General features: G+C 75.2%; 24 protein-coding genes (2 of these 24 cut by a window edge). 14 read left to right on the top strand and 10 right to left on the bottom strand.

Annotation, left to right across the window (positions count from 1 at the left end; translation table 11 throughout):
• The 4 genes in view from ACFWA9_RS00245 to ACFWA9_RS00260 are tightly spaced (at most 36 nt apart) and all read left to right on the top strand, a layout consistent with a single transcriptional unit that may run on beyond the window.
• Positions 1-49: the 3' end of a metalloregulator ArsR/SmtB family transcription factor gene (locus ACFWA9_RS00245; RefSeq protein ID WP_352291316.1), read on the top strand. The gene continues 344 nt to the left of window position 1, outside the view; 49 of the gene's 393 nt are visible here — the last part of the coding sequence; its start codon lies off the left edge, out of view; the stop codon is at positions 47-49.
• The gene (locus ACFWA9_RS00250; RefSeq protein WP_380381974.1) at positions 46-795 is read left to right on the top strand and encodes an aquaporin; all 750 of its coding nucleotides are present in this window, start codon (positions 46-48) and stop codon (positions 793-795) included. The genes ACFWA9_RS00245 and ACFWA9_RS00250 overlap by 4 nt, the downstream gene beginning before the upstream one ends.
• Before the next feature lie 36 nt (positions 796-831).
• A complete protein-coding gene (locus ACFWA9_RS00255; protein ID WP_352291318.1) occupies positions 832-1,251 on the top strand; it encodes an arsenate reductase ArsC in 420 nt (139 codons plus the stop codon).
• The gene (locus tag ACFWA9_RS00260) at positions 1,248-1,748 is read left to right on the top strand and encodes a GNAT family N-acetyltransferase (RefSeq protein WP_380381976.1); all 501 of its coding nucleotides are present in this window, start codon (positions 1,248-1,250) and stop codon (positions 1,746-1,748) included. The genes ACFWA9_RS00255 and ACFWA9_RS00260 overlap by 4 nt, the downstream gene beginning before the upstream one ends.
• 124 nt (positions 1,749-1,872) lie before the next feature.
• Here the strand turns inward: ACFWA9_RS00260 and ACFWA9_RS00265 are convergent, their stop codons facing one another.
• The 6 genes from ACFWA9_RS00265 to ACFWA9_RS00290 form a co-directional block, all read right to left on the bottom strand.
• Positions 1,873-2,385 carry a GNAT family N-acetyltransferase gene (locus ACFWA9_RS00265; protein ID WP_359836805.1) on the bottom strand — a complete coding sequence of 171 codons (513 nt, stop codon included), beginning with the start codon at positions 2,383-2,385 and terminating at the stop codon, positions 1,873-1,875.
• A 112-nt stretch (positions 2,386-2,497) separates the two neighbouring features.
• Positions 2,498-2,701, bottom strand: coding sequence for an MbtH family protein (locus ACFWA9_RS00270; RefSeq protein ID WP_352291321.1), 204 nt, complete (start codon positions 2,699-2,701; stop codon positions 2,498-2,500).
• A 92-nt stretch (positions 2,702-2,793) separates the two neighbouring features.
• Positions 2,794-22,839: a non-ribosomal peptide synthase/polyketide synthase gene (locus tag ACFWA9_RS00275; RefSeq protein ID WP_380381979.1), complete on the bottom strand. Its 20,046-nt coding sequence runs from the start codon at positions 22,837-22,839 to the stop codon at positions 2,794-2,796.
• Positions 22,840-22,852: 13 nt separating this feature from the next.
• Positions 22,853-40,129: a non-ribosomal peptide synthase/polyketide synthase gene (locus ACFWA9_RS00280; RefSeq protein ID WP_380381981.1), complete on the bottom strand. Its 17,277-nt coding sequence runs from the start codon at positions 40,127-40,129 to the stop codon at positions 22,853-22,855.
• A gap of 155 nt (positions 40,130-40,284) precedes the next feature.
• Positions 40,285-41,631, bottom strand: a complete 1,347-nt coding sequence (locus ACFWA9_RS00285) for a serine hydrolase domain-containing protein (protein ID WP_380381983.1) — start codon at positions 41,629-41,631, stop codon at positions 40,285-40,287.
• 104 nt (positions 41,632-41,735) lie between these two features.
• Positions 41,736-42,944, bottom strand: coding sequence for a cytochrome P450 (locus tag ACFWA9_RS00290; protein WP_380381985.1), 1,209 nt, complete (start codon positions 42,942-42,944; stop codon positions 41,736-41,738).
• 1,153 nt (positions 42,945-44,097) lie between these two features.
• Between ACFWA9_RS00290 and ACFWA9_RS00295 the strand changes: the two genes are divergently transcribed.
• The gene (locus tag ACFWA9_RS00295; RefSeq protein WP_380381987.1) at positions 44,098-45,075 is read left to right on the top strand and encodes a hypothetical protein; all 978 of its coding nucleotides are present in this window, start codon (positions 44,098-44,100) and stop codon (positions 45,073-45,075) included.
• A 111-nt stretch (positions 45,076-45,186) separates the two neighbouring features.
• On the opposite strand, the gene ACFWA9_RS00300 is transcribed toward ACFWA9_RS00295, so the two are convergent.
• A complete protein-coding gene (locus ACFWA9_RS00300; protein WP_380381989.1) occupies positions 45,187-46,116 on the bottom strand; it encodes a helix-turn-helix transcriptional regulator in 930 nt (309 codons plus the stop codon).
• Positions 46,117-46,172: 56 nt separating this feature from the next.
• On the opposite strand from ACFWA9_RS00300, the gene ACFWA9_RS00305 reads away from it, so the two are divergent.
• Together ACFWA9_RS00305 and ACFWA9_RS00310 are read left to right on the top strand one after the other, a co-directional pair.
• On the top strand, positions 46,173-46,649 hold the full coding sequence (locus tag ACFWA9_RS00305; protein WP_380381991.1) for a hypothetical protein: 477 nt from the start codon (positions 46,173-46,175) through the stop codon (positions 46,647-46,649).
• Positions 46,646-47,194: an NIPSNAP family protein gene (locus ACFWA9_RS00310; protein WP_380381993.1), complete on the top strand. Its 549-nt coding sequence runs from the start codon at positions 46,646-46,648 to the stop codon at positions 47,192-47,194. The genes ACFWA9_RS00305 and ACFWA9_RS00310 overlap by 4 nt, the downstream gene beginning before the upstream one ends.
• Positions 47,195-47,424: 230 nt before the next feature.
• Here the strand turns inward: ACFWA9_RS00310 and ACFWA9_RS00315 are convergent, their stop codons facing one another.
• Positions 47,425-47,685 (bottom strand): GlsB/YeaQ/YmgE family stress response membrane protein, encoded by a 261-nt coding sequence (locus ACFWA9_RS00315; protein ID WP_329491812.1) that lies wholly within the window; start codon positions 47,683-47,685, stop codon positions 47,425-47,427.
• A gap of 418 nt (positions 47,686-48,103) precedes the next feature.
• Between ACFWA9_RS00315 and ACFWA9_RS00320 the strand changes: the two genes are divergently transcribed.
• On the top strand, positions 48,104-50,089 hold the full coding sequence (locus ACFWA9_RS00320; RefSeq protein ID WP_380381994.1) for an amino acid transporter: 1,986 nt from the start codon (positions 48,104-48,106) through the stop codon (positions 50,087-50,089).
• 491 nt (positions 50,090-50,580) lie between these two features.
• On the opposite strand, the gene ACFWA9_RS00325 is transcribed toward ACFWA9_RS00320, so the two are convergent.
• Positions 50,581-50,970: a hypothetical protein gene (locus ACFWA9_RS00325; protein WP_380381996.1), complete on the bottom strand. Its 390-nt coding sequence runs from the start codon at positions 50,968-50,970 to the stop codon at positions 50,581-50,583.
• A 395-nt stretch (positions 50,971-51,365) separates the two neighbouring features.
• On the opposite strand from ACFWA9_RS00325, the gene ACFWA9_RS00330 reads away from it, so the two are divergent.
• Positions 51,366-52,079, top strand: coding sequence for a hypothetical protein (locus tag ACFWA9_RS00330; RefSeq protein WP_380381998.1), 714 nt, complete (start codon positions 51,366-51,368; stop codon positions 52,077-52,079).
• A 991-nt stretch (positions 52,080-53,070) separates the two neighbouring features.
• Here the strand turns inward: ACFWA9_RS00330 and ACFWA9_RS00335 are convergent.
• Positions 53,071-53,955 (bottom strand): UbiA family prenyltransferase, encoded by an 885-nt coding sequence (locus ACFWA9_RS00335; RefSeq protein WP_380381999.1) that lies wholly within the window; start codon positions 53,953-53,955, stop codon positions 53,071-53,073.
• A gap of 79 nt (positions 53,956-54,034) precedes the next feature.
• On the opposite strand from ACFWA9_RS00335, the gene ACFWA9_RS00340 reads away from it, so the two are divergent.
• The 5 genes from ACFWA9_RS00340 to ACFWA9_RS00360 all read left to right on the top strand — a co-directional run.
• Positions 54,035-55,102, top strand: coding sequence for a type III polyketide synthase (locus ACFWA9_RS00340; protein WP_380382001.1), 1,068 nt, complete (start codon positions 54,035-54,037; stop codon positions 55,100-55,102).
• Between the two features lie 6 nt (positions 55,103-55,108).
• Positions 55,109-55,630, top strand: a complete 522-nt coding sequence (locus ACFWA9_RS00345; RefSeq protein ID WP_380382003.1) for an isoprenylcysteine carboxyl methyltransferase family protein — start codon at positions 55,109-55,111, stop codon at positions 55,628-55,630.
• On the top strand, positions 55,627-56,640 hold the full coding sequence (locus ACFWA9_RS00350; RefSeq protein ID WP_380382005.1) for an NAD(P)/FAD-dependent oxidoreductase: 1,014 nt from the start codon (positions 55,627-55,629) through the stop codon (positions 56,638-56,640). The genes ACFWA9_RS00345 and ACFWA9_RS00350 overlap by 4 nt, the downstream gene beginning before the upstream one ends.
• A gap of 720 nt (positions 56,641-57,360) precedes the next feature.
• Positions 57,361-57,585, top strand: coding sequence for a hypothetical protein (locus ACFWA9_RS00355; protein ID WP_380382007.1), 225 nt, complete (start codon positions 57,361-57,363; stop codon positions 57,583-57,585).
• Positions 57,586-57,632: 47 nt separating this feature from the next.
• A protein-coding gene (locus tag ACFWA9_RS00360; protein WP_352291339.1) for a hypothetical protein crosses the window boundary here: on the top strand, positions 57,633-57,671 show its start. Its footprint extends 165 nt past the window's final position; 39 of the gene's 204 nt are visible here — the first part of the coding sequence; it begins with the start codon at positions 57,633-57,635; the stop codon falls past the right edge of the window.

Genomic DNA, 57,671 nt, shown 5'->3' on the forward strand with positions numbered 1-57,671 from the left:
CCAGACTCCGGCAGGCACGGCCGCCCAGACGGCAGGAGGCGCGAGATGACCGAGGTAGCTCCGCTCGGGCGCCGGGCCGCGGTCGAGTTCGTCGGCACCGGCGCCCTGGTCGCGGTCGTGGTCGGCTCCGGCATCCAGGCCACCCAGCTGTCCCAGGACGTGGGCGTGCGGCTGCTGGCCAACTCGCTGGCCACCGTGTTCGGTCTCGGCGTGCTGATCGCCCTGCTCGGCCCCGTCTCCGGGGCCCACTTCAACCCTGCTGTCACCCTGGCCGCCTGGTGGACCGGACGCCGCGGCGGGGAGGGCCCGGGCCTGCGCGAGGTCGCCGCCTACCTGCCCGCACAGATCGCCGGGGCGATCGGCGGGGCGGTGCTGGCGGACGCGATGTTCGCGCAGCCGCTGGTGCGCTGGTCCACCCACGACCGCTGGGCCCCGCATCTGTGGCTGGGCGAGGTCGTGGCGACCGCCGGCCTCATCCTGCTGATCTTCGGTCTGGCCCGGGCCGGCCGGGCGCACTTCGCCCCGGTCGCGGTCGCCTCCTACATCGGCGCCGCGTACTGGTTCACCTCCAGCACGTCGTTCGCCAACCCGGCCGTCACGGTCGGCCGGGCGTTCACCGAGACCTTCGCCGGGATCGCCCCGGCCTCGGTGCTGCCGTTCGTCGCCGCCCAGCTCGTCGGCCTGGTGGTCGGCGTCGCCCTGGTCGCCGTGCTGTTCGGCCGCCCCGTCGCGGCTGCCGCCGACGACGTCGTGGTCCCGTACGACGTGCACCACCCGGCCGCCGCCGGCCGCTGAACCCCGCCCCGCCGTTCCTGCCCGAAGGATGAACCCGTGAGCTCTCCTGCCGTCCCGTCCGTGCTGTTCGTCTGCGTCCACAACGCCGGCCGCTCGCAGATGGCCGCCGCGTTCCTCACCCGCCTCGGCGGCGACCGCGTCGAGGTCCGCTCCGCCGGATCCGCCCCTGCCGACACGGTGAACCCGGCCGTGGTCGAGGCGCTGGCGGAGGTCGGCATCGACATCTCCGCCGAGGTGCCGAAGGTGCTGACCGCCGAGGCGGTGCAGGCCTCCGACGTGGTGATCACCATGGGCTGCGGCGACGCCTGCCCGTACTTCCCCGGCACGCGGTACCTGGACTGGAAGCTGGATGACCCGGCAGGCCAGGGCGTCGACGCCGTGCGCCCGATCCGCGATCAGATCGAGCGGCGCATCCGCGGCCTGCTCGCCGAGCTCGGCATCGAGGCCGCCGCATGAACGCCGCCGTGACCATCACGGCGATGCTGCCCGAGCACGCCGGTCAGGTGCTGACGATCTACCAGCACGGGATCGACGGCGGCGACGCCACCTTCGAGACCACCGCCCCCGGCTGGGAGGCGTTCGACGCCTCCCAGCTCACCGAACATCGCCTGGTCGCCCTCGATGCCACCGGCCAGGTGCTCGGCTGGGCAGCCGCCGTGCCGGTCTCCGACCGATGCGCCTACGCCGGCGTGGTCGAGCACTCCGTCTACGTCCACTCTGCCGCCCGCGGCCAAGGCCTCGGCCTCGCCCTGCTCCGGGCCCTGCTCGCGTCCACCGACGCCGCCGGCATCTGGACCGTCCAGTGCGGCATCTTCCCGGAGAACACCGCCAGCCTCGCCCTGCACACCAAGGCCGGCTTCCGCGTGATCGGCACCCGCGAACGGCTGGGCCGACACCACGGACGCTGGCGCGACGTCATCCTGCTTGAGCGCCGCAGCCCGGCCGTCTCCTGATCCACCTGCGCCCGGCTCCGCCGGGCCGCCCCGTGTCCGCAGCGGCTCGGCGGCGCGGTGGCGCCGCGGGCTCGGCGGCCGGGCGGGCTCCGGTGCGTGGACGGCGTCCCGGGTGACGGTGGCGTCACGTCGGTTCCTCCGTGGAGACGGCCAGGAGCTTCGTCACCGAGCCGTCCTCGCCGACGACGTCGCGCAGGTGCCGGAAGCCCAGACGGCGGCACATCTCCAGACTCGCGGTGTTCTCCGCGCCCACCATCCCGTAGGCCTCCTTGAGCCCGAGGTGGTCCGCGGCGTGGCGCAGCAGGCCGCGGACGGCCTCGCTGCCCAGTCCCCGGCCCCAGAACTCGGGGGCGAGGGCGGTGATCAGTTCGTGGCCGTCGACGTTGCCGGTCTTCTTCAACTCCGCGTGGCCCGCGTATCTCCCGTCGTGCCACAGGCCCCACACGTCGAACAGGTCCTTGGGGTACACGTCCGTCTGGATCGCGCGGAACAGCACGCGCAGCTCCGACTCGGGGGCGCGTTCCTGGCCCATCCAGTGGCACACCTCCTCGATGCGCAGCAGTGCGACGAAGGCGTCCTCGTCCTCGGGCCGGTAGGGGATGAAGTCGAGGCGCTCGGTGCGCAGGGCGGGGGTCATGGCGGGCTCCGATCGGGGTGGGCGCCGTGGCGGTGGCAGGGAGGGGAACGTAGGAGGGGGCGGGGGCGCCGGGCCGGCGTTGTGCGGCCGGCGCCCCCGGTCGGGTGGCCGGTCAGGACTCGCTGTCGGCCATGCGCTCGCGCAGGCTGCGCGGGCGCATGTCGGTCCAGACCTCGTCGACGTAGGCCATGCACTCGGCCTCGGTGCCCTCCTTGCCGACGCTCTGCCAGCCCGCGGGTACCTCGATGTCGGCCGGCCAGAGCGAGTACTGCTCCTCGTCGTTGCGCAGCACCTGGTAGCGGGTGTTCTCGTCCATGTCACGTTCCTCGGTGGTAGCTGGGGTGCGGTCGGCGGTGATGGTCGGGCGGGCGCGCGGGGGGCCGCGGCCCGCCGGCGGGTACGGCGCGGTCATCGGCTTCCTCGGGCGTGCCGGGCGATGTGGCGCAGGGCCTCGCCGAACTCCTCGGCCACGCCGCGCACACTGGCCGTGTCGTGGACCGCGGGGCGGTGGTGCCAGGTGAAGGCGAGGCGGCCGTCCTGGACCGCGCCCACCACCTCCAGCGGGTGGGAGCCGCCGTCGCGGGGGTGGTGGTCCTGCCCGAACGAGCCGCGCTCGACACGCACCAGGCCGCGGCCGGCGCTCTCGGGGCGGGAGTCCCACTGGCCGAGGTAGTTGAAGACCACCTCGCCCCGGGCGCCGGCGGCGAGCCGCTCGCGGACCTCGGGCGGGCCGAAGGTGCGCAGCGCGCCGAAGCCGAGCCCGTTGCCCGGCACCGCGCGCAGTTGACGGCGCACCGACTTCACCAGGGACCGCCAGTCGCGATCGGGTCCGAACTCGCCGGGTGCGGGCACCTGGAAGGCGACCGGGTAGACGGTGGTGAACCAGCCGACCGTCCGGGAGAGGTCGACGCCGTCGAGCACGTCCTCGCGGCCGTGTCCCTCCAGGTCCAGCCGGACCTGTTCGCTTCCGGTCCAGCGGGCCAGCGCCAGGGCGAGCGCGGCCAGCAGGACGTCGTTGACACGGGTGCGGTAGGCGGTCGGCGCGGCCCGCAGCAAGGCCGTGGTGTCCGCCTCGTCCAGTTCCACGCTCACCGTCGCCCGCTCACCCGCCCCGGCGTCGGCCCCGGCGTCGGCGTCAGCGTCCGGGTCGGCGGGGCGGGCCGCCCGGGCGGGCCCGGCGGACACCGCCTGCTCCCAGTGGGGCAGTTCGTCGTCCAGGGCGCCCGCGGCGACGTGGGCGGCGAGTCCGAGCGCCCAGTCCCGGAAGGACGTGCCGCGTTCGCCGAGGGTGACCGGTTCGCCCTGCTCGGCCTGTCGGTAGGCGCTCTCCAGGTCGTCGCGCAGGATGCGCCAGGAGACGGCGTCGACGACCAGGTGGTGGGCGACCAGGAGCAGCAGGACCGGTTGGCCGGGGTCGCCGGTGAACAGCGCCGCCCGCAGGAGCGGGCCGCGGGCCAGGTCGAATCCGGCGTGCACGGCGTCGGCGGCCCGTGCGACGGCGGCGGCGGCCTGTTCGGAGGTCTGCCCGGTCAGGTCGTGGTGCTCCAGAACGTCGTCGGCGGGCGCCGGCGGCGGGTTGAACTGGTGCCAGCCCGCCTCGTCCCGGGTGAAGCGCATGCGCAGCGCGTCGTGGTGCTCCAGCAGGGCGTGCAGGGCCGTGCGCAGCGCCCGCGGGTCGGGGGCGGCGCCGAGTTCGAGGAGCGTCGACTGGTTGAAGTGGTGGTGGGCGGCGCGCGGGGTGCCGAGGAACCATTCCTGGATGGGCGTGAGCGGCACCTCGCCGGTCACCGGTGCGTCGTCGGCGCGCTGCGGGGCGTCGCGCACGACGGTGGCCAGCTGTGCGACGGTCTGGTGGCTGAACAGGTCCCGGGTCGCCAGGTGCAGGCCGTCCCGGCGCAGCCGCGAGACCACCTGCATGCTCAGGATGGAGTCGCCGCCGAGGACGAAGAAGTTGTCGTCGGCGCCGATCTCCTCGATGCCCAGTACGTCGGACCAGATCCGGGCGATCCGGCGTTCGGTGTCGGTGCGCGGAGCGACCCGTGGCCCGGCGGCGGCCTGGGCGGGTCCGGGGTCGGGCAGCGCCCGGCGGTCGGTCTTGCCGCTCGGGGTGAGCGGCAGCCGCTCCAGTGGCACGAAGAGAGAGGGGACCATGTGCGGGGGCAGCAGCTCGGCCAGGTGCGCGCGCAGCTCGGCGACGGGCACCTGGCCGGCCAGGGGACCGGCGGGACCGGCAGGACCGGCGTAGGTCTCGGCGAGGACGAGGTAGGCCACCAGCCTGGCGGGCCCGGCGCCCGGGCCGTCCCCGGCTATGCCGGTGCGCACGGTGACGACCGCGTCCCGCACCAGGGCGCTGCGGCGCAGCGCACTCTCCACCTCGCCGGGCTCGATCCGGAAGCCGCGCAGCTTGACCTGGTCGTCCATCCGGCCCACGAAACGCAGTTCTCCGTCGCCGTGGCGGCGCGCGAGGTCGCCGGTGCGGTACATCCGCTCCCCCGGCGCGCCGAACGGGTCGGCCACGAAGCGGGCGGCGGTCAGGCCCGGGCGGTTCAGGTAGCCGCGGGCCAGGGCGGGCCCGGCGACGTACAGCTCCCCGGTCACGCCGGGCGGGACCGGCCGCAGGGCGGCGTCCAGCAGGTAGACGCTGGTGGGTCCGGCGGGCCGGCCGATCGGTGGGGTGCCCGCGCCCGCCACCAGCGGGCCGGTCCAGCTGGCGACCACGGTGGCCTCGGTGGGGCCGTAGGAGTTGACCATCCGCCGTCCGGGGGCCCAGGTGTCGACCAGGTCGGCCGGGCAGGCCTCGGCGCCGACGATGAGGGTGCGCAGCGCGGGCAGCGCGGCGGCCGCGGCCGGGTCCACGGTGGCCAGGGCCGCCGGCGGGATCAGCGTGTGGCTGATCCGCCGGTCGGTGAGCACCTCGGCCAGCCGCTCGCCGACCAGCGGGCCCTGTTCGCCGGTGACCAGGGTGGCCCCGCTGAGCAGCGAGACGCACAGTTCCAGGACCGAGGCGTCGAAGCTGGGCGAGGCGAACTGGAGTACCCGGTCGCCGGGGCCGGCCGCGTACTGCTCGGCGGCGGCCGCGGCGAAGCCGGCCAGTCCGCGGTGGGTGACCAGCACGCCCTTGGGTGTCCCGGTCGATCCCGAGGTGTAGATGACGTAGGCGGGGTGGCCGGTGCTGAGCGCGGTGGCGCGGTCGGCGTCGGTGGGCGGTGTCGGCGCTCCGTCGGCGGTCCACACCTCGGCCGGGTCGTCGAGCACCAGGAAGGCGCCCGCGTCGCGCGCCATGAACTCCCGTCGCCGGGCCGGATAGCCAGGGTCGACCGGGAGGAAGGCGCCGCCGGCCTTGCTCACGGCGAGCTGCGCCACCACCGTCTCGGCCGCGCGCGGCAGCGCCAGGGCCACCACCCGCTCCGGCCCCACACCCTGGCGGATCAGCCGGTGGGCCAGCCGGTTGGCCGCCCGGTCCAGCTGCGCGTAGGTCAGTTCGCGTTCGCCGTCCAGCAGCGCCACCGCGTGGGGAGTGCGGGCCGCCTGCTGTTCGAACAGCTCGGGCAGGGTCGCCTCGGGCACCGGCCGGAACGTCCCCCGGGCCTGGTCGAGCAGGGCCTTCAGCTCGTCGTCGGAGGCCAGCGGGAGGGCGCCGATGGGGCGTTCGGGGTCCTCGGCGACGGCGGCGAGCAGGGTGGCGAGCTGGTCGGCGATGCGCTCGGCGGTGACCGCGTCGAACAGGTCGGTATTGTAGCTGATCAGGGCGCGCAGCGCTCCGGAGTCCGTCTCGGCGAACTCCAGGGTGAGGTCGAACGGCGCCTGTTCCAGCTCGGTCTCGACGTCGGTGACGGCGAGGCCGGGAAGTTCCAGGTCGGCGGCCGGGGTGTTCTGCAGGACGACCATGACCTGGAAGAGCGGGCTGCGGCTGGTGTCGCGGACCGGCTGCACCTCGTCGACCACCCGTTCGAACGGCACCTCCTGGTGCGCGAAGGCGTCCAGCACCGTGTGCCGCACGCCGCCGAGGAACTCGGTGAAGGGCTGCCCCGCCTCGACCCGGGAGCGCAGGACCAGGGTGTTGACGAAGAACCCGACGAGGTTCCGCGTCTCGGCCCGGTCGCGGCCGGAGGTGACGGTGCCGACCGCGATGTCCGCGTCCCCGCTGAGCCGGGCGAGGTAGGCCTGGGTGGCGGCGACCAGCGTGGTGAACAGGGTGGCGCCCTGCTCCCGGCCGACCCGGGCCAGCCGGCGGGCGGTCGGGGCGGGCACCTCCAGGCGGGCGGTGGCTCCGTTGCTGGTGCGCACCGCGGGCCGCGGCCGGTCGGTGGGCAGGTGGAGCGGCTCGGCGTCCGCCAGCTGCTTCCTCCAGTAGTCGAGCTGATCGTCGGCGGCGGCGGCGCCGGCCGTGCGCTGCCAGTGCGCGTAGTCGGCGTACTGCACCGGCAGGGACGGCAACTGGGCCTCGTCGGAGCCCAGTTCGGCGCGGTAGAGGTGGGCCAGGTCGGTGAGCAGGACGGAGGTCGACCAGCCGTCGGTGACGATGTGGTGCAGGGTGAGGGCCAGCACGTGGTCACCGTCGGCCAGCCGGACCAGGGTGACCCGCAGCAGCGGGCCCCGACGCAGGTCGAAGGGTCGGCCCCGCTCGTCGGCGAGCAGCCCGCGCAGCGCCGACTGCCTTTCCTGATCGGGCAGTTCGGAGAGGTCGTGGAGCGCGAGCGGCACCTCCCCCGGCTGATGGACGAGCTGGACGCCGCGCCCGTCGACGCTGTCGAAGGTGGTGCGCAGCGACTCGTGGCGGGCCGCCAGCGCGTTCAGGGCCGCGCCGAGGGCGCCGAGGTCCAGGGCGCCGTGCAGGCGAAGCGCGAGCGCGGTGACGTACTCGGTGCCGCCGGGCGCGAACTCCTCCAGGAACCAGAGGCGTTGCTGGGCGTAGGACATCGGCGGAGCCGCTTCGCGGGCGACCGGGACGACGGCGGGGTCCGCGCCGCAGGGTCGCCGCTCCTGCGTGAGCAGCCGGGCCAGTGCGGCCGGGGTGGGGTGGAGGAAGACCGCGCGGGGCGTCAGGTCGGTGCCGAACGCCTCGGCCAGCCGGGCGGCGAGCCGGATGCTGAGGATGGAGTCCCCGCCCAGCTCGAAGAAGCCGTCTTCCACTCCGGGCGGGGCTGTGCCCAGCACCTCTCCGAAGACCTCGGCCGTGCGGCGTTCGGCCTCGGTGCGCGGCGCGAGGCGCTCGCGGGGCCCGGCGTCGCGGTCGGCGTCCGGCGCCGGAAGTTCCGCGCGGTCGAGCTTGCCGTTGCGGCTCAGCGGAAGGGCGGCGAGCGGGACGAAGGCGGTGGGGACGAGGTAGTCGGGCAGCAGGCGGGCGGCGAAGTCCCGCAGCTGCGCCAGGTCGGCGCCCGCGGGGCCGACGACGTACGCCACCAGCTGTCGGGCGCCGGGGCGGTCCTCGCGGACGACCACGGCGGTGTCGGCGACCCCCGGGTACGCGGCCAGCGCGGCCGCCACCTCGCCGGGCTCGACCCGGAAGCCGCGGATCTTCACCTGGTCGTCGGTGCGGCCCAGGAACTCCACGGCGCCGTCCGGCCGCCGCCTGGCCAGGTCACCGGTGCGGTACATCCGCTCCCCCGGCGCGCCGTACGGGTCGGCCGGGAAGCGTGCCGCGGTCTCGCCGGGCCGGCCCAGGTAGCCGCGCGCCAGGCCCTCACCGGCGACGAACAGCTCGCCCGCGCAGCCGGGCGGCACGGGCCGCAGGCGGCGGTCGAGGACGTACACCCGCTTGTCGTCCAGGGGGTGGCCGACGGGCACGGTGTCGGGCACCGCCGCCGGGTCCGCGAGGGCGAAGGACGTCGCGAAGACGGTGGTCTCGGTGGGTCCGTAGCCGTCCACCACGCACAGGCCGGGGCAGGCGGCGAGGACCCGGCGCACGGCGGCGGCGGGCACCACGTCGCCGCCGGTCCACAGCCGGCGCAGGCCCGTGAAGCAGTCCGGCGCGTCCTGGGCCAGCAGGCGGAAGAGCCCGGCGGTGAGCCACAGCGCCGTCAGCCCGCCAGACGTCAGCCGCCGCAGCAGCGCCGCGTCCACCGGCCCGTCGGGGGCGACGACCACCCGGCCGCCGTTGAGCAGCGGTGCCCAGATCTCGAAGGTGCTCGCGTCGAAGGCCACCGGGGAGTGCAACAGCACCTGTTCGCAACTGCCGTCGGTGAAGCGGCTGTCGGTGGCCAGCGAGGCCACGTCGCGGTGCCGGACCGCCACCGCCTTGGGCTCGCCGGTGGATCCGGAGGTGAACATCACGTAGGCCAGCCGGTCGGGGTCGGCCGGCGGCGCGGACAGCACGGGCTGCCCGGCCGCCTCGGTACGGACGGCGGCGACCTGGTCGGTGGTGAGCTGGACGGTGGCGCCGGCCCGGGCGAGCAGCGCGCGGCGGCGTTCCTCGGACGCCCGGACGTCCACCGGGACGTAGGCACCGCCCGCCTTGAGGACGGCGAGCTGGGCGACGACAAGCTCGACCGAGCGGTCCATCGCCAGCGCCACCCGCCCCTCGACCGCCAGGCCGTCGGCCAGCAGCCGGGCGGCCAGCCGGTCGGACCACCGGTCGAGCCGGCGGTAGGTCAGGTCGTCCTCGCCGTGCCGCACCGCGACCGCCTCGGGTGTGCGGCGGGCCTGCTCGGCGAAGAGCGCCACCGGGCTCTTCGCCGCCGCCGGGCGAGCGGTGCTCTGCCAGGACGCCAGCAGCTCCCGGTCGGCCGCGGTCAGCGGCTCCAGCTCGCCCACCTCACCGTCCAGACCGTCGGCGAGGGCGGTGAGCAGCACCGCCAGGCGCTGGGCCGCGCGCTCCACCGTGGACCGGTCGAACAGCGCGGGGTCGTAGGCCAGGTCGAGGCCGAGCCGCTCGGTCAGGTAGGCACGCAGGCACCACGGGAAGGTCGTGGCGTCGTCGGCCCGTACCTCCGTCACCCGCACACCGGTCCTGGCCGCGACGGACTCGTCGACGGGGTAGTTCTCGAACACCACCATGCTGTCGAAGAGCGCCTCGCCGGCCGGTACCTCGCTCAGCGCCTGGATCCGGGTCAGGGCCAGGTGGTCGAAGGGGCGCCCGTCGCTCTGGCGCGCCTGGAGCCCGCGCAGCCAGGGCAGCACGCCGCCAGTGGCGGGTATCCGGACCCGGGTCGGCACGGTGTTGATGAACATGCCGATCATCGACTCGACGCCGGGCAGCTCCGCCGGCCGGCCCGAGACGGTGGTGCCGAAGACCACGTCGTCGCTGCCGCCGTAGCGCGCCAGCAGCAGGGCCCAGGCCCCCTCGACCACGGTGTTGACGGTCAGTCCGGCGTGCGCGGCCTTCTCCCGCAGCCGCTGGGAGAGGTCCTGGTCCAGCTCGTGGTGGACGGTGGCGGCGGAGCGGGCGCGGTGCGCCTGGCCGGGCACCCGGTCGTACGGCAGCGGGTTGCGCGCGGTGAAGCCGGCCAGGGCGTCGGCCCAGTAGTGCTCGGCCGCCTGCCCGTCCTGCTCGGCCAGCCAGCGCAGGAAGTCCGCGAAAGGGCGCCTCGACGGGCGGGGCCCCCGCGCGGCGCCGCCGGTCAGCGCGGCGTACTGGTCGCAGACCTCGGTCAGCAACTGCCCGCTGCTCCAGCCGTCCAGGATCAGGTGGTGGGTGGACCAGAGCAGCAGTACCTCGTCACCGGGGAGCGCGGCCAGCGTGAGGCGGGTGAGCGGCGCGGCGGTGAGGTCCATGCCCGCCGCGCGATCCGCGGCGAGCAGCCGCTCGGTCTCGGCCTCCTGCCGGTCCGCCGGCAGCTGCCGCCAGTCCAGCAGGGTGACGGGCACCTCGGCTCGCTGGAGCACCAGTTGAACGGGATGCGGCAGGCCCCGCCAGTGCACGCCGGTGCGCAGCGCGGGCGTGCGGTCGGCCAGCAGCTGCCAGGCCTCGGCGAACACGCGCGGGTCGGCCACGCCGGCCAGCCGCACCACGATCCGGTCGAAGTAGGCGCCCTCGGTGTCGACCAGCCCGTGGAAGAGCATCCCGGACTGGAGCGGGGTCAGCGGCAGCACGTCGGCGACCTGGCGCCCGTCGCCGACGAGCCGGTCCAGCTGCTCCTGGGTCAGGCCGGCGAGCGGGAAGTCGGAGGGGGTGCGGCCGCCGGCCCCGGGGCGGGCGCAGTGCGCCGCGATCTCGCGCAGGGCGGTGCGCATCTCCTCGGCCAGTGCGCGGACCTCGGCCTCGTCGTAGACGGCCGCCGGGTAGGTCCAGCCCAGTTCCAGGCGCCCGTGCTGGACCACCCCCGTGACGTCCAGGAGGTAGGGGCGGGCTTCGTCCGGGTCGGTGTCGCGGCCGGCCGGGGGCAGCGACGCGCGGTAGAGACCGTCGGCGCCGGCGCTCTCGGCGTCCCACCGGCCGTGGTAGTTGAAGCCGATCCGCGGAGCCGGCGCACCCGCCGGCGCACCGCCCGGCAGCAGGTGGCGCAGCGCACCGTGGCTCAGCCCGCGCAGCGGGACGGCACGCAGCTGCTCCTTGACCGAGCGCAGCGTCTCGTGCCATCCGGCGTCGGGGGCCACGCTCAGGGCGAGCGGGAACTCGGCGGTGAACCAGCCCACCGTCCGGGACAGGTCCAGGTCGTCGAAGAGGTCCTCCCGGCCGTGCCCCTCCACGCCCACCAGCACGCTCTCGCGACCGCACCAGCGCGCCAGGGTGCGCCCCAGGGCGCTGAGCAGCACGTCGTTGACCTGGGTCCGGTAGACCTCGGGGACCTGGCGCAGCAGGGCCTCGGTCGTCTCCGCGTCCAGCGTCACGGTGAGGGTGGCGGCGCCGCCGTGGGTGTTGGGTCCGGGCCGGCCGGCGGGCAGGTCGGCCGGGGCCGTCGCGGTCCGCGCCCAGTACGCGGCGTCGGCGGCCAGCGCGCCGGAGCGGGTGTGCTGCTCCAGCCGGGTCGCCCAGTGGCCGTAGGAGGTGCCCGCCGGGGGCAGTTCGGCGCCGCGGCCGGCACCGACCGCCTGGTAGGCCGCTTCGAGGTCGGCCAACAGGATGCGCCAGGAGACGCCGTCCACGGCCAGGTGGTGCACGGTGACGACGAGCTGGCCCGGCTGCCGGGCGCCGCGGTCGAAGAAGAGCACGCGGACCATCCGGCCCTCGGTCGGGTCCAGTTCGGCCTGGGCCGAGGCCGTGGTGTCCTGCACCGCCGCTTCCAGGGCCGCGGGGTCGAGGCCGGCCGCCTCGTACCGGGTGAAGACGCTCCGGGGCGCCTCGGCGAGCACCTCCTGGCGCCAGCCGGTGCCGGTGTGGCGCAGCCGGGTGCGCAGGGCCGCGTGGCAGCGCACCAGGGCCGCGGCTGCCTGGTCCAGGGCGGACGGGTCCGCGCCGGGGGCCAGTTCCACCCGCTGGGTCATCGTGAAGCGCATCGGGTCGCCGGGGCGGCGGCCGTCGAGGTACCAGTGCTGGATCGGGGTGAGCGGCGCCTCGGTGGGCGAGGGGTCGCCCCCGGCGTCCGGGCGCGCGCCCGCCGCACCGACCACCAGTGCGAGTTCGGCGACGCTCTGGTGCCGGAAGACGTCCTTGGTGGTCAGCGCGAGCCCGCCGGCCCGGGCCCGGGAGACGATCTGGATGCTGAGGATGGAGTCCCCGCCGAGCGCGAAGAAGTTGTCGTGCGCGCCCACCCGGGCCACACCCAGCACCTCGGCCCAGATCGCGGCGAGCCGCTCCTCGGTGCCGGGCCGCGGCGCCACGAACGCGTTGCCGCTGTCGGGCTGGGCGGGCGGGGCGGGCAGGGCGCGGCGGTCGGTCTTGCCGCTGGAGTTGCGCGGGATCCGCGCCAGCGGGACGAAGGCGGCGGGCACCATGTGGTCGGGCAGCGTCCGCCGCAGCCGGACCCGCAGTTCCTCGGTGGGCGGGATCCGGTCCCCGGCAGGCACCAGGTAGCCGACGAGCATCAGCCGGCCGGCGTGCTCGCGGGCGGTGACCACCGCCTCGGCGACGTCCGGGTGGTCGAGCAGGGCGGCCTCCACCTCGCCGGGCTCGATCCGGAACCCCCGGATCTTGACCTGCTCGTCGGCCCGGCCGAGGAACTCCAGCAGGCCCTGGGCGTCCCAGCGGGCCCGGTCGCCGGTGCGGTACATGCGCTCCCCCGGCGCGCCGAACGGGTCGGCCACGAAGCGGGCGGCGGTCAGGCCCGGGCGGTTCAGGTAGCCGCGGGCCACCTGCGCCCCGGCCAGGTACAGCTCCCCCGCCATGCCCGGCGGCACCGGCCGCAGGGCCTCGTCGAGCACGTAGGCCCGCAGGTTGCGGCCGGGGCGGCCGACGACCGGGCGCTCGGGGCGGTCCGCGCACCGGCCGTAGAGCGCGTCGACGGTGCACTCGGTGGGCCCGTAGACGTTGTAGGCGGTGACGCCGAGGTCGTGCTGCGCCGCGCACAGCTCCTGCCAGGCGGCGGGCGAGACCGCCTCGCCGCCGACCAGCAGCAGGCCCGGGTGGTGGCGGCCCGCCGCGAACAGCCCGGCGGCCGAGAGTTCACGCAGGTAGGAGGGGGTGACGTTGACCACGTCCAAGCGGCGTTCGGCGATCTGGGCGCAGAAGGCCTCCGGGTCGAGCCGGACGTCCTCGTCGATGAGGTGCACCTCCTGGCCGAACGTGAGCAGCAGCGGGCCCTCCCAGCTGGTGTCGAAGGAGAACGAGGCGCTGAGCGCCATCCGCAGGGGACGCCCGTCCGTCAGGTGCGGCGCGAACAGCCCCGCGCGGTGGTCCTGGCACAGGTTGACCAGCTGGCGGTGCTCCACGGCGACGCCCTTGGGTCGGCCGGTGGAGCCTGAGGTGTAGATGAGGTACGCCGTGTGCCGCGGCAGCAGCGGATGGCGGCGGTCGGCGTCGGTGAGGTCGTGGGCGGGCAGCCCGTCCCACGGCACCTCGTGCAGCTCCCGCTCCGTCAGCAGCGTCCGCGGACGGGCGTCGGCGAGCAGGAAGGCGGCCCGCTCCTCGGGGAGTTCGGGGTCCAGGCAGAGGAGGGTGGCACCCGCCTTGAGCACCGCGAGCAGGGCCACCAGCAGGTCCGAGGTGCGCGGCAGCCGGACCGCGACCACCTGTTCCGGGCCGGCGCCACGGGAGACGAGGTGGCGGGCGAGCCGGTTGGCCCGCCCGTTGAGGGCGGCGTAGTCGAGGGTGGCGTCCCCGGCCACCAGGGCGGTGGCGTGCGGGGTACGGGCGGCCTGCGCCTCGAACAGGGCGGGAAAGGTGGTGTCCGGCACTGCCATCGGCTCGCCCTGCCCCGTCCGGAGCACCCGGCGGCGTTCGTCGGCGGTCATCAGCGGCAGGGTGGCGACGGCGCTGCCCGGGTCCTCGGCCACCGCCTCCAGCAGGGTCCGCAGCCAGCCGGCCAGCCGCTCGGCGGTGGCCTCGTCGAACAGGCCGGTGCTGTACTCCAGGTAGCCGGTCAGGCCGCCGTCGCGCTCGACGAAGTCGAAGGCGAGGTCGAAGGTGGCGCTGCGGACCGGCGGTGCCAGCGGCGCCACCTCCAGGCCCGGCAGACGGGGTGCCTCGGTGCCCAGGTTGTGCAGGGCCACCATCACCTGGAACAGCGGCGTGCGGCTGGTGTCGCGCTCCGGCTGGAGGGTGTCCACCAGCCGCTCGAACGGCACCTCCTGGTGGGCGAACGCCGCCAGGACGGTGTCCCGGGACCGGCCCAGCAGCTCGTGGAACGACAGCTCCGGGCGCACCTGGGCGCGCAGCACCAGGGTGTTGACGAAGATGCCCACCACGTCGTGGAGTTCGGGCCGCTCCCGGCCCGAGGCGACGGTGCCCACGGCGACGTCCTGCTGGCCGGCCCAGCGGGCGAGCAGCACCTGGCACGCCGTCAGCAGGGTCATGTAGAGGGTGGCGTCGGCCTCCCGCCCGCGCTCGCGCAGCCGTCCGGTCAGCGCGGCGGGCAGGGTGAAGGTCAGCAGGGCGCCGTCCCGGGTGCGGACCGCGGGGCGCGGGCGGTCGGTGGGCAGGTCCAGCGGCTCCAGGCCGTCCAGGGCCTGGCGCCAGTGGGCGAGGTCCGCCTCGGCGCGGTCGGTGCGGGCGCGCTGCCAGACGGCGTAGTCGGTGTACCGCACGGGCAGCTCGGGCAGCTCGGGGCGGCGCCGTTCGAGGGCGGCCGCGTACAGCTCGCCCAGGTCGCGGCCGAGGACGGCCACCGACCAGCCATCGGTGGCGATGTGGTGCACGGCCAGCACGAGCACGTGCTCGTCCTCGACCGTCCGCACCAGCCGGGCCCGCAGCAACGGCCCGGCGGCCAGGTCGAACGGGGTGGCGGCGACGCGTTCCAGCAGTGCCTCCAGGAGCGCCGGGGGCTGCCCGCGGAGGTCGTCCACCGGCAGCTCGACCGGCTGCGCCGGGCGCACGCTCTGCCGGGCGCGCCCGTCCTGTTCGGTGAACGTGGTGCGCAGCGCCTCGTGCCGGGCCACCAGCGCGTCCAGCGCGGTGCGCAGGGCGCTCTCGTCGAGCGCTCCGCGCAGGCGCAGCACGGACAGGGTGGTGTACTCGGTGCCGTCCGGCTCGAAGCGGTCGAGGAACCAGAGCCGCTGCTGGGCGTAGGACAGCGGCGGCTCGACGGCCGGGTCGGCGGCGGGGATCGCGTCGGCCGACGGGCTCCCCCCGGCGGCCGGCTCGCCGAGGGCGGCGGCCAGGTCGGCCAGTCTGCCGTGGCTGAACAGCAGCCGGGGCGAGACGTCCGTGCCGAACGCCGCGCGCAGCCGGGAGGTGACCCGGATCGCGAGGATGGAGTCGCCGCCGAGGGCGAAGAAGTCGTCGTCCACGCCGACCTCGTCGGTGTCCAGGACGTCCGCCCAGGCCTCGGCGACCAGCCGTTCGGCCCGGGTGCGGGGGGCGGTCCGGTCGTGGCCGGCCGCGAAACCGTCCGGGCCCGGCGCGGGCAGCGCCCGCCGGTCGAGCTTGCCGTTGACGGTGAGCGGCAGGGCCGCCATCGGGACGTAGGCGGCGGGCACCATGTAGGGGGGCAGCAGCCGCTCCAGGTGAGCGCGCAGCTCGGCGGCGGACGGCGGGGCTTCGGCGCGCTCACCGCCGCCGACCACGTGGGCCACCAGGCGGCGGGTGCCGGCGGTGTCCTCGTACACGCCCACGGCGGCGGCGCCCACACCCGGATGGGCGTGCAGGGCGGCCTCGATCTCGCCGGGCTCGATCCGGTAGCCGCGGATCTTCACCTGCTGGTCGGCGCGGCCCAGGTACTCCAGGGTGGCGTCGGCCCGCCGGCGGGCCCGGTCGCCGGTGCGGTACATCCGGGCACCGGGACGCCCGAACGGGTCGGCGACGAAGCGGGCGGCGGTCAGGCCCGGCCGGTTCAGGTAGCCGCGGGCGAGGCCCTCCCCCGCGACGAACAGCTCGCCCACCGCACCGGGGGGGACCGGCGCCAGGTCGGCGTCCAGCACGTACACCCGCAGGTCGGGGATGCCGGTGCCGATCGGTCCGGGGCCGCCGGCGCGGGCCGTGGCGCGGTCCAGCGGGGCATGGGTGACGTGCACGGTCGTCTCGGTGATGCCGTACATGTTGACCAGGCGCGGCGCGCCGTCCGGGTGGCGGTCGTACCAGTCGGCCAGCCTCGTCACGTCCAGCGCCTCGCCGCCGAAGACCACCGTGCGCAGCGCCAACCGGTCCGCCAGGGCCGGGTTCTCGGCGTCGGCGCGGATCAACGGGTAGAACGCGGACGGGGTCTGGTTGAGGACGGTGACCCGCTCGTCGGCCAGCAGGCGCAGGAAGTCCTCCGGGGAGCGGGCGGTGTCCTCGGGAACCACGACGAGCCGGCCGCCGTGCAGCAGCGGGCCCCAGAGCTCCCACACCGAGAAGTCGAAGGTGTAGGAGTGGAAGAGCGTCCAGACGTCCTCGGCGCCGAAGCCGAACCACTCGGCGGTGCGGTCGAACAGTCGCACCACGTTGGCGTGCGGGATCACGACTCCCTTCGGGCGCCCGGTGGATCCCGAGGTGAAGATGGCGTAGGCCGGGCTCTCGGGCAGCGGGCGGCGCCGCGGGGCGAGCCTGCCGGCCGGGCGCCGCGCGAGGTCGGCGCGCACCTCGGCGTCGCCCAGCGCCAGCACGGGCACGTCGGTGGGCCCGGGCGCGGCGGCGTCCTCGGTGAGTGTCACCAGCGCCACCGGCCGGACGTCGCGCAGCAGCTGGGCCAGGCGCTCGGGCGGCAGCGCCGGGTCGAGCGGCAGGTAGGCCGCGCCGGTCTTGAGGACGGCGAGGACCGCCACCACCAGGTCGGTCGAGCGGGGCAGCGCGAGGGCCACGAACCGCTCGGTCGAGGCGTGGAGTTCGGCCAGTCGGTGGGCGAGCCGGTCGGCCCGCGCGTCCAGCGTGGCGTAGTCGAGGCGCTCGTCGCCGTAGCTCACGGCTTCGGCGTGCGGGGTCCGGGCGGCCTGCGCCTCGAAGAGGTCCACCAGGGTCCGGTCCGGCCGGCCCTGCGCGGCGCCGTTCCAGTCGACCAGCATCCGCCGCCGCTCCTCGGCGGTGGTCCAGGCCAGGGCGCGCAGCGGGCGGTCCAGGCCGCCGGCCAGCTCGGTGAGCAGCAGGCAGAGGCGGTCGGCCAGGGTGCGCGCGGTCCCGGCGTCGAACAGCTCCGGGTCGTAGGCGAGGTCGAATCCGAACCGCTCGCCCTGGTAGGCCCGCAGCACCAGCGGGAAGTTGGTGGCGTCCCGGGAGGAGACGTCGGCCAGTCGCACGCCGGAGCCCGCCGAGCGCGCCTCGTCGAAGGGATAGTTCTCGAAGGCGACCATGCTGTCGAAGAGCGGGCTGCCGGAGGGCACCTCACTCATGCCCGTCAGCTCGGCCAGCGAGACCGCGGCGAAGCGCCGGGCCTCGGCCTGCGCCTCCTGGAGGTCCCGGAGCCACGCCGCGGCGGTGCGCCCGCCGTCCACCCGGACCCGGGTGGGCAGGGTGTTGATGAACATCCCGATCATCGACTCGACACCGGGCAGGTCGTCGGGGCGTCCGGAGACGGTGGTCCCGAACAGCACGTCCCGCTCGGCGCTGTAGCGCGACAGCAGCAGCGCCCAGGCGCCCTGGACCACGGTGCCCATGGTCAGCCCGGCCTGCCGGGCGGTCCGGGCCAGCCGCTGCGACACCTCCTCCGACAGCCCGGCCGGGTGCACGCCCGCCGACCGGGCCTGGTGGAGCCCGCGCCGGATCCGGTCGACGGGCAGCGGGGTCGGGGTGGCGAACCCCTCCAGGACGCCCCGCCAGTGGGCCCTGGCGGCCTCGGCGTCCTGCCCGGCCAGCCAGCGCACGTAGTCGCCGAAGGGCCGGCGTGCGGCCGGTCGCGGTTCGGCGCCGGTGCTGAGCGCCGCGTACTCCTCGAACACGTCGGTGAGCACCTGGGCCAGGCTCCAGCCGTCCAGGATCAGGTGGTGGGAGGTCCAGAGCAGGTGCAGGCGCGCGTCGGGCAGCCGGATCAGGGTGAGCCGCATCAGCGGCGCCGCGGCGATGTCCACGCCGCGCGCGAGGTCCTCCGCGCGCACGGCGGCCACCCGCTCGGCCCGCTCCTGCGGGCCCGCCGCGCGCAGGTCCAGCTGGGTGACCGGGATCCGGGCGCGGCGGTGCACGACCTGGAGCGGGACGGGGACGCCCTCCCACACCACCGAGGTGCGCAGGGCGGGCGTGCGGTCGGCCACCCGCTGCCAGGCGGCGGCGAAGGTGTCGGGGTCGCTCACGCCGTCCAGGAGCAGCGCGGCCTGGTCGACGTACACGTCGTCGGGCCCGCCGACCAGGCGGTGGAAGAGCATGCCCTCCTGGAGCGGGGTGAGGGGCAGCAGGTCCTCCACCGCCCGGCCGTCGCCGACCAGCCGGTCCACGCCGGCCTGGTCCAGCCGGGCGAACGGGAAGTCGGACGGGGTGCGGCCGCCGGCGCCGGGGCGGGCGCAGTGCGCGGCGACGGCGGCCAGCGCGGCGGTCAGCGCGGCCGCCAGGTGCTGGACGGTGGCCGCCTCGTGCACCTGGTCGCTGTAGTGCCAGGTGATCTCCAGCTCGCCGTCGGCCACCACGGCGGAGATGTCGAGCAGGTGGTCCAGCGGCGCGTCGGGGGCGATGTCCCGGCCGGGTGCCTCGCCGGCCGGGGCGAAGTCGCCGCCTTCGGCGCCCGCCCACTGGCCGTGGTAGTTGAAGGACACCTGGGGCAGCGGCACCGCCCGCAGGGCGGCCGCGGCCGGGTCGGGCGAGCCGAGGCGGGCCAGTGCCTCGTAGCTCAGGCCCCGCCGGGGGACGGCCCGCAGCCGCTCCTTGACCGCCTTCAGGGTGGCGGCCCAGTCCGGGGCGCCGGCCGTTCCGACCGGGGTGAGGGTGACGGGGTACTGGGTGGTGAACCAGCCGACCGTGCGGGAGAGGTCGGGCTCGTGGCCGGCCGGCCCGCCGAGTTCCTCGCGGCCGTGCCCCTCAAGCGCGACGGCCACCCGCCCGGCGCCCGTCCAGTCGGCGAGCACCCGGCCCAGCGCGCTGAGCAGCACGTCGTTGACCTGGGTGCGGTAGACCGCGGGGACCTGGCGCAGCAGCGCCTCGGTGGTGGCCCGGTCCACCCTGGTCCGAACGGTGCGGACGGAGCCGGCCAGCGGGCTGCCGGGAAGGTCGACGGGCAGCGGGGCCGGCGCGGCCGAGACCTCGTCCAGCCAGTAGGGCAGGTCACCGTCGAGGTCCCCGGCCCGAACGCGCTCGGCGACGTGGTGCGCCCAGTCGGTGAACGGGGTCTGCTCGGGGTCCAGCCGGACCGGCTCGCCGGCGGCCGCCTGCCGATAGGCCAGGGCGAGGTCGGCCAGCAGCACCCGCCAGGAGACGCTGTCCACGGCCAGGTGGTGGGCCGTCACGAACAGCTGGGGCCGGGCGCCGTCGGCGGCCCGCAGCAGGACCGCGCGCAGCAGCGCGCCGCTGGCCGGGTCGAGGGCCGCGCGGGCCGCGTCGGCCGCGCGGCGCCGGGCGGCGTCCTCGGCCTCGGCGTCGGCGGCGAGGGCGGCCGGGTCGTGGCAGGTCAGCAACCCGCCGACCGGACCGGCTCCGGGGCTCTGGTGCCAGCCGTCGCCGGTGCGGGTGAACCGGGTGCGCAGCGCCGGGTGCGCGGCCGCCACCGCTTCGAGCGCCAGCTCCAGCGCCCGTTCGTCCAGGTCGCGCGGCAGGTCGAGCAGCATCGACATGCTGAAGTGGCGCAGCGGGCCGTGGGTGGCGAAGAACCACTCCTGCACCGGGGTCAGCGGCGCGGGTCCGTCGTCCCGCGCTCGCCGCGCCGTCGCCGCCGGGGCGAGCCGGCGGCGGGCCGCCGCGGCGGCGAGGTCGGCGACGCTCTGGTGGCGGAAGACGTCGCTCGAACCGAGCCGCAGGCCTGCGGCGCGGGCCCGGGAGACGGCCTGGATGCTGAGGATCGAATCGCCGCCCAGCTCGAAGAAGTTGTCCGTGACGCCCACCCTGGCGACGCCGAGCACCTCCGCCCAGATGCCGGCCAGCACCTCCTCGTCCGGGGTCCGCGGGGCGACGAACTCCTTCTGCTGCCGGTCCGCTTCGAGGTCGGGGGCGGGCAGGGCGCGGCGGTCGAGCTTGCCGCTGGTGGTGAGCGGCAGCGCGTCGAGCGCGGTGAAGGAGGACGGCACCAGGTGGTCGGGCAGCACCTGCCGCAGCGCCGCCCGCAGGTCGGCGGCGGGCGGCACGGCGTATCCGGTGGCGGGCACCAGATAGGCCGCCAGCCGGGCGCGGCCGTGTGCGTCGGGCACGGCCACCACCGCGGCCGCGCCGACGGCAGGCAGCTCCAGCAGCGCCGCCTCGACCTCGCCCGGTTCGACGCGGTGGCCGCGCACCTTGACCTGGTCGTCGGCCCGCCCGAGGTAGTCCAGGCGCCCGTCGGCGGTCCAGCGGGCGAGGTCTCCGGTGCGGTACATCCGGGCACCGGGCGGCCCGAACGGGTCGGCCGTGAACCGCGCCGCGGTGAGCCCGGGACGGTCGGCGTAGCCGCGGGCGAGCTGCTCGCCCGCCAGGTACAGCTCGCCGCCGACGCCGGGCGGCACCGGCCGGCGCCGGTCGTCCAGCACGTAGGCCCGCACGTTCGGCAACGGGCGGCCCACCAGCGCCCGGTCGCCGTCCGCGATCCGGCAGGCCAGTGCGTCGACCGTGCACTCCGTCGGGCCGTAGAAGTTGTAGGCGGCCACCCCGGGGTGCGCGGCCAGATCGCGCCAGAGGGCGGCGCCGACCGCCTCGCCGCCGAGCATCAGCACCCGCGGGCGGTGCCGCGGATCGGTGAGCAGCCCGGCGGGCAGCAGCTGACCGAGGTAGGAGGGGGTCACGTCGAGGAAGTCGACGCGGTGCTGGACCACGTACTCGACCAGGGCGGCCGGATCCATCCGGGTGACCTCGTCGACCACGTGCAGCGGGTGGCCGTCGGCCATCAGCAGCACGCCCTCCAAGGAGGTGTCAAAGGAGAACGAGGCGGTGAGCGCCACCCGCAGCGGGCCGCCGCCCGCGTCGGCGACGAAGCCCGCCCGGTGGGCGGCCAGCAGGTGCGTCACCGCGCGGTGCGCCACCACGACGCCCTTGGGGCGGCCGGTGGAGCCCGAGGTGTAGATGACGTAGGCGGTGTTCGCCGGGCGCAGCGGGGCGAGCCGGTCGGCGTCGACGGGGTCGGTGTCCCGGCCGGTGTCCGGGGCGGCCCGCAACGCGTCCTCGTCCAGGACCAGCGCGGGCCGGGCGTCCTCCAGCAGGTAGCGCACGCGCTCCGCGGGCAGGGCGGGGTCGATCGGCAGGTAGCCGGCGCCGGACTTCCAGACGGCGAGGATCGCCACGATCATGTCGGCGGTGCGCGGCAGCGTCAGCGCGACCAGCCGTTCGGGGCCCGCTCCGAGGGATATCAGGTGGTGGGCGAGCCGGTTGGCCCGGCGGTTGAGCGTCGCGTAGTCCAGCCGCTCGCCGCCGGCGACCAGGGCGAGGGCCGCCGGGGTCAGCGCGGCCCGGCGCTCGAGGAGTTCGGGGTAGCAGGCGTCGTCGACGGGCAGCCGGTCCCCGTTCCACTCCCGGGTCACCCGGCGGACCTCCTCGGCGGAGAGCAGCGGCAGGGTGCCCAGTGGCCGGTCCGGTTCGGCGGCGACGCCCTCCAGGAGCCGCAGCAGCTGGTCGGCCATCCGCCGCGCGGTGGACTCGTCGAACAGGTCGCTGCGGTACTCCAGCAGGCCGGTCAGCCCCTCCCCGTCCGGGACGAACTCCACGCTGAGGTCGAAGGTGGCCGCCTGCCGGGGCACGTCGACCAGGGAGACGTCCAGCCCGTGCGCGGCGGCGGGCGCGGGCGGGGCGGGGTGCAGCAGGACCATCACGTCGAAGAGCGGGTTGCGGCCCGCCTCGCGGGGGGCGCCGACCGTCTCCACCAGGCGCTCGAAGGGCGTGTCACCGTGCACGAAGGAGTCGTTGACGGTGGTGGTGGCGGCCGACAGCAGGTCGCGGAAGGACCAGGACCGCTCCACCGGGGTGCGCAGCACCACCGTGTTGACGAAGCAGCCGACGGCCCGTTCCAGGTCGGTGCGGGAGCGCCCGGAGGTCAGGGAGCCCACGGTGATGTCGTCCTGGCCGGACCAGCGGGCCAGCAGCGCCTGGGTGGCGGCGACCAGGGCGGTGTAGAGCGTGCTGTGCTGCTCGGTCACCAGGTCGCGCAGCCGGGCCGTCAGCCGCGCGGAGACGGTGAAGGTGTGGATCGCGCCCGCGCCGGCCTCCTCGCCGCGCCGGGGCCGGTCCAGCGGCAGCTCGGGAGCGACCGCGCCGGCCAGCTGCCCCTTCCAGTAGGCGAGGTGCTTCTCGAGTCGGGCGCCGGAGAGCTGCTCGCGCTGCCACACCGCGAAGTCGGGGTACTGCGTGGCCACCGGGGGCAGCTGGGGGGCCGCGCCCCGGACCAGGGCGGCGTAGGCGGTGCACAGCTCGTCCAGGACCACGCCCATGGACCAGCCGTCGGTGACGATGTGGTGCGCGGTCAGCAGCAGGACGTGCGCGGCATCCGACTCGCGCACCAGCAGGGCCCGCAGCGGTGGGCCCTGGCGCAGGTCGAACGGGCGGGAGTACTCCGCCAGCAGGATCGCGTCGAGGTTTTCCGCCGGGGTCGGCTCGCGGACCGGCAGCGGCACCGGCTCGGCCGGCCGCACGGTCTGCGCCAGGTGGCCGTCGGTCTCCTCGAAGGTGGTCCGCAGTCCCTCGTGGCGTGCCACCACGGCGGCCAGCGCCCGGGCCAGCGCCTCGCGCTCCAGCGGCCCGGTGAAGCGCACGGCGAGGGCGCTGTTGTAGCGGTGGTCGCCGGGCCGCAGCCGGTCCAGGAACCACAGTCGCTGCTGGACGAAGGAGAGGGGCAGCGGGCGGCTGCGGTCGGCCCGCGGGACGGTCCGCCCGGCGCCGGGCCCCTCGCCGCCGGCCTGTCCGGCCAGCCTGCGGCGCAGCGCTTCCCGCAGGTCCGCGGGCAGGGCGGCGGCGCGGTCTCGCTTCGAAGGCGTCATGGTCGTCGGGTCCTCACCGTTCGTCATCGTCGGGGCCGCCGTACGCGGCGTCTTCGAGCTCGCTCAGCACCTGCTCCTCCACCAGCTCCGCCAGGGCGGCCACGGTGCGGGAGACCAGGATGTCGCGGGGGGTGAGCGTGACGCCGAAGGCGTCGTTGGCGCGGGAGGCGATCAGCAGGGCGCGCATCGAGTCGCCGCCCAGCAGGAAGTAGTCGTCCTCCACGCCCACGGCCGTCCGCAGGCTCTCCTCCCAGATGGCCGCCACCGCCTCCTCGGTGGGCGTGCGGGGCGCCACGCGGCCGGCCTGCCCCCGCTCGACGGGGGCGGGCACGGGCAGGGCCGTCCGGTCGGTCTTGCCGCTCTCGGTGAGCGGGAAGGCGTCCAGGACCGCGAACGCCGAGGGGACCATGTGGCCCGGCAGGGAGCGGGCGGCCAGGGCGCGCAGCTCGGCGCCGGACGGCGCGTCGCCGCCGGGGCCCGCGAGCAGGTGGGCGACCAGGCGAGGCTGCCCCGGCTCGTCCTCCCGCACGCTCACCACGGCGTCCAGGACGGACGGGTGGCGCACCAGGACCGCCTCGACCTCGCCCGCCTCGATCCGGTGTCCGCGCAGCTTGAGCTGGTGGTCCGTGCGGCCCAGGTAGTGCAGCTCGCCTCGGGAGTCGCGGCGCACCCGGTCGCCGGTGCGGTACATCCGGGTGCCGGGCGGACCGAACGGGTCGGCCGTGAACCGCGCCGCGGTCAGCCCCGGCCGGCCCAGGTAGCCGCGGGCCAGGGCCGGTCCGCTCAGCCACAGTTCGCCCGGCACGCCGTCGGCCACCGGCCGCAGCCGGGCGTCCAGGACGTAGGCCCCGGTGGCGGGCAGCGGGCGGCCGATGGGCGGTGCGGCGCCGTCCGGCTCCAGCGGCGCGGACCAGGTGGCGACGACGGTGGCCTCGGTGGGCCCGTAGGAGTTGACCATGCGGTGCCGCGGGGCCCACCGGGCCACCAGGTCGGCGCTGCACGCGTCGGCGCCGACCACCAGCGTCTTGAGGTCCGGCAGCGTGCCGGGGGTGCCGGGCGGCAGGGTGGCCAGGGCGGCCGGGGGCAGCAGGGTGTGGGTGATCCGCTCCTCCCGCAGCACCTGGGCCAGCGGGGCGCCGAGCAGCGGACCGGGAGCGGGGACCACCAGCCGGGCTCCGTGCGGGAGGGACATGCACAGTTCAAGCACGGAGGCGTCGAAGCTGGGGGTGGCGAAGGCCAGCACCCGGTCGCCCGGGGCCACTTGGTAGTGCTCGGCCTCGGCCGCGGCGAACACCGCGAGTCCGCGGTGGGTGAGGACGACGCCCTTGGGGGTACCGGTGGAGCCGGAGGTGTAGATCACGTAGGCCGGGTCGTCCAGGTCCAGCGGGCGGCTGCGGTCGGCGTCGGTGGGCCGGCGGTCGGGCGTGCCGTCCGCCGGCGCGGCCAGCAGGCCGGCCACCTCCTTGGCATCGAGGGTGAGCGCGGGAGCCGCGTCGCGCAGCATCAGCTCGACCCGTTCGTCCGGATAGGTGGGGTCGACCGGCAGGAACGCGGCGCCGGTCTTCGCCACCGCCAGCTGGGCCAGCACCATGTCCGCCGAGCGCGGCAGCAGCAGCGCCACCAGCTCGCCGGGACCGGCGCCGCGCGCGATGAGCCGGTGCGCCAGCCGGTTGGCGTGCGCCTCGACCTCGGCGAAGGACAGCTCCAGGCCCGGGGCGGCCAGCGCCGGTGCGTCCGGCCGGCGGTCCACGGCGGCCTCCACCAGGGCGGGCAGCGTGGCCCGGGGCGCCGGGTCGAGCGGCGGACGCACCGGCCCGTGCAGCAGCCGGGTCCGCTCCCCGGGCGGCAGCACGTCGATGTCGTCCAGCCGGCCGGTGCCGTCCGAGGCGGCCAGCGCGGACAGCGTGTGCAGCAGCTGGGCGGCCAGCGAGCCGGCCGTGCCGGGATCGAAGTACCGCGGGTCGTAGCCGAGTTCCACGCTGAGCCGGTCACCGGGTGAAACCACCACGGTGAGCGGGTAGTTGGCGGCCTCCCGGGCCTCCAGGTCGCGGATCAGCAGGCCGTGCGCGCCGGCCGTCGCCTCGCCCACCGGGTAGTTCTCGAAGACGATCAGACTGTCGAACATCGCCGTGCCGGGCGGCAGTTCGCTCAGGGCTTGGATCTCGCTCAGCGGCAGGTGGTCGAACCGGCGGTCCTCGGCCCGGGCCTCCTGCACCGCGCGCAGCCACCCGTCGCAGCTCGCGCCGCCGTCGACGGTGACGCGGGCGGGCAGCGTGGTGATGAAGAGGCCGATGATGGTGTCCGCGCCGACCAGGTCGGCCGGCCGCCCGGAGACGGTGGTGCCGAAGCACACCTGCGACTGGCCGCTCCAGCGCGAGAGCAGCAACGCCCAGGCCCCCTGGACCAGGGTGTTCAGGGTGAGGCGGTGGCGACGGGCGAACTCCTGGAGGCGGTGGGTCTCGGCCGCCCCGAGCCGCTGCGACAGCCAGACCCCGGAGCAGGCCGTGGCGTCCTGACCGGGCCTGCGGTCGTAGGGCAGCGCGGTGGGCGTGGCGAGGTCCGCCAGGGCGCCCCGCCAGTGGTCCGCCGCCCGGCCGGTGTCGCGGCCGGCCAGCCAGCCCGCGTAGTCCGCGAAGGGCCGGCGCTCGGGCAGGCTCGGCCGCTCGCCGCGGGCGAGCGCCGCGTGGGCGGCCAGCACGTCCGACAGGACCTGGAAGACGCTCCACCCGTCCAGCAGGACGTGGTGGAAGGTCCACACCACGCGCACCGCGTCCGGGCCGAGCCGGACCAGGTCGAGCCGCAGCAGCGGGGCCCGGTCCAGGCCCAGCGGGCGGCCCCGCCGCTCGGCGAGGAACAGTTCCAGTTCCGTCCCGAGCCGCTCGGGCGCCACGTCGCTCCAGTCGTGCTCGGTGACGGGCAGGGTCGCCTGCCGGTGCACCACCTGAAGGGGTACGGGCACGTCGTGCAGCACCACGGAGGTGCGCAGCACCGGTGTGCGGTCGACCACGTGCTGCCAGGCGGCGGCCAGCAGGCGCGGGTCGCGGGCGCCGTCCAGCACGAAGGTGAGCTGCTCGACGTAGAGGCCGCTCCCCGCCTCGTCGAGGCCGTGCACGACCATGCCGGTCTGGGTCGGCGTGAGCGGGTAGATCTCCACCACCTCCCGCCCGGTGCCCGCCAGCCGGTCGACGGCCGGCTGGTCCAGCGGAGCGAGCGGGAAGTCGGAGGGCGTGCGGCCCCCGGCGCCGGGCTCGGCGCAGTGGCGGATGATCGCCCGCAGCTCGTCGGCGAGTTCGGCGGCCAGCCGGGCGACGGTCTCCCGCCGGTGCACCTCCCGGGAGTACGACCAGGTGAACCCCAGCCGCCCCTCGCTCACCTGCCCGAGGACGTCGAGGAGGTGCGGCCGCTCGGCCGAGGGGTCCATACCGCCGCCGAGCGGGCCGGACGGCGCGTGCAGCAGACCGCCCGGCGGGTGGTTCCGGTCCTGGCGCCCCAGGTAGTTGAAGCCGATCCGCGGCAGCTCCGGCAGCGGCGGTCCCCCGGCGGGCCGCAGGTGGCGAAGCGCGCCGTAGCCGAGTCCGCCGCGCGGCACCGCGCGCAGGCTCTCCTTGACCGCCTTCAGCGCGCCGCCGGTGTCCGCGTCCCGGGGCACCTCCAGGGCGACGGGGTACATCGTGGTGAACCAGCCGACGGTCCGGGCGAGGTCGACGTCGTCGAACAGCTCCTCCCGGCCGTGGCCCTCCAGGGTCACCGCCACCCGGTCCCGGCCGGTCCAGCGGGACAGCACGCGGCCCAGGGCGCAGAGCAGGACGTCGTTGACCCGGGTCCGGTAGACCTCCGGCACGTCCTGGAGCAGCCGGCGGGTCTCCTCGGCGTCCAGGCCGACGGTCAGCGCCTCCTCGACGGCCGCCGTGTTGGCGCCGTCGAGGTCCCTCGGCAGCACGGTCGCGCCGTCCCCGTCGTCGAGGCCCTGCCAGTGGACGAGTTCGTCGTCGAAGCCGCCGGCCGCGGTGTGCGCGGCGAGCCGGCGGGCCCAGGCCTGGAACGAGGTGCTCTTGGCCCCGAGGTCGGGCGTCCGACCTTCGCCCAGGGCGCGATAGGCGCGCTCCAGATCCTCCAGGATCAGCCGCCAGGAGACCGCGTCCACCACCAGGTGGTGCGCGGCCAGCAGCAGGACCGGGTGCGCCGCGCCGTCGAAGCGGCACAGCGCGGCGCGCAGTAGTGGCCCGCTGCCCAGGTCGAAGCCGTCCGCCAGGTCGGCGGCGGCCTCGCGCAGCGCCGCCGCGAGGACCCGCGGCTCACCGCCGGGCAGGTCGTGCACCCGCAGGCTGGCCGGCGCGCCGCCGGGGGCGGCTCCGTACTGGCGCCACTGACCGGGGCCGGTCGGCTCGAACCGGAGGCTCAGGGCGTCGTGGTGGGCCAGTACGGCGGTCAGGGCCGCGCGCAGCAGGGTCTCGTCGGCGTCCGCCGCGAGCTGGTAGGAGACCCCCTGGGTGAAGCGGGCGTCACCGCCCAGGGTGTCGAACAGCCAGTGCTGGACGGGGGTGAGCGGGACCTCGCCCACCACCGCGCCCTGCTCGGCGACGACCGCCGCGGCCGGGGCCTCCTCGGCGGCCAGGGCGAGTTCGGCCAGTGTCTGGTGCGAGAACAGGTGCCGGGGGGTCAGCGCGAGCCCGGCCCGGCGGGCGGCTGAGACGATCTGGATCCCCAGGATCGAGTCGCCGCCGAGCGCGAAGTAGTTGTCGTCCGGGCCCACGTCGGGCACACCGAGGACCTCGGACCAGATCGCGGCGAGCAGCCGCTCGGTGCCGGTGCGCGAGGGCCGGTCGCCGGCCGCGGCCGGGGTGGCCCGCGGCGGCTCGGACAGGGTGCCCCCCGGCGCCGGGGCCACCGCCGCCGCGCGCCGTTCGAGGGCCGCGCGTCCGCGCGGGGGGTCCGGCAACGGCACGTCGGCCGGCGCCTGTTCGAGGTCCGCCGCGATCGCCGCGAGCAGCGTCGCCAGGCCCGCCCCGAGCGCCTCGACGGTCGTCGCGTCGAAGGCGGCCGGGTCGTACTCGAGGCTGACCGACAACGCCTCGCCGGGCACCACCACCACGCACAGCGGGTAGTTGGTGGGCTCCACGTCGCGTTCGGCCTCGACGGCCAGGCCGTAACGGTTCACCGCGTCCTCGTCGAACGGGTAGTTCTCGAAGACCACGATGCTGTCGAACAGGCTGGTCCCGCCGGGCACCTCGCTCCAGGTCTGCAGCTGCGCCAGCGAGACGAAGCCGTGGCGCCGGTCCTCCGACTGGGCGGCCTGCAGAGCACGCAGCCACTCCCGCAGCGGGCGCTGTCCCTCGATCCGCACCCGGGTGGGCAGCGTGTTGATGAACAGCCCCACCATCGAGGTCACGCCGGGCAGTTCGGCAGGCCGACCGGAGACGATGGTCCCGAACACCACGTCGTCGCCGCCGCCGCAGCGCGCGAGCAGCAGCGCCCAGGCGCCCTGCAGCACGGTGTTGACGGTCAGCCCCGCCTGTTGCGCCGTCTCGCGCAGCCGCGGCGACAGGTCGTTGTCGAGCGCCACGCGCACCGACGCGCCGGAGGAGGCGCGGTGGGCCCCGACGGGCCACCGGTCCCGGGGCAGTGGGGTGGCGGCCGGGAATCCGGCGAGGACCTCGCGCCAGTGCCGCTCGGCCCGGGCGGGGTCCTGCCCGGCCAGCCAGCCCAGGTAGTGGCCGAAGGGAGCCCGCTCGGGCGCCGCCGCCGGGCGCCCGGTGGTGAGGGCGTCGTACCGCTCGCACACCTCGTCGAAGACCTGGGCCGCGCTCCACCCGTCCAGCAGGACGTGGTGGAAGGTCCACACCATCCGCACCCGGGTCGGTGACAGCCGGATCAGGGCGAGCCGCGTCAGCGGCGCCGTGCGCAGGTCGAGGCCGGCCTGCCGGTCCTCGGCGACCAGACGGGCCGTCTCGCGCTCGATCCGGTCGGCCGGCCACTGCGTCCAGTCGTGGTGGGCCACCGGCACGGCGGCCCGCTGCTGGACGACCTGGTGCGGCTCGGCGCTCTCCTCCCAGGTCAGCCGGGTGCGCAGGACCGGGTTGGCGTCCGCGGTCCGCTGCCACGCCTCGGCCAGGGCGTGCGGGTCGGTGACCCCGGACAGCACCAGCTGCACCTGATTGAGGTAGGTGCGGCCGTCCGGTTCGAGCAGGCTGTGGAAGAGCATGCCGGCCTGCATCGGCGTCAGCGGGTAGACGTCCGCCACGTCGCGCCCGTCCCCCACGATCCGGTCGACGGCCGCCTGGTCCAGGCGGGCCAGTGGGAAGTCCGCGGGGGTGCGGCCGCCGGCGTCCGGGTCGGCGCAGTGGGCGACGATGCCTTCCAGCGCGCTCACCATGCCGTCCGCCAGCGCGGCCACGGTCCGCTCGTGGTGGCGGCCGGCGCTGTAGTACCAGCTGATCTCCAGCTGGTCGTCCTGGACGCGGGCCACCACGTCGAGCAGGTGCGGGCGCACCGCGCCGGGCGCCTGCGCGCCGTCGAGCCCGCCCGGGACCGCGCGCACCAGGGCGGCGCCCTCGTCCGACCAGTCGAACCGGCCCAGGTAGTTGAAGCTGATTCCGGGAGTCGCCGCACCGACGAGCTGGGCGTCCTGGGCGAGGTGGCGCAGCGCGCCGTAGCCCAGGCCCCGGTCGGGCACCGCGCGCAGCTGCTCCTTCACGGACTTGAGCGCGGTGCCCCAGTCCCCCTCGGGCACCCGGAGGGCGACGGGGAAGAGCGTGGTGAACCAGCCGACCGTGCGGGACAGATCGATGTCCTCGAAGAACTGGTCCTCGCGCCCGTGCCCCTCCAGCCCGACGGCGACGGTGTCCCGCCCGGTCCATCGGGCGACGACCCGGCCGAGCGCGGTGAGCAGGACGTCGTCGATCCGGGTCCGGTAGACCCCGGGGACCTTGCGCAGCAGTTCGTCGGTGCGTTCCCGGTCCAGCCGGACCGTCACCGCGCGCACGTCGGCCGCGGTGTTGCCGCCCTCGCTGTCCACCGGCAGCGGCGCCGCGCTGTGCCGGGCGACCGCCGTCCAGTGGGCACGCCGGCCGGCGAACCCGCCGCTCGCCGTGTGCTCGCGCAACCGGCGCGTCCATTCCTGGAACGAGCTCGTCCGGGCGGGCAGGCGCAGCGGCCGACCGGCCGCGGCCTGCCGGTAGGCGGTCTCCAGGTCCTCCAGCAGCACCCGCCAGGAGACCCCGTCGACCACCAGGTGGTGCACGGCCAGCAGCAGCCGGGCGGGCCCGGTGCCACCGGTGGTGAACAGGCGGGCGGCGAGCAGCGGGCCGGTCTCCAGCCGGAACCCCTCGTGCGCCGCCGCGGTGGCCAGGGCCTCGGCCCGCTCGGCCGCGCCCGGCTCCAGGCCGGCCAGGTCGCAGACTTCGAGCAGCTCGGGCGCGGGGGCGTCCGCCGGGGCGCAGTGCTGGCGGACGCCGCCGTCCGGCTCGGCGGTGAAGCGTGACCGCAGCGCGTCGTGGTGCGCCCACAGGGCCGTCAGGGCGCGGCGCAGCACGTCCGGGTCGACCTCGCCGGGGGTCTCCACGACCACGCTCTGGTTGAAGAAGCCGGCCTGCGGCGGGCGGGGGTCGAGGTACCAGTGCTGGATCGGCGCGAGGGCGACCTCACCGCTCACCGGCTCGGTGCCGGCGACGGAGCCCGCCGTGCCGGTGATGACGGCCAGTGCGGCGACGGTGGGGTACCGGAACAGGTCGCGGGGGGTCAGCGCGAGCCCCGCCGCCCGGGCCCGCGAGACGACCTGGATGCTCAGGATCGAGTCGCCGCCCAGCATGAAGAAGTCGTCGTCGACGCCGACCCGGTCCACGCCGAGCAGCTCCGCCCAGATCGCGGCGAGCACCTGTTCGGTCCCGGTGGCCGGTGCCCGGTAGGCGCTGTCTCCGGACGCCGTCCAGTCGGGGGCGGGCAGTCGGCGCCGGTCGACCTTGCCGTTGGCCGTCAGGGGCAGCTCGGGCACCGTGACGAACGCGGCGGGCAGCATGTAGTCGGGCAGGTCGGCCGCCAGGTGGCCGCGCAGGGTGGTCGCGGACGGCGCCGCGGCGCCTTCGGCCGGCACCAGGTGGGCGGCCAGCCGCTTGCGGCCGCCGTCCTGGTGGAGCGAGACGACCGCCTCGGCGACGTCCGGGTGGTCGGTGAGTCGCGCCTCGATCTCGGCGGGTTCGATGCGGAACCCGCGGATCTTGATCTGGTCGTCCGCCCGGCCCACGAAGTGCAGTTCGCCGTCGTCGCTCCAGCGCGCGGTGTCACCGGTGCGGTACATCCGCTCCCCCGGCGGCCCGAACGGGTCGGCCAGGTAACGGGTGGCGGTCTCGCCGGGCCGGCCGGCGTAGCCCCGGGCGAGCCCGGCGCCGGCGATGTACAGCTCTCCCACGATGCCGGGCGGTTGCGGCTGGAGCGCGTCGTCGAGCAGGTAGACGCGGGTGTTGTCCAGCGGGCGTCCGATGGGCAGCACCGCGGACAGCGGCTCGCCGGCGCGGAAGACCCGGCAGGTGGCGAAGGTGGTCGTCTCGGTCGGACCGTAGCCGTCGACCACGGTGAGGTCGGGGCACGCCTCCAGGACCCGGCGGACCACCGCGCCAGGCACGGCCTCGCCACCGGTCCACACTTCCCGGGCGCCGCGCAGGCAGCCGGGGTCCTCCTGGGCGAGGAGGCGGAAGAGGCCGGCGGTCAGCCAGAGGTGGCGCACGCCCTGCTCGGTGACGGCGCGCCGGACCACGGCCGCGTCCAGTTCCACCGGAGGGGCCAGCACGGCCGTGCCGCCGCGCAGCAGGGGCACCCACACCTCGTAGGTGGAGGCGTCGAACGCGTGCGGGGAGTGCACGAGCACCCGGTCGTGGCCGGTGAAGGCACGGCCCAGGGCGAGCGCGGCGACATCGCGCTGGCGCACCGCGACGCCCTTGGGCGTGCCCGTCGAGCCGGAGGTGAACATCAGGTACTGGAGGTTGTCGGGGTGAACCGCCGGACCGTCCTGCTCGAGCCGGGCCTCGGCGGCCGCGTCGTTCGCCGGCTCGTCCGGGCGCAGGACGCCGTCGCCGGGGCACAGGTCGCGCGCCGTCGGCTCCCAGTCGGCGTCGGTGAGCACCAGCCCGGCGCCGGCCTCGGCCAGCGTCCGGCGCAGCCGCTCGCGCGGCGCCCGCCCGTCCAGCGGCACGTACACCCCGCCGGTGCGGACCAGCGCCAGTTGGGCGACGATCAGCCACACCGAGCGGTTCATCAGCACGCCGACCGGGCGCTCGACCCGGACGCCGAGCGCGGTCAGCCGGCGCGCCAGGGCGGCGGCGCGGGCGTCGAGCTCCCGGTAGCTGAGCCGCTCGTCGCCGGCTTCCAGCGCGACGGCGTCGGGCGTGCGGCGCACCTGTTCGGCGAACAGCTCGGCGACGCTGCGCTCGGGCAGGTCGGTGGCGGTGTCGTTCCAGGCGTGGAGCACCTGGGCGCGGCGCTCCGCGCTCAGCAGCGGCAGCCGGGCGGGCGGGCGCTGGGCGCCGTCGGGCATGCCCGCCAGCAGGACGGTGAGGTACTCGGCCATCCGCCGAGCCGTGGCGGCGTCGAACAGCTCCGGGTCGTAGCAGAGCCGCAGCGCCAGCTCAGGGCCCGGGTAGGCCACCAGGCTCAAGGGGTAGTTGGTGGTCTCGACACCCTCCAGGCCGCTCAGGCGCAGGCCGTGGGCGGCGGCGAGTTCGTCGTCCACCGGGTAGTTCTCGAAGACGACGATGCTGTCGAACAGGGCGGTCCGCTCGGGAAGGCCGGTGAACGTCCGCATCCGGGTCAGTGGCACGAAGTCGAAGCGCCGGTCCTCGTTCTGCTCCCACTGGAGCCGGCGCAGCCAGTCGACCAGCGTGCCGACGGCCGGCACCGCGGCGCGGGTGGGCAGCGTCGCGATGAAGAGGCCGGTCATCGCCTCGGCGCCGGGCAGCTCGGCCGGCCGGCCGGACACCGTGGTGCCGAACACCACCTCGTCACGGCCTGACTGACGCCCCAGCAGCAGCGCCCAGGCGCCCTGGACCAGGGTGTTCAGGGTGAGGCCGGTGGTCTTCGCGAAGTCCTCCAGGGCCCGGGTGGCGGACGCGGGCACGCTCACCCGCACGGCCTGGCCGGACTCCGCGTGGTGGCTCTCGCGCGGCTCGCGGTCCCAGGGCAGCGGCGTCGCCTCGGTCAGGCCGCCGAGGCGCTCCCGCCAGTGCTGCTCGGCCTGGTCCCAGTCGCGCTCGCGCAGCCAGGCCAGGTAGTCGCGGTAGGGAGGGCGCTGCGCCGTCCCGTCCGGGATGTCGAGGACGTCGAGGCCGTCGAGGCCGTCGAGGCCGTCGAGGCCGTCGAGGCCGTCGAGGCCGTCCGGAGCGTCCGGCCCCGCCGCGCAGAGCGCCGCGTGGCAGGCGAAGACGTCCGACAGCACCTGGAACAGGCTCCAGCCGTCCAGGATCAGGTGGTGAAAGGACCAGACCACGCGCACACCGGTCTCCGAGACCCGTGCGAGCACCAGGCGCTGGAGCGGCGCCTGGGCGAGGTCGATGCCCGTCGCGCGGTCGCGGTCCAGCAGGTCGGCCAGCCGCTCGCGGCGCTCCTCCTCGGTCAGCTCGCGCCAGTCCAGGCCGGTGACCGGTACGGGGGCGCGGCGTTCCACCACCAGCAACGGCTCGGGCACGTCCTGCCACCGGACGCGGCCGCGCAGCACCGCGCTCCGCCCGGTCACCCGCTGCCAGGCCGCGGCCAGCCGGTCCGGGTCGGGTACGCCCTCCAGGACGAAGGTCAGCTGCTGGAAGTAGGCGGCGCTGTCGGCCTGGGAGAGGGCGTGGAAGAGCATGCCGGTCTGGGTCGGCGTCAGCGGCAGGACGTCCTCCACGGCGCCCGGCTCGGCTCCCACGACGCGGTCCACGGCGGCCTGGTCGAGCCGGACGAGCGGGAAGTCGGACGGCGTGCGGCCGCCCGCGCCCGGCCGGGCCGCGTGCCGGGCGAGGTCGGCCAGCGTGTCGGCGAACCGTCCGGCCAGCGCCTCGACGGTGGCGGGCAGGTACCGCTGGTCGGAGTAGGACCAGCTGAACTCCAGCGCGTCACCGGCGAGGCGTCCGACGACCTCCAGGGCGTGCGGGCGCTCGACCAGGGGGTCGGCGTCCAGCTCCAGCGGGCGGAAGGTGCCCCGGTACAGGCCGTCCGGGCCGTCCGGGAACGCGATGCGCCCCAGGTAGTTGAAGCTGACCTGCGCCGTCCTGCCCTGCGCCGTGCTGCCCTGCGCCGTCCTGCCCTGCGCCGCCGCACCCCGCGCCGTCCCGATCCGGCCCAGCCGGTCAAGCACGTCGTGGCCCAGGCCGTGCCGGGGAACGGCCCGCAGCTGCTCCTTGACCTGCTTGAGGACCGCGTCCCAGTCCGCCTGCGCCGGGACGGCGAGGGCGACGGGGTGCCGGGTGGTGAACCAGCCGACGGTACGGGTGATGTCGAGGTCGGGGAAGAGTTCCTCCCGCCCGTGCCCCTCGACGTCGACCACCACCCGGTCCTGCCCGCTCCACCCGCACAGGACCCGGCCGAGAGCGCTCAGCAGCACGTCGTTGACCTGGGTGCGGTAGGTCTCGGGCAGGGTGCGCAGCAGGACGGCGGTGTCGGCGGCGCTCAGGCGCACGGTCACCGAGCGGGCCGAGGCGTAGGTGTCGGCGCCCGCCAGGTCGGCCGGGAGCGGGTCCGCGCGGTCCGGGAGGGCCCGCGCCCAGTAGCCCCGCTCGTCGTCGAAGCCGCCGTCGGCGGCGTGCGCGTGCAGCCGCTGGGCCCACTGCCGCAGCGGCGAGGACTTGGCGGGCAGCGCCGCCGCTCCGTCGCCGCCGTCGCGGCGGGCCCGGTAGGCCCGGTCGAGGTCCTCCAGCAGCACCCGCCAGGAGACGCCGTCCACCACCAGGTGGTGCACGGCCAGGTGCAGGACGGGCGGGCGGCCGGCCCCGCGCTCGTGCAGCACGGCGCGCAGCTGCGGCCCGTGGCGCAGGTCGAAGGGGCCGAAGTGCGGGGTGTCGGTGTCCGGGCCGCTGTGGCGGGCCAGGGCGACCCGGCGGGTCCGCTCGTCGATCCGCCAGCGCGGGTCCGCGCCGTCGGCGGCCCCGAACGATGAGCGCAGGGCGTCGTGGTGGGCGACCAGGTCGTTCAGCGCGTCCTCCAGCGCCGCCGGGTCCAGGTCCTCGGGCAGCCGGACGGAGAGCGCCTGGGCGAAGTGGCCGACGCGTTCGGCGCCCGCGTCGAACCACCAGTGCTGGATGGGCGTCAGGGGGCTCTCGCCGGTGGCGGCGACCACGGCGGGGGCGGTCGGCCGCGACCGGTCGGCGGCGTCCGCGCAGCGGGCGAGCGCGGCGACCGTCTGGTGCTGGTAGACGTCCCGGGAGGTCACCGGCAGGCCCGACTGCCGGGCGCGGGCGACCACCTGGATGCTCAGGATGGAGTCGCCGCCGAGCTGGAAGAAGTTGTCCTCCGCGCCGACCCGCTCCACCTGGAGGACGTCCGCCCAGATGGCGGCGAAGGCCCGCTCACTGGGAGAGCGGGGCTCGACGTGGCCCACGGCGCGCGGGGCCGGTCCCGGAGCGGGCAGCCGGCCGCGGTCGAGCTTGCCGTTGGGGTTGAGCGGCAGGGTCGGCAGCACCAGGACCGCCGAGGGGACGAGGTAGTCGGGCAGCGTGAGAGCGAGCTCCCGGCGTACGGCTTCGGGCTCCGTGCGGCCTCCCGGGACGGGGACGACGTAGCCGACCAGGCGCCGGGTGCCCTCGCTCTCGCGGACGGTGGCGGCTGCCTGCGCCACGCCCTCGCAGCCGCGCAGCGCCTCCTCCACCTCCCCCAGTTCGATCCGGAAGCCGCGGACCTTGACCTGCTGGTCGATCCGGCCGACGTACTCCAGCTCACCCTCGGGGCTCCAGCGGGCCAGGTCCCCCGTGCGGTACATCCGCTGCCCCGGCGCGCCGTACGGGTCGGCCACGAACCGGGCGGCGGTCAGGCCCGGGCGGCCGAGGTAGCCGCGCGCCAGGCCGCCGCCACCGAGGTACAACTCGCCGACCACGCCCGGAGGCTGCGGGCGCAGCGCGTCGTCGAGGACGTAGCCGCGGGTCAGCGCGAGCGGCCTGCCGATCGGCGGTGCCTGCTCCGGCAGCCCCTCGCCCGCGAACCAGGCGGTGGCGTACACGGTGGCCTCGGTGGGGCCGTAGAGATTGGCGATCCCGCACCCGGGCATGACCTCCCGCAGGTCGCGCACCACCTGGGCCGGGAGGGCCTCGCCGGCCAGCACGACGGTCCGCGCCTCCACCGGGGCCCCGCCGCCGGCGAGCAGGCGGGAGATCACCGAGGGCACGCCGCTGACCAGCCCGACCTGCCGCCGGCCGGGCGTGTCGGCGAGGGCGGGCAGGTCGGCGACCACCTCGACGCTCCCGCCCACCAGCAGGGGGCAGAGCAGTTCGAAGACCGACACGTCGAAGTTGAGCGAGGTGGCGGCGATCACGTGGTCCAGGCCGCCCGGACCGAACCGCTCCCCCGCCCAGCCGGCGAGCGCGACGACCGTGCGGTGGGTGACCACCACACCCTTGGGGCGGCCGGTGGACCCGGAGGTGTAGATGACGTAGGCCGGGTGGTCCGGCGCCAGCGGTCCGAGCCGGTCGGCATCCGTCAGATCGGCCTCGTCCGTGCCCGGGGCGTCGGCGAACTCGTCGAGGATCAGGGGCTCGCAGCCCTCCGGCAGCGCGGCGGCCGTCTGCCGGGTGGCGACGACGAGCACCGGCTCGGCGTCGTCGAGCATCAGCCGGATGCGCTCGGCGGGATAGCCCGGGTCCAGCGGGAGGTACCCCGCGCCCGACTTCAGCACCGCCCAGAGCGCCGAGGGCAGCTCGGCGGAGCGGGGCAGGCAGAGCGCGACCAGCTTCTCCGGGCCCGCGCCCCGGGAGACCAGCAGCCGGGCGAGGCGGTTGGCACGCCGGTTCACCTGGGCGTAGTCCAGTCGCACCGCGTCGCAGACCACGGCGGTCCGCTCGGGGGTGCGGGCCGCCTGCGCCTCGAACAGCTCGGGCAGGGCGACCTCCGGGGCGGTGTGCCCGCCGCGCGCGGGCGGGTTCCACGAGTCGATCAGGGTGCGCCGCTCCTGCTCCGAGAGCATCGGCAGTTCGGCCAGCCGCAGCTGCGGGCCGTCCGCCATCGCCGCCAGCAGCCGGTGCAGGTGACGGGACATCCGGGCGACGGTCGGGGCCTCGAAGAGGTCCGTGTTGTACTCGACGGTCAGGACGCAGCCGCCCCCGGCGTCCGGGGAGAACTCCAGGACCAGGTCGAAGCGTGCGGCGGGCCGCGGCAGCGGGTGTTCTTCGAGGCGCAGGCCGCCGGCGCCCGGCAGGTCGAGGGGGGCCTGCTGGACGACGAGCACCTGCACCAGCGGGGTGCGGCTGGGGTCCCGGGGCGGGGCCAGCTCCTCGACCACCCGGTCGAAGGGCACTCCGGCGTGGACGAAGGCGTCCAGCACGGTCGTGCGCATGTTCTCGACGAAGCGGTCGACGGTGACCGTCTCGTCCACGTCACCGCGCAGCACGACCGTGTTCGCGAAGAAGCCCGTCACATCCTCCAGCTCGCGGCGCTCCCGCCCGTTGGTGACGGTGCCGAAGGCGACGTCCCGCTGGCCCGAGTAGCGGGAGAACAGCAGCGCGGACGCCCCCGCGAAGAGGGTGAACACCGTGGTGCCGCGTCCGGTGGCGAGGTGCCGCAGCCGGGCCACCAGGTCCGCGGGCAGGTGGTGGCGGTGTGCGGCGCCGGAGGTGGTGCGCACCGCGGGCCGCGGCCGGTCGGTGGGCAGGTGCAGGTGCTGCAGCCCGGACAGGTGGCGCTTCCAGTACCCGAGGCTCCCGGCGTCCTCTGTGACCTGCGCGTTCGAGGCTTGACGCCGCTGCTCCCAGACGGCGAAGTCGGGGTACTGGAGGGCCGGCACGGGCAGCGCGTCCGGTTCGCCGGAGACCTCCGCGTGGTAGAGCGCGGCCAGCTCGCGGACCAGGACGCCCACCGACCACCCGTCGGTGATGACGTGGTGCTGCCCCAGCAGCAGCAGGTGCTCGTCGGGGGCCAGGCGCACCAGCAGCGCCCGGGCCAGCGGGCCGCCCGTCAGGTCGTAGGGGCGGCTCAGCTCGTCGGTCAGCAACCGCTCGGCGGCCTCGGCGCGCCGCTCCGCGGGCAGCTCGCCGAGGTCGGCCGTGCGCAGCGGCAGAGCGCCCTCCTCCGCGATCCGCTGCACACCCTGCCCGTCGACCGTGTCGAACGTGGTGCGCAGCGAGGCGTGCCGGGCGACCAGGCGCCGCAGGGCCCGGCTCAGCGCCTCGGGGTCCGGTGCGCCGTGCAGCCGCAGGGCCACGCCGGTGTTGTACTCCGTCCCGCCGGCCGTGAGGTCGTCAAGGAACCAGAGCCGTCGCTGGGCGTTGGACAGCGGCAGCGGCACCCCGCGCGGGGCGGCCGGGATCGGCTCGGGCGGCGCGGCGGCGCGGTGCCCGCCCAGCAGCGGGGCCAGGGCCGCCACGGAGCGCGCGGTGAAGACGTCCCGCAGGGTGAGCCGGACGCCCAGTTCGTCCCTGATCCGGGCCAGGGTGCGGGCGGCGAGGATCGAGTCGCCGCCCAGCTCGAAGAAGTCGTCCGTCGCCCCGACCGTGTCGGCGCCCAGCACGTCCGCCCAGATGGCGGCCAGGGTGCGCTCCGGCGCGGTGAGCGGTGCCGCCCGGCCGGCGGACGCGGGGCGGACGGGCGCGGGCAGCGCTCGCCGGTCGATCTTGTTCTGCGAGGTGAGCGGCATCGCCGCCAGCACGACGACGACGGACGGCACCAGCTGGGCCGGCAGCGCGGCGGCCAGGTTCGTGCGCAGCTCCGCCGGGTCGGGCGCCCGCTCCGGGTCGGCCGGGGTGACGTAGCCGACCAGGCGTTCGCGGCCCGGCTCGTCCTCGCGGACCATGACGACGGCCTCGCCGACGGCGGTGTCCCGCCGCAGGGCGGCCTCGATCTCGCCCGGTTCGATCCGGAAGCCTCGGAGCTTCACCTGCCGGTCGAGCCGGCCGAGGAACTCCAGTTCTCCCCCGGCGTTCCAGCGCGCCCGGTCGCCGGTGCGGTAGAGCCGGGCGCCCGGCGCTCCGAACGGGTCGGCGACGAAGCGGGCGGCGGTCAGCCCGGCGCGGTTCAGGTAGCCGCGCGCCACCGCTTCGCCGCCGATGTACAACTCGCCTTCCATGGAACCCGGTTGCGGACGCATCGCCGCGTCCAGCACATACACCCGGGTGTGCGGCAGGGCCCCGCCGATCGTCGGTGTACCGGCACCGGCGGAGAGCGGCCCGGTCCAGGTGGCCACGATGGTGGCCTCGGTCGGACCATAGGAGTTGATCATGCGCCGGCCCGGCGCCCAGCGGTCGACGAGCGCGGGCGGGCAGGCCTCGGCCCCGACGATCAGTGTGCGCAGCCGGTGGGCGGTGCCCGCCGCGGGGGCGGGCAGCGTCGCCAGCGCGGCCGGCGGGATCAGGGCGTGCGTGATGCCGTGCTCGTCCAGGACGACGGCGAGTTCGTCGCCCAGCCACGGGCCGCCCGGGGGCACCACGAGCGTGGCCCCGGACAGCACCGAGATGAAGAGCTCCAGGACGGAGGCGTCGAAGCTGGGCGAGGAGAACTGCAGCACCCGGTCACCGGCCCGCACCGCGTAACGCTCGACGGCGGCCGCGGTGAACCCGCCGATGCCGCGATGGGTGACCGCCACGCCCTTCGGCGTCCCGGTGGAGCCCGACGTGTAGATCACGTACGCGACGTGGTCGGCGCCGACCGCCGGCCGGGGAAGGCCGCCCCCACCCCCGTCCGCCGCGTCCAGCACGGCGCGCACGAAGCCCGGGTCGTCCAGGGTCACCGCGGGCGCCGCGTCGGCGAGCATGAGAGCGCGCCGCTCGGCGGGGTAGTCGGGATCGACCGGCAGGAAGGCGGCGCCCGCCCTCGCGGTGGCCAGCTCCGCCGCGATCAGCTCCATCGAGCGCGGCAGGACCAGTGCCACCGTCCGCTCCGGCCCGGCCCCGCGCCGCACGAGGTACCCGGCCAGCAGGTCGACCCGGGCCGCCAGCTCCCGGTAGCTCCAGGTGCGCCGGCCGTCGGTCACCGCGGGCGCGTCGGGCGTGCGGGCCACCCAGGTGGCGAACAGCTCGCCGAGCGTCGCGCCCCCGTCCACCGGGGACGCCTCGTGCTCGGGCACCCCGAAGGCTTCACCGGCCTGCTGCGAGGTGGGCGCGGGGACGAGGCGGTCGGGCTGGTCGGCCATGGAGATGAGGTCCTTCCGGGCGGGGAGGAGGCGGCGCGAGCGGTTGCGGGCAGCGGAGTGCGACCGGGCACGCCCGACGCGTACTCCGGCACCAAGGGCTGAACGGACTGACGAGCTGACAGGCGGACGAGCTGAGGAGCTGAGGAGCTGCGGGCTCAGGCGTGGCCGGTGCGACGCGCGGTGCGCCCCGCTATCTGCACGCGGTCGATCGCGCCGGTGCGCGGGTCGCGGTGGAACCGCCCCCCGGCCTCCCGACGGCCGGTCCCCGGGTCGACCAGGTCGAACGACAGGTCGGGGTAGCAACGCAGCGGTATCGGCACGTCGCCGTCCACCGACAGCACCGGCGAGCCACCGGGCCCCGGCGCGACGCGGTACCGGGTGCCGCCGTTGGCGTAGGCGCCCGCGCACTCGGGCAGCGCCACCGGCTCGCCCGCTGCGACGGGCTCGACCACGGTGGGCACCCGCACCCCCGCGATCCGCTCCAGGTCCTCGGCGAGGTCCCGCCAGAGCGCCGTCGCCGCACCGGCGTTGCCCGTGAAGGCGACCACCGTGCCGGTGTCCGGTTCGACCCGCAGGTGGCACGAGGTGCCCTGGGCGTTGCCGTCGTGGCCGCACCACAGCTTTTCGCCCTGCCGGAACAGGGCCAGTCCCAGCCCCCAGCCGTCGGCGAGCGCCCCCGGGTCGGCGGCGAGTTCCGCGTGGCGCAACTCCTTGGCGACCACGGGCGGCAGCGCCGCGGTCCGGCCGACCAGGGCGCCGCCGAGCGCGGCGAGGTCCTCGGCACTGGCCAGCAGGGCGCCGGCCGGCGCCTCCAGCGGAGCCAGGTTCTGCCGGACGGGGCGGACCTGGCCCGTCGCGGTGTTGAGGGCGTGACCGGCCGCGACGGGGCGGGCGGGGGCGGACGGACCCAGGAACGCGGGCACGGTGCCCAGGGGTTCGAGGAGCAGGGCGTCCATCGCCTCGTTCCACGGCATGCCGGTCACCGTCTCCACCAGCCGCCCGGCGGCGACGTACCCGGCGTTGGAGTAGGAGAAGTCGGTCCCCGGCGGGAACAGCGCGCCCTGGGCGGTGCACACCGACGACAGGTAGTGCGCCGCGGTGGTCCGCGCCGCCGCGTCGGAGTCGGGCCCGGTGGACAGACCGCCGGTGTGGCTAAGCAAGTGACGGACCGTCACGTGCGGCAGCTCGCGGAGCTCGGGGAGGTACTCGGCGACCGGGTCGTCCGGGTCGAGGTCGCCGTCCTCGGCGAGGAGCAGCACGAGCGCGGCCGTGTAGGGCTTGGTGAGAGACCCCAGCGGGACGGCGGTGTCCTCGGCGAAGGGGGCGCCGGTGCCGGCGTCGGCCGTACCGGTGTGCACGGAGACGACCTCCGAGCCGGTGTCCAGCACCAGTTGGGCACCGGGCACCCGGTGCAGGCGGGCGAGGGCGTCGAGTCGGTGCTGCAGCTCCCGTCGCTCCGGGAACGGCGCGCGTCTGCGGGCCGGGGCAGTGTTGTACACCATGAGAAGGGACTCCCGTTGATGGCTCTCATGTGCAGGTCCGAACAGTCGGCCGCGGGTGAGCGCGGGCCGACCGGGGTACGGGCGGGGGTGCGGGTGGGTCCGGCTTACGGCCTGACGACCTCGACGGGCAGGTGCCGCACGCCGAGGATCACGGCCGGGTTCTGGTACACGATGTCCTCGTAGGAGGGCACCGCCACGGAGCGGAATCGTTCCTGCAGCAGGCGCAGAGCGATCACCGCCTCCAACCGGGCCAGCGGCGCACCGAAACAGAAGTGGATGCCGTGGCCGAAGGTCAGGTGAGGATTGGGGTGGCGGCTCACATCGAAGACGTCGGGGGCGTGGAAGCGGGCCGGGTCGCGGTTGGCGGCACCGAGATGGGCGATCAGCATGGACTCGGCCGGAAGTTCGTGACCGCCGAGCACCACGGGCCGGGCCACGCGGCGACCCAACTCGGCGAACGGGGGCAGCCAGCGCAGCACCTCCTCGATGGCCGACGGGAGCAGTCCGGGGTCGGCGCGCAGCGCGGCGTCCGTGCCGGGGTGCCGGTCGAAGGTCAGCACGGCGTTGCCCAGCAGCGCGGTCGTGGTGACGTGCCCGGCGACCAGCAGCAGGGCGACGAACCCGACCCTCTGCTGGTCCTCCAGGCGGACGCCGTCCACCTCGGCGGCGATCAGCCGGCTGGTGAGGTCGTCCCCCGGGTGCGCGCGGCGGGCACGGATGTGCTCCAGCATGTACCCGTTCATCTCACGGACGGTGGGGGCGATGGCCTCCAACGCCCGTGACAGGTCCGCCATGTCGGGTGCTTCGCCGAGCTGGTCTCCGCTGAACAGGACGCTCGCCCAGTCCTGGAAGAGCCGGTGCTCGTCAGCCGGCACACCGAGCAGTTCCGCGATGACGATGATGGGCAGCGGATACGCCAACGCGTCGACCAGGTCGAACCGCTCCTGGTCCGCGACGGCGTCCAGCAGTCGCGCGCACAGCGCCTCGATCCGCGGCGCCAGCCCGTGGACGACTCGCGGGGTGAACGCCTGGCTCACCAGCGCGCGCAGTCTTCGGTGGTGCGGCGGGTCCATGCCAACGAAGTTGCCCTGCCGGAAGACCTCGAAGTCCTCCTGAGTGGGGGCGAGGGAGGAGAGATCCGAGGAGTAGGTCAGCGGATCGGCGAGCACAGCGGCCACCGTCGCGTAGTCCAGGACCTGCCACAGGCCCTGACTCTCCTCGTACCGAACCGCTCCGGCCTCGCGATCGTCCGACCAGCGGTTGGATATCTCCTCCAACAGTAATTCCGGGCTGCCTAACTGACGAGCGGTCACCAGTTCTCCTTGGGTCGGGACTCGCGAGCATCACAGGGTCTGGAACGGGATACGCCGGGTCGGGCCCAGCGGACACGCGCCATCGGGCCGCACCGCGGCGCCCGGCGGGGCACAGCTCTCCCCGAGCACGCCGCTGGGAACGGCCCGGACGGCGGGATCTGGCCGACCCCCTACCGGGGTGCCGGCGTCCGGGCGAAGCGGGGCGACCGAGACGCCCGTCGCAGCCCGGCGCGCCTCAGCGGTCGGCTGTCATCCCGCGCCCCGACCCGCACGGCGAACCAGCCTGACATCGCATTCCCCTCACCCTTCTCCTCCGCGCAACGGCTGCACAGCATCAGCACGCCCCGAGCCGATCGGCCCCCCACGGCGAACCCGCCATAGTCTTCACGGTGAGTCACACCATGGCAACCCCCCGAGGTCGAACCGGAAGGAATTCTCAGGTGCGCCTCGGGCAGGACACCGATCCGCCGTTCGTCGCCCCCGTCTGCCCCGTCAGCGCGCCCTCAACCAGGTCTGCGCCGTCTTCGGCTCCGCCTCCCGCCCGGACGGCTCGACCGGCGGTGCGGGCAGTCGTCGATCGGACTCGCGCCCTCGGCGTAGCACCCAGCCGCACGAGCGGGAGAACGGAACCTCACTGAGGGGCGCCCCGCCGGACGGGAGCGGGCGGCCGTCGGAACGGCACGGTCAGGGGGCCGTTCGACCGCCGGTCACCAATGGCCGGTGGCTTGGCCTGTTGCCCGGGCGGTTCGGCCCACCACCATCAAGGCGTCCGGCTCGCGGCAGCGTTCACCTCTCCGTCCCGGCTCGGCGGAGGGCATCCGGACATCAGGATCTCTGCAGCAGGCCCAGTGAGCAATCGCGCAAACGCAGTTGCACCACATGGTGGACATATCCAAGAAGGAGGGTGAGTTCAGCGTGACGTCCGATATCGGTCTCCGCCTCGCCATCGACGGATCCGCACAGAAGGTGAAGGGGGGCCACCAAGAACTCCCCTGGTCCAAGGTCCGGGGACTGGCGTCCGGCAAGGACAAGCCGGCCGGCACGGCCCACGCCGCACGCGCCTGGAACAGCTTCTGCGCCGCCTCCGGGTCGCACACCGCCGCTCGGCAGGTTGCTCGGCGGCCGTGGACCCCTACCACCGGGGACGGTGCACATGAGTGACGACCAGGCCGGCCCGTACGGCCCCCAGCCACCCGGCCAGCCCGGCCCCTACGGCCCCCAGCCACCCGGCCAGCCCGGAGGGTTCGGACCGGCGGCGGCCTCCGGACCGCAGCCGCTCGGCCAGCAGGGCTGGGGCCCGCCCCAGCAACCGCACCCCTTCGTACAGCAGTTCCCGTACGGCGGCGCATCGGGTGGCTACCCGCCGCCGAAGCCGGCCGCGGGGAAGAGGACGGGCCTGATCATCGCCGGAGTGGTCGTCGCCCTCGCGGTGATCGCGGGAGGCGCGTACGTCGTGGTCGGCGACGACGGCGGGGGCGCGGGCGCGGGCGCGGGCGCGGGCGCGGGCCACGGTGACGTCACCGCGGACAGCAAGGGCTACACGCTCGTGGCTCCGGAGTCGGTCGATGCCTATAAGAAATCGGGCCCGGCCAGTGCGCCCGGAGAGTTGAACGCCGAGCAGAAGAAGGAGGCGGCGGGCGTCGGTGTGAACAACGCGCAGGCGGTGTCCGGGATCTACAACGCGGCAAGCACTGACCCCGGCGATCCGGCGAAGGTGGGAGGCAAGCGCCTGATCTTCGATGGCCTCTACGGCGACATCCCGGACCCCGCCACGGCGCTGGACAACTATTTCGCCAACGTCACCAAGAAAGGCTTGAAGGGTGACGGAAAAGCGCGTGGTCTCAAGCTGGAGCGCCTCGGAGAACCCAGGGCCGTGAAGCCCGACGGTTTCGAGGGCGCGCTCATGAAGTGCCAGGACGTGAAAGTCACCCCTGACAAGAACGCCGACGCCCCGAAGGGCGGTCCTGCGGAGTTCCAGTTCCCGGTCTGCGCCTGGTCCGACTACTCCACGCTGGGAGGCGCCAACGTCGTCGAGTTGGCGCAGGCGATGAAGGGTGGCAAGGGCGTCTCGCAGGAGGAGGTGGCCGCCTTGACCGCCGAGCTCTACAAGACTGCGCGCAGAAAGGCCTGACACACAGGGGGAGGGCCCGGCCGAAGCGATCGGCCGGGCCCTCCCCCGCGCACCCTGCCGCTCGCACGACACCGCCGACAGCAGTACCCCCGGGGATCCCTCCGTCCGGAGTCATCCCCCGTAGCGGGTGGCCAGGGTCCGTACCGTCTCGGCGATGCGGTCGCGGAGTTCGGCCGGTGCCATGACCTCGACGTCGGTGCCCAGCCGGAGGAACTCTCCGTGGGCGTGGTCGATGGACTCGATGGGCACCCGGGCTTCCGTCCATCCGTCACCTGCTGGTGTCACGCCGAGCCGGCGGGCTCCCGCCGGGGTGAGCCGTACCAGAGCCTCCCCGGTGTGCAGCCGGGCTCGGAAGTCCGCGAGGTAGGTGTTCCAGTGCACGGCCAGGTCGAACCCGTCCGGGACGACGAACTCCTCCTCCAGGGGGCGGAGCCGAACGATCTGGTCGACCCGGTAGGTGCGGATTCCGGCCGGCCCGCTTGCGACCAGGTACCAGCGGCCGGCCTTGAGTACGAGTCCGTACGGCTGCACTCGCCGCTCGATCTCCTGCGGTGCCCGCCAGCGCCGGTACCGCAGGACCACCGCGCGCCGGGCCCACACCGCGGCGGCGATCGCGGCCAGGTGAGGCGTGCGGTCGGCGTCGCCGTACCAGCCCGGGGCGTCGAGCAGGAAGCGTTCCTGGATCCGCCCGGCGTGCTCGCGCAACTCGGCGGGAAGGGCGGCCCGCAGCTTGAGCTGGGCGCTGGTGAGTGCCTCGCCGAGGCCGAGCTCGGCGGCGGTGCCGGGGAGTGCGGCGAGGAAGGCGGCCTGCGCCTCGTCCGCGGTCAGCCCGGTGAGGCGGGTTCGGTAGCCCTCGACCAGCCGGTAGCCGCCCGCGTGCCCGGCGTCGCCGTACAGGGGTATACCGGCGGCCCCGAGCGCCTCGACGTCGCGGTAGACGGTACGGACGGAGACCTCCAGTTCCGCGGCCAGCTGCTGGGCCGTCATCCGGCCCCGGTTCTGGAGCAGCAGGAGAAGGGTGACCAGCCGGCTCGCACGCATGCTCCCCATTATCCACTGACAGCGGATGTCAGTGGAGTGCCCCTAACCTGCGGCGCATGAACGACTTCGACTTCTTGCACGGCTCCTGGCACGTGGCCAACCGGCGCCTCACCACCCCGCTCGGCGGCGCGGGCGCGGGCGCCGGCACCTGGGAGGAGTTCCCGGGCCACTCGGTGATCCAGCCGTTGTTCGGGGGCGCCGGGAACATCGACGAGATCACCTTCCCCACCCTCGGCCGCCAGGGCGTGACCCTGCGGCTGTTCGACCACGGGACGAGACTGTGGTCGATCTACTGGTCCGACAGCCGGACGGGCCGGCTGGATCCCCCGGTGGTCGGCGCGTTCACGGGCGACCGCGGTGACTTCCACGGCGAGGACACCTACGACGGCCGCCCGATCCGGGTGCACTTCACCTGGTACCGCCTCGGCCCGGACGCCGCCCGCTGGGAGCAGGAGTTCTCCGGCGACGGCGGCCTCACCCGGGAGCTCAACTGGATCATGGACTTCACCCGCACCGGGCCGGCCGGCGCATGAGCATCGTCGAACTCCGGCAGTACACCCTGCGTCCCGGCGCCCGGGAGACGCTGATCGAACTGTTCGAGCGCGAGTTCGTGACCGGCCAGCAGGCGGCCGGCATCACGATGGGGGGCCGGTTCCGCGACCTCGACGACCCGGACCGCTTCGTCTGGTTGCGCGCGTTCCCCGACATGACGCACCGCCGGCACGCGCTGGAGGCCTTCTACACCGGCACGATCTGGCGCGAGCACCGCGACGCCGCCAACGCCACCATGGTCGACAGCGACGACGTCCTGCTGCTGCGCGGTCCGGGGTTCGCACCGGAGCCGTCCACCCGCGAGGTGGTCGCGACGCTCTGCCGGCCGTCGGACGCGGCGGCCTTCGACGCGTACGCCGCCCGGCACCTGGACCGGCGCCATGCGCTGCACCGCACCGAGCACGCCGAGAACGACTTCCCCCTCCTGCCTGTTCGCACCGGGGTGGACGTGCGGGTCTGGTTCGGCGCGGCCGAGCCACCACCTTGGCCGATCCGGCGGCTGCGACTGGAGCCCGTGACGAGTTGACATCGTGCTGCCACGAGGCGGGGAGCCGCCCGGCCAGGACTACCGCGGTGACCTGAGGCACCGGCCGCGCGATCCGGGTCACGCCCACCGGCTGTCCCGGAGCGGCAGCCGCCCGCACCGGCCAACCAACCGGCGTCGGGGGCCTGCCCGACCGACCACCCGGCTCCGGCGCATGCGAGTGCCCCGCCGACCGAACAGGGCGACGGGGCACCGCGAGCGGCGGGCGCCGGTCAGGCGTGTCGGCGGCCCCACAGGGGTGTGACGACCATGATGAGGACGGCGGCGGCCGCGATCTGGAAGATGTGACGGATCCAGTCGATGCCGCCGGTGTCCGCGACACCGAAGGCGCCGGCGAGCGCGTTGCCGATGAGACCGCCCACGACACCCAGGATGACGGTGAGCCACAGGGGAATCGGCTGGCGGCCGGGGATGACCAGCTTGGCCAGTACGCCGATGATGAGACCCGCGACAACGGCCCAGATGAACGACATGATCTTCTCCTTGTGCGCGTACGGCATGACCGTCCGGTGATGCGCCCCGCCTTCCCCGTCAGGGCCGCCGCACACCCGTTCCTGACGGGTCTCCCACCCCGTCCACCGGGCCTGGGCGGCCGAGGTGTCCCACCGCTCGGGGTCGCCGGCCGACCCGCCGGCGGCCGGCGCCGGCCTTCCCTTCCTCCATCGCGGCCCTCGCTGCCCGGTCCGTGGCCGACCCGGGGCCCGTCCAGGCGGCGCGGGTCGGCAGGAGGCTCGCTTCTCACGGGGGTGGGCCGGCAGCGGCGGGGAAGGAGGCTCCCGGTGCGGCGCGTCCCGGCCTGCCCCCCCCGTTCGGGACGGTTGCCGGGTAGCGCATACTCACCTGGCCACGGCGACTGCCGCGGTGTGCTGAGCATCGAAGGGTGATGGGGGAATGAAGGAGGGTCCGGCCGATCTGGCCGTTCCGGAAGTGGTGGAGAGCGCTGCTCCGCGGGCGCAGCCGACCGGAGGCGTCGGGCGGTGGCTGCTGCGCCACCGGGTGCAGCCGGTGGGTCCGGCGGCCGCCGAGGGGCACACCGAGCCGCAGGCGTGGTGGAAGGTGATGTGCCTGACCGGGGTGGACTACTTCTCCAGCCTCGCCTACGTGCCGGCCATCGCCGCGCTGGCCGCTGGAGCGGTCTCGCCGCTGGCGACGTTGCTGATCGTGCTGCTGACGCTGGTGGGGATGCTACCGATGTACCGGCGGGTCGCGCGGGAGAGCCCCAACGGCGCGGGGTCGGTGGCGATGCTGGAGGACCTGCTGCCGTTCTGGCGGGGCAAACTGTTCGTTCTGGTGCTGCTCGGTTTCGTCGCCACGTCGTGGATCATCACCATCACGCTGTCGTCGGCGGATGCCTCCGTGCACCTGGTGGAGAACCCCTACCTGTCCGATGCCCTGCACGGCCACGAGGTCGCCCTCACCATCGGGTTGCTGCTCCTGCTGGGCGGGGTCTTCCTGCTCGGGTTCAGTGAGGCGGTCACCGTCGCCATTCCCCTCGTCGCGGTCTTCCTCGTCCTCAACGCGGTGACCGTCACCGTCGGCCTGGTGGACGTGTTCACCACGCCGGGGGCCTGGTCGGCGTGGACGGACGCGCTGGCCGAAGGCGGCGGCGGTTTCAGCGGCCTGGCCGAACCGGCGCTGCTGGCGTTTCCGCTTCTGGTGCTGGGCCTGTCCGGTTTCGAGACGGGCGTGAGCATGATGCCCCTGGTGGCCGCCGAGGGCGCGAACGCAGCCGAGCGGCTTGAGGCACGCATCCGCAATGCCCGCAAGTTGCTGACCACCGCCGCGGTCGTCATGAGCGTCTACCTGCTGGCCGCGAGTTTCGTCACCACGGTCCTCATCCCCCACAAGGAGTTCGAGCCCGGCGGCGCGGCCGGCGGACGCGCGCTGGCGTGGCTGGCCCACGAGAAGGTCGGCGAGGCGTTCGGCACCGTCTACGACGTCAGCACCATCCTGATCCTGTGGTTCGCCGGTGCCTCCGCCATGGCGGGCCTGGTCAACATCGTCCCCCGTTACCTGCCCGACTACGGGATGGCTCCCGAATGGGGACGCGCGGTACGCCCGGTCGTCCTCGTCTACACGGCGCTGTGCATCCTCATCACGATCGCCTTCGACGCGGACGTCAACGCGCAGGCCGGCGCCTACGCCACCGGCATCCTCGCCATGATGGTCTCCGGCGCGTTCGCCGTCACCGTCTCCGCCCTGCGCCGGCGCCGCCGTGCCGCCACCGCGGGCTTCGCCCTCCTCACCGCGGTGCTGTTCTACGCCCTGGTGTCCAACATCGTCGACAAGCCCGACGGCATCGCCATCTCCGGCCTGTTCATCCTCGGCATCATCACCGTCTCGCTGATCTCCCGCGTCTCGCGCACCACCGAGCTGCGGGCGGACCGCATCGTCCTCGACCCGGCGGCCCGCCGGTTCGTCACCGACACCCTCGCCCACGACCAGGCCATCAACATCATCGCCAACCGCCGCCAGGCCGGCGACCGCGCGGAGTACGAGGACAAGGAACGCGAGCAGCGCGGCATCAACCCGGTGCCCGGACCCGCCGACGTGCTGTTCCTGGAGATCGACGTCGTCGACCCCTCCGACTTCAGCGAAACCCTCACCGTCCACGGCGTGGAGGTCGACGGCTACCGCGTCCTGCGCACCGAAGCCCCCGCCGCGCCCAACGCCATCGCCGCGATCCTGCTCGCTCTGCGCGATTCCACCGGCGTCCAACCGCACTGCTACTTCGCCTGGGCCGAAGGCAGCCCCCTCAAGCACATGTTCCGCTACTTCCTCCTCGGCCGCGGCGACACGGCCCCCGTCACCCGGGAGATCATCCGCAAACACGAACCCGACCCCGCCCGTCGACCCGGCATCCACGTCGGCGGCTGACCCCGAAGCCCGGGCACCCGCCCCGAGCCGGCACCTCCCAGGCGCTCCCCGGCTGCTCCGGCGGCGGCGGCCACCGGCCCAGCCGGAGTGCCGAGTCCGCACGGGTTCTCCCTTCGCCCGAACAAGCCCTCACCGCCACACCGGCGAAGGGCCGCCACCGAATCGGTGGCGGCCCTTCGCTGTCCGCTCTGCCGACGGCAGAAGGGTGTTCCCGACATGTCGTATTCCGCGCAAGCGCGGGCGGAGACACCAGCAGGTGCGCTCCGCCTCGACCACTGCTGCGGGGCTGCTCCCAGGGCATCACCGGTCAGGCGTCCCGGGGCGGTGGTTCGCCTGCCCGCAGGCTCATGCGGCACCTCGAAGCGCGGGCACACCGCCTGGACAACCCGCCGGACGGTGTGGCCAGATCCGCTCCGGATCGGGGAGAAGGGCCACGGTCGGGGCCGGGTCGGTGTCCTTCCGGGGCGCGGTCGACCCGGAGGGCCGCACGGTCAGCGGCGGCGGCCGCCGACGTGGCGGTCGTCGGCCAGTGCGGTCAGTGGGCCGTACTCACAGGAGAGCTCGCTCCACGTCAGGACCTCGCCACAGCGGGCCGGGAACGTCTTCGGGTCGAACTCGGGCATGGTCCAGGTGCCAGTTCCCCGGTCCCTCAGCCACAGGTCCCCGTCGCCGTCGACCACGGTCGGCGGAGCCGGTACGGGCTCGGCCTGATCGATGGGATCCCAGGTGACCCGGCCGGGGTGGGAGACGCGGCGCAGCTCGGTGGTGGCCAGCCGTGCGGCCACGTCGCGCTCGGACTCCTCGGTGTCCTTGACCGACGCGAGCCGGTAGGCGTCGTCGAGAGTGGGCAGGGCTGGGTTCTGGCTGCGCTTGGAACTCATACGCTGGCTACCTCCGTAGGGGGCGCCACATCCGTTAGGGCACCCCGTGTAGGAGAACGGTATCCGAGGCGGGAGCCGGGCCGGGCACGATCACCGTCCAGGTGGAGGGTGGAAGACACCCGGACGGTGGGGCCGGGTGGTGAGCTGGTCCCGGGCATGGCGCAGCCGCGGTGGTTCGGGGAGCGCGGTGTCGTGAAGGCCGAACTCTTCGAGGCCCCTTCGGGATCCGATCGGGCACACGAGTGCCACCTTCGACGGATGTTCGAACAGCCCGTGAGGTTCGCTGCTGTCCCCGGCTCCCTGCAGGGTTGCCCGGGTGCAGAGCGGGCAGGCGCGTCAGGAAGGCGATCATCCGTACGGCGGTCGCCGTTCCCACATGTGAGTGAGGTCACCCCTTGGCACCTTCCGTCGAAACGAACTCCGGCGTCGCAGCCGCCATCACGCTCGTCGAAGGCCAGCTCTCCCAGCTCGAGGAGCAGAAAGCCGCGCTCGAAAGCGAGTTGGAGCGAGTCGCCGCGTACGTCACCTCGCTGCGGGTCGCCCTCGACGGCCTGCTCGCAGCCGACGCGGCCCTGCGGCCCTCCGTCGGCACGACAGCCGAGCCTGCCACTCCCCCACCCGTGTCCGCCGAAGAAGCTCCGGCGGCAGCGGAGCCGGAGCCGGCCGGGGCCGCCGCGGGGCCGCTCCCCGCAGCCGACGAACCGGAACCGAAGAAGGCAACCCGACGCCGGGCGCCCGCCACCAAGGCGGCGCCCGCCAAGCGAACCGCACGCAAGCCCCGCGGGACCACCCCTGCGGCCGCCGAAGCCGGCGCCGGCCCGGCCGAGAGCAAGCCCAAGGCACGGGTCGCGAAGAAGACCCCGGCGAAGAAGTCGGCCTCGCCGGCTCCGGCAGCCCCGACGGCGCCGAAGCGATCCCGCGGGATCGCCGACGATGTCCTGAACGCCCTCGCCGCGGCCGGCAAGCCGGTGCGGGCGGGCGAGGTCTCCGCGGCCCTCAGCCCCGGCAGCACGGACGACAACGTCCGCACGACCCTGGAACGGCTCGTCAAGGCCGGCCGGGCACAGCGTGCGGGCCGTGGCCTGTTCGAGGCACTGCCGACGAGCTGACCCCGCGCACCTGCCGGGTGGCGAACGCCGCTGGGGTGGTGGATCTTTCGGGGCCGGTCGGATTCGTTCCGACCGGCCCCGGGACACGCCCCGCGCGTCCGGCCGCAGTAGTGCGAAGGTCACCTGCTTCCCCGCCCTTCGTACGGCCGCGCGGAGCGAGCGGACGTCTGTGGGAGCGGCCCACCGGCCTTGTCGTGCCGAGTCGCGGCCGGTCCGGTTGTGCGTGCGGGTGCGTGCGCGGGGTGCGTCTGCTGCGGGAGCCGGCCACGGCACGCCGAACGCCGCGTCTCACGACCGGGATTGGGCGCCCTCTCAGCGGGCAAGTGATCTCCACACCACACCGGACCAGCGCGCGGAGGCGGCTATGACTCTCATGACTCGGCTGATCGCGCCACCCCTTCCGGGCTCGACGCCGGCCAGGCCGGCCCCTTGTGCCACTCTCCGCTTCGCTGCCGGATCAGCCGATGCAGTGGGCCATCCTGGCCGCCATCGAGCCCGGACAGTGCAGTTCTGACTTCGGCCGCCGCCGTACGAGCGGACGGCGACCGTGGCTGTCTCTCGTGCACAGACCGGATACGTGCTCGACCACTTGTGTGAGGAGTCCGATGATGCCCGTCCTCGTCCTTCTGTCAGCGCCTTTGCTTCTCGCCGTGATCTTCGTCATCGCCGGGTTGCGGCCCGCGCGCGGCAGGAGCAGTCTGCCGCAAGCGGCCATCGCCCGACGTCGGCTCACCCGGCGCCATACTCAGCATCTCCGCCGTGCGAGCCAAGCGCTGTGAAATGAGTGCCGATCACCCGCCGACGATGCGCCGGGCCGTGCTCCCGGCTACCTGTGGCGACCTGCGCGACGGCCCAGGCCCCGACACGGCCCGAATGGCCCAATCCGTCCTTCCCGACCCGCGCACCGGTCACCGCCCCGGCGACGCGGTACCCCCGGAGGATCGGACGGTGAGCGAGGCGGTGCGGTGTGACGAGGCCGCGCGTGCCGCCGTCAGGTGAGAGGGGTGCCGCGCAGCAGGAGCAGGGCGATGTCCAGGGCGGCCAGCGCGAGGCTGGCGAGGAAGGGCAGGCGGCTGCGCGGGTCGCGGGTGGGGAGGGCGACCGTGAGTGCGAGCGTGCCGGTGGCGGCGAGGCAGGCCCGGTCGGTGGTGGTGAGGGGCCCGGGCGGTCCCAGGACGAGGGCGGCCGCCCCGGCCAGCAGCAGGGTCGCGGCCAGGGCGCGGGTGAGGTGCGGGCCGAGGCGGTGGGGCAGACCACGCACACCGGTGGCCAGGTCGCCGGGGATGTCGGGAAGCGCGTTGGTGAGGTGAGCGCCCGTGCCGAGCAGGGCGCCGGCCGCCGTCACCCACGCCGGAGGCCACGGGTGGCCGGGCAGCGCGAGGGTGACGAAGGCGGGCAGCAGCGCGAAGGCCCCGGCGTAGGGCAGCCACGACAGCGCCGTGCGCTTGACGCCCAGGTTGTAGGACCAGGCCGCCGCGACCCCGACGAGGTGGGCGGCGCCCGCCGCCAGTCCGCCCGCCAGCGAGAGCGGGACGCACAGCGCGAGTGCGCCCCCGGCGGCGGCGGCCACGCTCCGCGGGCGAACGACGCCGGCCACCAGCGGCTTGTCGGTGCGGCCGGTGGCGAGATCGCGGTGAAGATCGATCCGGTCGTTGCACCAGCCCACCGACAGCTGCCCGGTCAGGACCGCCGAGGCCACCAGCGCGCTTCCCCCCGTGCCCCGCCCCCAGGCCACGGCGAGAGCGGTGACGACGGCGGTGACGGCCAGCGCGGGGGCGGCGTGGGAGGCGGCCAGCAGCCCCCGGGCCGCTGCGCCCCTCCTGGACTGCGGTTGAACGGTCGGGGTTGCCGCGGGCCGGACTCCGGTGGTGTGCACGTCCTCATGCTAGATCGGGCAAATCGCCGACTGGCGGTCATTTCATGATGAAGTATCAGATCACGTCTAGGGTGAGCCGGTGACCACAATCGCGGCTGTCCACGGCGTGCTCGCGCCGCACCGGTACGAGCAGGGCGAGATCACCGAGGCCCTGACGGCGATGTGCGCGGCGTCCGACGCCCAGCGCGGCGTCCTTCAACGGCTGCACGCCACCGCCGCGGTCGGCACCCGCCACCTGGCTCTGCCGCTGGAGCGTTACCGCGAGTTGGGCGGGTTCGGTCGGGCCAACGACCTGTTCATCGACGTGGGGCTGCGGCTGGCGGAGGAAGCCCTGAGCGGTGCCCTGGCGGCGGCCGGTCTGGCGCCCGAGGAGGTGGACCTGGTGGTCTCCACCTCGGTGACGGGTATCGCCGCGCCCTCGCTGGAGGCCCGGCTGGCCGGGCGGGTGGGCCTGCGGCCGGACGTGAAGCGGGTGCCGATCTTCGGGCTGGGCTGCGTGGGCGGCGCCGCGGGCCTGGCCCGGTTGCACGACTACCTCCAGGGCCATCCCGGGCACGTCGCGGTCCTGCTCTCGGTCGAGCTGTGCTCGCTCACCTTGCAGCGCGCCGACACCTCCGTGCCGAACATGGTGGCCGGTGCCCTGTTCGGCGACGGCGCTGCCGCCCTGGTGGCCGTCGGACGCCACCACCCGCGGTCCGGGGACTTCGCGGGGCCACGGGTGGCGGCGACCCGCAGCCGCCTGTACCCGGGCACCGAGCGCGCGCTGGGCTGGGACATCGGAGACAGCGGCTTCACCATCGTCCTCGGCGCCGAACTACCCGAACTGGTGCGCCTGCACGTCGGCGAGGACGTCCGGTCCTTCCTCGCCGAACACGACCTGAAGCCGCCGGACGTCACCGGTTGGGTCGCCCACCCGGGCGGACCCAAGGTCCTGGACGCCTTGCAGGAGAGCCTCGGGCTCGACGGCCGCGCGCTGGAACTGACGCGGCGTTCACTGGCCGAGGTCGGCAACCTCTCCTCCGCCTCCGTCCTGCACATTCTGCGCGACACCCTCGCCCACGACCCGCCACCACCCCCCGGCGGCCCCGGTCTGCTCCTCGCCATGGGACCGGGCTTCTGCTCCGAACTCGTCCTCCTGCGCTGGTAAGCCCGGATGCCCCTGTACACGCTGCTGGTCCTCCTGGTCGCCGTCGAGCGCCTGGCCGAACTCGGCGTCGCGCGCCGCAACGCCGCCTGGAGCCGGGCACGCGGCGGTGTCGAACACGGCTCCGGCCACTACCCCGTCATGGTCCTGCTCCACACCGCACTGCTGGCCGGCTGTCTGGCCGAGGTCCACCTCGCGCACCGTCCCTTCCTGCCGGCCCTGGGCCTGCCCATGCTGATCCTCGTACTCGCCGCCCAGGCGCTGCGCTGGTGGTGCATCCACTCCCTGGGGCCGCGCTGGAACACCCGGGTCATCGTGGTGCCCCACCTGCCGCTGGTCAGCACCGGCCCCTACCGGCTGTTCAGCCACCCGAACTACCTCGCCGTCGTCGCCGAAGGCGCCGCCCTGCCCCTCGTCCACGGCGCCTGGCTCACCGCGACCGCCTTCACCCTGCTCAACCTCCCCCTGCTCGCCACCCGGCTGCGCTGCGAGAACGACGCCCTGGCCGGCTGCGCCACGGCGTCGACGTGATCGACCTCCTCGTCGCCGGCGGCGGCCCCGCCGGCCTCGCCACCGCGATCCACGCCGCCCTGGCCGGGCTCGACGTGGTGGTCCTCGAACCACGTCCCGCCCCGATCGACAAGGCGTGCGGCGAGGGACTGATGCCCGGGGCCGTCCGCGCCCTGGCCGCCCTGGACGTGCCGGTGGTCGGCCACCCGATCCGCGGCATCCGCTACCTGGACGACCGCCATCGCGCCGAGGGCAGGTTCCGCCACGAGGCGGGGATGGGCGTGCGGCGCACCGTCCTGCACGCCGCGCTGTCCCGCCGGGCGGCCGAACTCGGCGTGCCGGTGCTGGCGGGGAAGGCCACCTCCGTCCACCAGGACGGCGACAGCATCACCGCCGCCGGACTCACCGCCCGCTACCTGGCCGCCGCGGACGGCCTGCACTCGCCCCTGCGCCGGCAGTTGGGCCTGGAACGCCCCGACCCGCGACCCCCGCGCTACGGACTGCGACGGCACTTCGCGGTGGCGCCCTGGACCGACTGCGTGGAGGTCCACTGGTCCGCACTCGGCGAGGCCTACGTCACCCCGCTCGGCCCGGACCGGATCGGCGTCGCCGTCCTGACCGGCGAGCGACTGCCGTTCGACGCACTGCTGCCCGCGTTCCCCGCACTCCTTCACCGCCTCACCGCCCACCGCGGCTCGGCCGTGCGCGGCGCCGGACCGATGCGCCGGCGGGTACGGGCCAGGGTGGCGGGACGCGTCCTGCTGGTCGGGGACGCCGCCGGCTACATCGACGCGCTCACCGGCGAGGGCATCTCGCTCGCCCTCACCGGCGCGGCCCACCTGGTGCGCTGCGTACGCGCCGGCCGGCCGCTGGACTACGAGCGGGCCTGGCGCCGCGCCACCCGCGACCACCGCCTGCTCACCGGAGCACTGGTACGCGCCCGCGTCAACCCGCTCCTGGCCCCACGGATCGTCCCCCTGGCCACCCGCGCCCCCGCGCTCTTCACCGCCCTGGTCAACCGCCTCACCTGACGGTGATGACGTCCGTGGCGATGGTGCCGGCGAGTCGGTTCCCTCACCTCGTGGCCCCGAACGCGCTGCGCACGCGCACCCCCCCGGGCAGCCAGTTCCGGGTCTGTCCGCATCCTCGTCCTGGCAGCCGGGGTCGGCCGGCCCTGCCGGGATCCGCCGGCGGTCGGAGCCGGCCGCGGCCGCCTGGATCACGGAGGCAGCCGCCCAGAGCGCCCGGCGGGACGTCGCAGCCGTTCTGCCCGCCCTCGCCGACCCGACGCCCTGGTCGGCCTCCTCCTTGGTGGCGTACTTCCCGCGTCGTGGATCCGCGCGCCGCGCACGCCCGGGCGAGCCGGGTCCGGGGGGATGAGGCGCTCGCCACCGACCGGGCCGCCGCCCGCCCCGGCCGGTGCATCGCGCCGGCGCCGGACAGCGGCTCGGCCAGGCCCGGCGGGTGCTCGGACGCGGTGTCGAGCGGGTGCTGACCGACACCGTCCGCGCGCCGCGCGCCCCGCGTCCGTGGTCACCGGCCGCCTCGACGCCGCGCGGGAGGAGTACGGGCAGCGGGCCGAGCCGTGGCCGCACGATCACCGGCCCCCTCGGCCTCCGGTGAGCCGCCGGACGGGCCTACGCGCCGATGTCCGCAGGTGTGAGGCGGTGCGGCCTGGGCAGCCGCACCCGTAGACGATCACCGCCCCGGGACGGACCGGGGCGCGGACACAGCGGAGAGGGCACAGCGACATGGGCGAGCAGGCGAAGAACACCTCGGTGAGCGGCGAGGGCGACGTCGACGACGCGGTCGGCTCCGCCGCCGAGCGCATCCGGCGCGCGCTGGAGAGTGAGGACGCGGGCCGGGTGGCGGGGCCGGGCGCCAAGACGGACGACCGCCCGCAGGGCCGCCCCGAAGGGCAAGGGTCCGAGGACGAGCCGCCCGCCGCGCCGGCCGCGGACACGGTGGCGCCCTGAGCGGGCCGCAGAAGGCGCCGACCATCCTACGAAAGGACCGGAATCCGATGAGCACCGAGCGCGACGCGAAGCAGGAGCACGACCCG

The organism is Kitasatospora sp. NPDC059973 (genome assembly GCF_042737525.1).
Taxonomy (GTDB): domain Bacteria; phylum Actinomycetota; class Actinomycetes; order Streptomycetales; family Streptomycetaceae; genus Kitasatospora.

What these genes read in the sequence shown, in the direction of transcription:
- ACFWA9_RS00250 (WP_380381974.1), top strand. Translation starts at nt 46, where the DNA reads ATGACCGAGGTAGCTCCGCTCGGGCGCCGGGCCGCGGTCGAGTTCGTC.
- ACFWA9_RS00260 (WP_380381976.1), top strand. Translation starts at nt 1,248, where the DNA reads ATGAACGCCGCCGTGACCATCACGGCGATGCTGCCCGAGCACGCCGGT.
- ACFWA9_RS00265 (WP_359836805.1), bottom strand. Translation starts at nt 2,385, where the DNA reads ATGACCCCCGCCCTGCGCACCGAGCGCCTCGACTTCATCCCCTACCGG.
- ACFWA9_RS00270 (WP_352291321.1), bottom strand. Translation starts at nt 2,701, where the DNA reads ATGGACGAGAACACCCGCTACCAGGTGCTGCGCAACGACGAGGAGCAG.
- ACFWA9_RS00275 (WP_380381979.1), bottom strand. Translation starts at nt 22,839, where the DNA reads ATGACGCCTTCGAAGCGAGACCGCGCCGCCGCCCTGCCCGCGGACCTG.
- ACFWA9_RS00280 (WP_380381981.1), bottom strand. Translation starts at nt 40,129, where the DNA reads ATGGCCGACCAGCCCGACCGCCTCGTCCCCGCGCCCACCTCGCAGCAG.
- ACFWA9_RS00285 (WP_380381983.1), bottom strand. Translation starts at nt 41,631, where the DNA reads ATGGTGTACAACACTGCCCCGGCCCGCAGACGCGCGCCGTTCCCGGAG.
- ACFWA9_RS00295 (WP_380381987.1), top strand. Translation starts at nt 44,098, where the DNA reads ATGAGTGACGACCAGGCCGGCCCGTACGGCCCCCAGCCACCCGGCCAG.
- ACFWA9_RS00300 (WP_380381989.1), bottom strand. Translation starts at nt 46,116, where the DNA reads ATGCGTGCGAGCCGGCTGGTCACCCTTCTCCTGCTGCTCCAGAACCGG.
- ACFWA9_RS00305 (WP_380381991.1), top strand. Translation starts at nt 46,173, where the DNA reads ATGAACGACTTCGACTTCTTGCACGGCTCCTGGCACGTGGCCAACCGG.
- ACFWA9_RS00310 (WP_380381993.1), top strand. Translation starts at nt 46,646, where the DNA reads ATGAGCATCGTCGAACTCCGGCAGTACACCCTGCGTCCCGGCGCCCGG.
- ACFWA9_RS00315 (WP_329491812.1), bottom strand. Translation starts at nt 47,685, where the DNA reads ATGTCGTTCATCTGGGCCGTTGTCGCGGGTCTCATCATCGGCGTACTG.
- ACFWA9_RS00320 (WP_380381994.1), top strand. Translation starts at nt 48,104, where the DNA reads ATGAAGGAGGGTCCGGCCGATCTGGCCGTTCCGGAAGTGGTGGAGAGC.
- ACFWA9_RS00325 (WP_380381996.1), bottom strand. Translation starts at nt 50,970, where the DNA reads ATGAGTTCCAAGCGCAGCCAGAACCCAGCCCTGCCCACTCTCGACGAC.
- ACFWA9_RS00345 (WP_380382003.1), top strand. Translation starts at nt 55,109, where the DNA reads ATGCCCCTGTACACGCTGCTGGTCCTCCTGGTCGCCGTCGAGCGCCTG.
- ACFWA9_RS00355 (WP_380382007.1), top strand. Translation starts at nt 57,361, where the DNA reads ATGGGCGAGCAGGCGAAGAACACCTCGGTGAGCGGCGAGGGCGACGTC.